Annotated in this window: 44 protein-coding genes (1 of these 44 running past the window's edge); 26 read left to right on the top strand and 18 right to left on the bottom strand. The window is 47.5% G+C overall.

Translation table 11 applies throughout. The features are described 5' to 3' along the window. Positions 1-1,284, bottom strand: partial view of a tryptophanase gene (locus ACUALS_RS15130; protein WP_005469170.1) — the 5' portion only. Its footprint begins 114 nt before the window's first position; the window shows 1,284 of its 1,398 coding nt (coding positions 1-1,284); its start codon is at positions 1,282-1,284; its stop codon lies off the left edge, out of view. A 401-nt stretch (positions 1,285-1,685) separates the two neighbouring features. On the opposite strand from ACUALS_RS15130, the gene ACUALS_RS15125 reads away from it, so the two are divergent. After that, the gene (locus ACUALS_RS15125; RefSeq protein ID WP_005469371.1) at positions 1,686-2,315 is read left to right on the top strand and encodes a DUF2057 family protein; all 630 of its coding nucleotides are present in this window, start codon (positions 1,686-1,688) and stop codon (positions 2,313-2,315) included. Positions 2,316-2,338: 23 nt separating this feature from the next. On the opposite strand, the gene ACUALS_RS15120 is transcribed toward ACUALS_RS15125, so the two are convergent. Further along, on the bottom strand, positions 2,339-3,616 hold the full coding sequence (locus ACUALS_RS15120; RefSeq protein ID WP_454449743.1) for an HD domain-containing phosphohydrolase: 1,278 nt from the start codon (positions 3,614-3,616) through the stop codon (positions 2,339-2,341). Positions 3,617-3,842: 226 nt separating this feature from the next. On the opposite strand from ACUALS_RS15120, the gene ACUALS_RS15115 reads away from it, so the two are divergent. From ACUALS_RS15115 to sstT, 5 genes are all read left to right on the top strand, one after another. Beyond that, entirely contained in the window at positions 3,843-4,379 is a 537-nt protein-coding gene (locus tag ACUALS_RS15115) for a GNAT family N-acetyltransferase (protein WP_454449742.1), read from the top strand. Positions 4,380-4,479: 100 nt separating this feature from the next. Next, the gene (locus tag ACUALS_RS15110) at positions 4,480-4,908 is read left to right on the top strand and encodes a hypothetical protein (protein WP_038188175.1); all 429 of its coding nucleotides are present in this window, start codon (positions 4,480-4,482) and stop codon (positions 4,906-4,908) included. Continuing rightward, the gene (locus tag ACUALS_RS15105; RefSeq protein ID WP_454449741.1) at positions 4,905-5,495 is read left to right on the top strand and encodes an SCO family protein; all 591 of its coding nucleotides are present in this window, start codon (positions 4,905-4,907) and stop codon (positions 5,493-5,495) included. The genes ACUALS_RS15110 and ACUALS_RS15105 overlap by 4 nt, the downstream gene beginning before the upstream one ends. 2 nt (positions 5,496-5,497) lie before the next feature. Next, entirely contained in the window at positions 5,498-5,944 is a 447-nt protein-coding gene (locus tag ACUALS_RS15100) for a copper chaperone PCu(A)C (protein ID WP_454449740.1), read from the top strand. A gap of 226 nt (positions 5,945-6,170) precedes the next feature. Then, the gene (gene sstT / locus ACUALS_RS15095) at positions 6,171-7,391 is read left to right on the top strand and encodes a serine/threonine transporter SstT (RefSeq protein WP_005469142.1); all 1,221 of its coding nucleotides are present in this window, start codon (positions 6,171-6,173) and stop codon (positions 7,389-7,391) included. A gap of 51 nt (positions 7,392-7,442) precedes the next feature. Here the strand turns inward: sstT and ACUALS_RS15090 are convergent, their stop codons facing one another. Further along, positions 7,443-8,582, bottom strand: a complete 1,140-nt coding sequence (locus tag ACUALS_RS15090; protein ID WP_454449739.1) for a tetratricopeptide repeat protein — start codon at positions 8,580-8,582, stop codon at positions 7,443-7,445. A 364-nt stretch (positions 8,583-8,946) separates the two neighbouring features. Between ACUALS_RS15090 and nagB the strand changes: the two genes are divergently transcribed. Then, positions 8,947-9,747 (top strand): glucosamine-6-phosphate deaminase, encoded by an 801-nt coding sequence (gene nagB / locus ACUALS_RS15085; protein ID WP_005469082.1) that lies wholly within the window; start codon positions 8,947-8,949, stop codon positions 9,745-9,747. Between the two features lie 79 nt (positions 9,748-9,826). Here the strand turns inward: nagB and ACUALS_RS15080 are convergent, their stop codons facing one another. Beyond that, positions 9,827-10,000: a hypothetical protein gene (locus ACUALS_RS15080; RefSeq protein ID WP_005469303.1), complete on the bottom strand. Its 174-nt coding sequence runs from the start codon at positions 9,998-10,000 to the stop codon at positions 9,827-9,829. Between the two features lie 67 nt (positions 10,001-10,067). Continuing rightward, positions 10,068-10,787, bottom strand: a complete 720-nt coding sequence (locus tag ACUALS_RS15075) for an SDR family oxidoreductase (RefSeq protein WP_454449738.1) — start codon at positions 10,785-10,787, stop codon at positions 10,068-10,070. Between the two features lie 147 nt (positions 10,788-10,934). Between ACUALS_RS15075 and ACUALS_RS15070 the strand changes: the two genes are divergently transcribed. Next, positions 10,935-11,858: a LysR substrate-binding domain-containing protein gene (locus tag ACUALS_RS15070; RefSeq protein ID WP_454449737.1), complete on the top strand. Its 924-nt coding sequence runs from the start codon at positions 10,935-10,937 to the stop codon at positions 11,856-11,858. 23 nt (positions 11,859-11,881) lie between these two features. On the opposite strand, the gene ACUALS_RS15065 is transcribed toward ACUALS_RS15070, so the two are convergent. Continuing rightward, the gene (locus ACUALS_RS15065) at positions 11,882-13,318 is read right to left on the bottom strand and encodes a coniferyl aldehyde dehydrogenase (RefSeq protein ID WP_454449736.1); all 1,437 of its coding nucleotides are present in this window, start codon (positions 13,316-13,318) and stop codon (positions 11,882-11,884) included. 368 nt (positions 13,319-13,686) lie between these two features. On the opposite strand from ACUALS_RS15065, the gene ACUALS_RS15060 reads away from it, so the two are divergent. From ACUALS_RS15060 to ACUALS_RS15040, 5 genes are all read left to right on the top strand, one after another. Beyond that, entirely contained in the window at positions 13,687-15,435 is a 1,749-nt protein-coding gene (locus ACUALS_RS15060) for an SgrR family transcriptional regulator (protein ID WP_454450028.1), read from the top strand. Positions 15,436-15,636: 201 nt separating this feature from the next. Beyond that, positions 15,637-16,626: an ABC transporter substrate-binding protein gene (locus ACUALS_RS15055; protein WP_454450027.1), complete on the top strand. Its 990-nt coding sequence runs from the start codon at positions 15,637-15,639 to the stop codon at positions 16,624-16,626. 85 nt (positions 16,627-16,711) lie between these two features. Continuing rightward, complete coding sequence (locus ACUALS_RS15050) at positions 16,712-17,611, top strand: ABC transporter permease (RefSeq protein WP_005469046.1); 900 nt, start codon at positions 16,712-16,714, stop codon at positions 17,609-17,611. Next, positions 17,604-18,830, top strand: a complete 1,227-nt coding sequence (locus ACUALS_RS15045) for a quaternary amine ABC transporter ATP-binding protein (RefSeq protein WP_005469405.1) — start codon at positions 17,604-17,606, stop codon at positions 18,828-18,830. Before ACUALS_RS15050 ends, ACUALS_RS15045 begins: the two co-directional genes overlap by 8 nt. A 183-nt stretch (positions 18,831-19,013) precedes the next feature. Then, on the top strand, positions 19,014-20,606 hold the full coding sequence (locus ACUALS_RS15040) for a BCCT family transporter (protein ID WP_454449735.1): 1,593 nt from the start codon (positions 19,014-19,016) through the stop codon (positions 20,604-20,606). Positions 20,607-20,645: 39 nt separating this feature from the next. Here ACUALS_RS15040 and ACUALS_RS15035 read toward each other — a convergent pair whose 3' ends face one another. Next, on the bottom strand, positions 20,646-20,909 hold the full coding sequence (locus ACUALS_RS15035; protein ID WP_334474493.1) for a hypothetical protein: 264 nt from the start codon (positions 20,907-20,909) through the stop codon (positions 20,646-20,648). 156 nt (positions 20,910-21,065) lie between these two features. Further along, positions 21,066-23,840: a glycoside hydrolase family 3 protein gene (locus ACUALS_RS15030; protein ID WP_454449734.1), complete on the bottom strand. Its 2,775-nt coding sequence runs from the start codon at positions 23,838-23,840 to the stop codon at positions 21,066-21,068. A 141-nt stretch (positions 23,841-23,981) separates the two neighbouring features. Here ACUALS_RS15030 and ACUALS_RS15025 point away from each other — a divergent pair, with 141 nt between their 5' ends. Further along, positions 23,982-24,863: a helix-turn-helix domain-containing protein gene (locus tag ACUALS_RS15025; protein WP_454449733.1), complete on the top strand. Its 882-nt coding sequence runs from the start codon at positions 23,982-23,984 to the stop codon at positions 24,861-24,863. A 138-nt stretch (positions 24,864-25,001) separates the two neighbouring features. On the opposite strand, the gene ACUALS_RS15020 is transcribed toward ACUALS_RS15025, so the two are convergent. The 3 genes from ACUALS_RS15020 to ACUALS_RS15010 all read right to left on the bottom strand — a co-directional run bounded on the left by ACUALS_RS15020 (position 25,002) and on the right by ACUALS_RS15010 (position 30,245). Next, the gene (locus tag ACUALS_RS15020; protein ID WP_038135342.1) at positions 25,002-26,330 is read right to left on the bottom strand and encodes a carbohydrate porin; all 1,329 of its coding nucleotides are present in this window, start codon (positions 26,328-26,330) and stop codon (positions 25,002-25,004) included. 319 nt (positions 26,331-26,649) lie between these two features. Next, on the bottom strand, positions 26,650-28,236 hold the full coding sequence (locus ACUALS_RS15015) for a family 16 glycosylhydrolase (protein ID WP_454449732.1): 1,587 nt from the start codon (positions 28,234-28,236) through the stop codon (positions 26,650-26,652). 59 nt (positions 28,237-28,295) lie between these two features. Beyond that, a complete protein-coding gene (locus tag ACUALS_RS15010; protein ID WP_454449731.1) occupies positions 28,296-30,245 on the bottom strand; it encodes a hypothetical protein in 1,950 nt (649 codons plus the stop codon). Between the two features lie 361 nt (positions 30,246-30,606). Between ACUALS_RS15010 and ACUALS_RS15005 the strand changes: the two genes are divergently transcribed. After that, positions 30,607-31,602 (top strand): LacI family DNA-binding transcriptional regulator, encoded by a 996-nt coding sequence (locus tag ACUALS_RS15005; protein ID WP_005469176.1) that lies wholly within the window; start codon positions 30,607-30,609, stop codon positions 31,600-31,602. Positions 31,603-31,724: 122 nt separating this feature from the next. Here the strand turns inward: ACUALS_RS15005 and ACUALS_RS15000 are convergent, their stop codons facing one another. Further along, entirely contained in the window at positions 31,725-32,513 is a 789-nt protein-coding gene (locus ACUALS_RS15000; protein ID WP_454449730.1) for a hypothetical protein, read from the bottom strand. 437 nt (positions 32,514-32,950) lie between these two features. On the opposite strand from ACUALS_RS15000, the gene ACUALS_RS14995 reads away from it, so the two are divergent. The 11 genes from ACUALS_RS14995 to ACUALS_RS14945 all read left to right on the top strand — a co-directional run bounded on the left by ACUALS_RS14995 (position 32,951) and on the right by ACUALS_RS14945 (position 48,120). Then, positions 32,951-34,585 carry an ABC transporter substrate-binding protein gene (locus ACUALS_RS14995; protein WP_005469375.1) on the top strand — a complete coding sequence of 545 codons (1,635 nt, stop codon included), beginning with the start codon at positions 32,951-32,953 and terminating at the stop codon, positions 34,583-34,585. Positions 34,586-34,647: 62 nt separating this feature from the next. Further along, the gene (locus ACUALS_RS14990; protein WP_005469054.1) at positions 34,648-35,622 is read left to right on the top strand and encodes an ABC transporter permease; all 975 of its coding nucleotides are present in this window, start codon (positions 34,648-34,650) and stop codon (positions 35,620-35,622) included. Positions 35,623-35,630: 8 nt separating this feature from the next. Further along, a complete protein-coding gene (locus ACUALS_RS14985; protein WP_038135358.1) occupies positions 35,631-36,620 on the top strand; it encodes an ABC transporter permease in 990 nt (329 codons plus the stop codon). Beyond that, positions 36,617-37,570, top strand: a complete 954-nt coding sequence (locus ACUALS_RS14980) for an ABC transporter ATP-binding protein (protein WP_005469434.1) — start codon at positions 36,617-36,619, stop codon at positions 37,568-37,570. Before ACUALS_RS14985 ends, ACUALS_RS14980 begins: the two co-directional genes overlap by 4 nt. A gap of 13 nt (positions 37,571-37,583) precedes the next feature. Continuing rightward, entirely contained in the window at positions 37,584-38,564 is a 981-nt protein-coding gene (locus tag ACUALS_RS14975; RefSeq protein ID WP_038135361.1) for an ABC transporter ATP-binding protein, read from the top strand. 114 nt (positions 38,565-38,678) lie between these two features. Beyond that, positions 38,679-42,125, top strand: coding sequence for a hypothetical protein (locus ACUALS_RS14970; protein ID WP_454449729.1), 3,447 nt, complete (start codon positions 38,679-38,681; stop codon positions 42,123-42,125). Positions 42,126-42,633: 508 nt separating this feature from the next. Beyond that, the gene (locus ACUALS_RS14965) at positions 42,634-44,604 is read left to right on the top strand and encodes a HAMP domain-containing methyl-accepting chemotaxis protein (protein WP_454449728.1); all 1,971 of its coding nucleotides are present in this window, start codon (positions 42,634-42,636) and stop codon (positions 44,602-44,604) included. A gap of 26 nt (positions 44,605-44,630) precedes the next feature. Then, the gene (locus ACUALS_RS14960) at positions 44,631-45,860 is read left to right on the top strand and encodes an ABC transporter substrate-binding protein (protein ID WP_454449727.1); all 1,230 of its coding nucleotides are present in this window, start codon (positions 44,631-44,633) and stop codon (positions 45,858-45,860) included. A gap of 192 nt (positions 45,861-46,052) precedes the next feature. Further along, positions 46,053-46,463 carry a hypothetical protein gene (locus ACUALS_RS14955; RefSeq protein WP_038188122.1) on the top strand — a complete coding sequence of 137 codons (411 nt, stop codon included), beginning with the start codon at positions 46,053-46,055 and terminating at the stop codon, positions 46,461-46,463. A 2-nt stretch (positions 46,464-46,465) separates the two neighbouring features. Beyond that, positions 46,466-47,170: a zinc metalloprotease gene (locus ACUALS_RS14950; RefSeq protein WP_334474485.1), complete on the top strand. Its 705-nt coding sequence runs from the start codon at positions 46,466-46,468 to the stop codon at positions 47,168-47,170. Between the two features lie 149 nt (positions 47,171-47,319). Then, positions 47,320-48,120 (top strand): Cof-type HAD-IIB family hydrolase, encoded by an 801-nt coding sequence (locus tag ACUALS_RS14945; protein WP_038135373.1) that lies wholly within the window; start codon positions 47,320-47,322, stop codon positions 48,118-48,120. Here the strand turns inward: ACUALS_RS14945 and gloA2 are convergent. From gloA2 to ACUALS_RS14915, 6 genes are all read right to left on the bottom strand, one after another. After that, positions 48,117-48,503 (bottom strand): SMU1112c/YaeR family gloxylase I-like metalloprotein, encoded by a 387-nt coding sequence (gene gloA2 / locus ACUALS_RS14940; RefSeq protein ID WP_005469196.1) that lies wholly within the window; start codon positions 48,501-48,503, stop codon positions 48,117-48,119. The genes ACUALS_RS14945 and gloA2 overlap by 4 nt on opposite strands. Positions 48,504-48,512: 9 nt before the next feature. Continuing rightward, complete coding sequence (locus tag ACUALS_RS14935) at positions 48,513-48,941, bottom strand: VOC family protein (protein ID WP_454449726.1); 429 nt, start codon at positions 48,939-48,941, stop codon at positions 48,513-48,515. Between the two features lie 134 nt (positions 48,942-49,075). Next, positions 49,076-49,717 (bottom strand): hypothetical protein, encoded by a 642-nt coding sequence (locus ACUALS_RS14930; RefSeq protein ID WP_331400099.1) that lies wholly within the window; start codon positions 49,715-49,717, stop codon positions 49,076-49,078. A gap of 365 nt (positions 49,718-50,082) precedes the next feature. Then, on the bottom strand, positions 50,083-52,263 hold the full coding sequence (gene glgB / locus ACUALS_RS14925) for a 1,4-alpha-glucan branching protein GlgB (protein WP_454449725.1): 2,181 nt from the start codon (positions 52,261-52,263) through the stop codon (positions 50,083-50,085). A gap of 266 nt (positions 52,264-52,529) precedes the next feature. After that, complete coding sequence (gene malQ / locus ACUALS_RS14920) at positions 52,530-54,710, bottom strand: 4-alpha-glucanotransferase (RefSeq protein WP_005469296.1); 2,181 nt, start codon at positions 54,708-54,710, stop codon at positions 52,530-52,532. A gap of 98 nt (positions 54,711-54,808) precedes the next feature. Continuing rightward, positions 54,809-57,262 (bottom strand): glycogen/starch/alpha-glucan phosphorylase, encoded by a 2,454-nt coding sequence (locus ACUALS_RS14915; protein WP_454449724.1) that lies wholly within the window; start codon positions 57,260-57,262, stop codon positions 54,809-54,811. Positions 57,263-57,671 lie beyond the last annotated feature (409 nt).

Here is a 57,671-nt window from a genome sequence, read left to right as displayed (position 1 = left end):
GTAGTCCATATGGTCGTTAGTGTAAACACGTCTTGGGATTGTCAGGCGCATCAATTCTAATTCTGATGCTTTCTGCTCTCCGGTTGCCGGATCGCGACCTAACAACAAGGAGCCAATCTCGACAGCACGGACCCCAGCTTCCAGATAGAGTGCATTACATAACACTTGTGCGGGAAACTCGTGCGCAGGAATGTGGGGCAATATTTTCGCTGCATCAACAAACACAGCATGACCACCCGTAGGATATTGAATAGGGATCCCAGCTTCACGTAGCCGCTCACCAAGGTATTGCACTTGGCTGATACGGTAATGAAGGTAGTCTTCATCCGCCCCTTCGTACAAGCCTCTTGCTAATGCTTCCATGTCACGGCCAGCCATACCACCGTATGTCACGAACCCTTCCATCGGTACGCAACGTGTCTGCACTGCTTGGAACAGCTCTTTATGATCACGAATACAGCACATTCCGCCAATATTAACCATCGGATCTTTCTTCGCTGACATCGTCAGCATGTCACCATATTGGTACATTTCTCGAATGATCTCTAGAATCGACTTGTCTTGGTACCCTTCTTCGCGCTGCTTAATGAAGTAAGCATTTTCACAGTAACGCGCGGAATCAATAACTACGGGGATGTCGTTCTTCACAGCAATCTCGTAGACCGCACGCATGTTTGCCATAGAGACTGGCTGTCCACCCGAGCTGTTGCACGTCACGGTGGTGATAATTGCACAAATGTTTCGCGCCCCATGCTCTTCGATCGTCGCTTCCAGTTTTTGCAGATCAAAGTTGCCCTTCCAGTCGTACGGCGTGGTGGTATCAAAGGCATGCTCATCAACCACATTGATTGCCTTACCCCCATTTAACTCAATATGTCCGGCAGTGGTGTCAAAGTGATAATTCGAGATAAATACAGGATCGGTGCCACCGCGAACCGTACGCATACGTTCAATGAGTGCTGGAAATAGAATTTGCTCAGCGCCGCGCCCTTGGTGGGCTGGAACCGTTAACTTGTAGCCAAAGAAATGCTCGACAGCTGCGCACAAGTTGTAATAGTTTCGGCTACCCGCATAAGACTCATCCCCCATCATGATGCCAGCCCACTGATTGTCACTCATGGCACCTGTGCCCGAATCGGTGAGCAGATCGATATACACATCATCACTTCGAAGTAAGAAAGGATTGAGACCGGCTTGGTTGAGCGCCTCGACCCGATCTTGATAAGTGGTCATTTTGATCGGCTCTACCATTTTGATGCGAAAAGGTTCTGGAATACGTTTCATTATAATTTCCTATAGATATAACTGGCCCTACAGAGGAATCTGTATCTGGCTAAATAAATAACTTTTTGAATGTGCGCGAAATGCGCGAGAGGAAATTACAGTGAGTCTGTTTCTTTGCTTTGTAGCGAGAGGCAGTAGTCTAAGTTATACCATGACGACAACACGTATCGGCTGTCGTGCATCCAAATGCAATTCATAGCGTTGTCCTTATCGTTGATGGCAAACTGACCAACAATATAGTCGCTTAATTTGCTCCTTTCCGTGAAATGCGACTCATTTTATAAAAATAGGGCACTCTCCGTCATGTTGCGGTCAAAATTCCCTTCATTGTTAGGGTTCTGATTGCATTCGCCTACTCAGGTTGGCAGAGTTAAGTCCACTCTGTTTTAACGGCGAAAATTATGAAAGTCCAAACCTCATTATTGGCGTTTGCCGCGCTGGGTTTAAGTACAAATGCACTGGCAGATGTTACGATTTCCATTCCAGATACAGTTGAAGTCCTTTTGGTCAATGAACAAAAGCCGCAACTGGATGGCGGTCTTTTCTCATCTCAAAAGACAGTGACCCTACCTGATGGCGAAAACCAAATTCTGTTCTTATACAAGCCTTACTTTACTCAAGGAAAGGATCGAATCATTGTTGAAAGTGATCCTATCGTTGCCAAGTTTGCGGCAAAAGAGAGTGAGCTTGTGTTCGACTTTCCAAGCTACCGAAACGTGCGCGAAGCAAAAGCAGAGATTAAATCTGCCGAATGGCAATTTAAGAACCAAAACGGTCAGGTAGTTGCCGTTCAGCAAGAGCAGCTGGCAAAGGAAGGTATGCAAATTGGGCGCAATTTCAAGCTTGAAATCGCCGAATACAATCGACATGACGGCATCGCCTCATTGAACAAGTCGATCCCGATACCAACCAATGTCTCAATGGATGATTTGAAAGGTGAAAACACCGCAGAGCAGATGCTCCATTTTTGGTATCAAGAAGCCGATAAAGAAACGCAACAGCGCTTTAAACAGTTTCTTTTAGCTCAATAGATTACAGATCATGCACGGCGTGCTCACTGGTGCGCCGTTGCTAGCTCATCGAGACCAGTAGAGATGTTGTAACAGCACCTCGCATGGTGTTGTAAGCAACCATAGACCTTTTCATCCAATTGCCCCTTCTCCACCAGCTCCTTGAGAATACACATCGCTTTAGAGAGCGTTAACCCTTTTCGATAAGGTCTCGATTGCGTCAGCGCCTGAAACACATCCGCGATTGCCACAATCCGGCTTGGTTGATCGAGTTGTTCGGCTGTCTTACCCATTGGGTATCCAGAACCGTCGAGTCGTTCATGGTGGTTGGATGCCCAATCGATCACTTCTTGGCAATGAAACATTTTTATCAAAGCATGACGCGTGTCGGTCGCATGTCGACGGATACAAACATACTCCTCTTCGGTCAAGGCTTGCGGTTTATGCAAAATCGCGACTGGCGTTTTCAGCTTACCAATGTCATGGACGAGGCCGGCTAAGTACAACATTCGTTGAACGCGATGTGAGTAGCCAAGTTGCAGCCCAAGAAACTCCGTCAGTTTTGCTACGTTCCGAGAGTGCTCAAACGTAAATGAGCTTTTTGCATCTACAATCTGGGCAAACAGTTCGGCAACCGAAATGGTTTCTTCTAACGTCAGGTGGGTGGAAAAGAACGGAACGGCGTCAAAACGATAAGCTAAATTCTCGATGTAGCGCGAATCCATGGAGAACCAAAAGTCATCACTGTCGATCAGCTCAACCATGTGTTGAACATGATTGGCATCAAACATAGTCCATGCGTTGGCTAACAACTCTTGCGTAATCACCTCACGGCTAGATTGAGTCACATTGCCGTAGCTATCAGGACAATAGTTGGCATGCAGATAGTCAACTCTATCGGATATAAACAGCAGCGCGGCGAACTGCTTATCCTCCTCGGAAATGCCTTCTGTCTGCGCTAGCTCAGACCACCATGTATGGTGATAAAGAATCGGGACAGCTAAGGACTCCAAAGGTTTGCAAGCACGAAGGAGTTCGTACCCTTTCACGCAATGAGAAATCGTGTCTTTGGGCACCAAGCTTTCTAGCAGTGCGCTTCTTTCCGTTGCTTCCGTAACGCCACAGTCATGAATCAAACCCAGTGAAAAGGCAATTTGAGCCTTTTCTTCACTCCAACCCATTCTTTGGGCACAGCGATACGCGATATAAGCCACTCGATGGCCGTGATGGATATCATCCACGCCAACCGCATCCAGCGCACAAGCCATTTCAAACAACACCTGACGTAAATCGACGCTTACGTGATCAAGTGACACTTCCATATTATTCCGCACCAACAAATTTCGTTGTTATTATTTTAGTGCCGAGAGAGTAAACTAAAGTGCCAGGCAAAAACCACATCAATATAACGGCTATTTACAATTATGTGATTTATATAACGTAACCCAATAATTTCGTGCCACACAAAAAGTCAATTATTTGAAGTAGTTATGGTCTTACCAGTGCGTTCCTGTTAGCTTGTTGTAACCACACTCTCTAGGAGATCTTATGTTTACCGTCCAGATCGACAATGAGTTGCAACTTGCACTCATACAGGAATCCTTCGCTCCTCGCTATGTAGAATTAGTATCCGAGCAAAAAGAATACCTATCCCAATGGCTTGCATGGCCAGCATTTTGCCATGCAGAACAAGACTTTAAGCTGTTTGCCCAGCGTATGCTGCATGACTATGCCGATGGAAAGTCCATGACCTGTGCCATCATTTACCAAGGTGAAATTGTAGGTAACTGCAGCTTCAACACCATTAACCATGATACTAAACGAGCAGAAGTCGGGTATTGGTTGTCTCAGCCTCATCAAGGAAAAGGCATTATTACCCGGGTGGTCACCAAGCTTATTGATATTGCATTCAATGAACTCAAGCTAGAGAAAGTCGAGCTATCCGCCGCAAAAGACAACCTCGCCAGCCGAGCAGTCGCAGAACGAGTCGGAATGACGCTTGAAGGTATTATCACTAATGCTGAAAAAGTGGGCGATCGCATTCTCGACCACGCCGTTTATGGGATTAAGAAGCAGCATAACTAAGTAGATTGGCTTGACCACCCGCACATAATTCTTCGCTATCTCATGTATTTACATGACTGAAGTGCTAGGATTGCGATTTTATAAACGAAGGAAGCGTAACGTGCCTTCAATCATTAAATTCGCACTGATCGCCTTGGCCCTCTGCGCGGGGTTCTTCGCTGGTGATCTCTATCATTGGTATAAAAGCGAGGCCGCTCGTCCATCTTTAGATGACTACTGCCTGCTTTCAACCAAACCGTGTAGCGAAAACGATATCACGGTGACGCTGGATCGAGATGTCAGCCAGCCTTTGATTCCAACCCAAATTCAAGTCGAATGGTCGTCTTCTGACAGTGACTCCCTACTGTTAACGCTCGAAGGTTATGAGATGGAGATGGGCATCACGCTATTCAAACTGAACAAAAAGCAGGACAACATCTATACCGGAGAGATCCTTCTCCCCGTCTGTACCTTGGAAGCCATGACCTGGGTTGGCCAGTTGTCAGATGGAAAGAGGCAAATTAACACGGCCATTAGGATGGAACGATGAGTAAAAATTGGACATTAATATTGATCACCGCGTTTGTGTTGGGGTTTGGACTAAAAAGCTACCTAGACAATCAACCAAAACAAGCGGACGCTCAACCAAGCCAAGTCATGCTTTTTGGCGAAAATAACCAAGAAGTCAACATCTTCGATACCAGCGACTCACGTATCCGTGTGGTCTATTTTGGTTTCACTCGCTGCCCTGATGTGTGCCCAACCTCTTTGGCGATGCTAGCTGGCGCACTCAATCAAGCCGATGAAGCAACCAAACAGAAGTTTCGTCCGATGTTCATTTCGCTGGATCCAGAGCGCGATGCCGCTGCAGACTCGTACAAATATGCGCAGTATTTCCACCCTATGATAGAAGGGCTATCCGCGCCGCTTGACGTCACCACACCATTGGCTCACCGGTACGGAGTGATTTTTAGAAAAACTGAGCTAGAAAACTCAGAATTGAAATACACCCTTGATCATAGTTCCTATTTTTATTTCCTAAAACCAGATGGCACACTCATAACAAAAGTGCCACATACGCTAACACCGGCACCATTGGTAGAAGCGTTTCAATCCATCACATTAGAAGGACAATAGCCATGAAGTTGAAATCACTGCTTCTTGCAACCTTGGCACTGAGCCCCCTTGCCCAAGCGGACATGGATATCATGACTCATCATGCTTACGCGAGAGCGACACCACCGAATGCCGCCACCAGCGCAGTGTTCGCTGAAATAATGAACCACAGTGAAAACGACAGAGTCATTGTTTCAGCGTCCACCGAAGCAGCGGGTAAAGTGGAACTGCATGATGTGATTAAAGAGGGCGATGTGATGAAAATGCGCCAAATTGAGTCAATCACCGTTCCTGCCAATGGAAAAGTTGAGTTGAAACCCGGCAGCTTACACATCATGTTGTTTGACCTAACCCAACCGTTAGTGGAAGGGGAAGCGATTGATGTTCAAATCACTTTCGCCAATGGTCAAAAACAGACCTTCAATGCCCCTATCAAAAAAGTGATGAGCGGTATGAAGCATCATCATTAAACTGATTTCTTTGTGACCAAGCCAAAAGGAGCATTGCGCTCCTTTTTTGTTACTCATAAAAACAATAACACAACACAAAATTCACACTTACTGGTTAATCTTAATTTTTCCTGCTAATTTTCAATTAAATCTAGACACAATATTTCAACACGCTAGTATGTCCTGCTCAGTTTGAGATAACTGAAATTACTATAAATCTATAAATTTATTCATTGCAGGGATAACTATGCAACACAACTCACTTATTGCCCGTTTCGCTCGTGGCAATCTGGTTTTGCAAATCCTAGCCGGTATCATTCTTGGTGTTGGTCTAGCGACAATTGCTCCAGAGTCAGCGAAAGATGCGGGATTACTTGGAAGCCTCTTTGTCGGTGCACTAAAAGCAGTCGCACCTATTCTTGTGTTTATTCTGGTCGCCGCTTCGATTGCCAACCAGAAGAAAAACCAACACACCTACATGCGCCCAATCGTGGTTCTTTACCTTTTCGGTACACTAACAGCGGCATTGACTGCTGTCGTACTTAGCTTCTTGTTCCCGACTACGTTAACGCTTGTTTCTGGTGCCGAAGGTACAACACCACCACAAGGTATTGCGGAAGTGATGCATACTTTGCTGTTCAAGTTGGTGGATAACCCAGTTAACGCCCTAATGAGCGCTAACTACATCGGTATCCTTGCTTGGGCAGTTGGCCTCGGTTTGGCACTGCATCATGCCTCAGCAACCACCAAAGCGGTGTTTGAAGATCTTAGCCACGGCGTTTCACAAATCGTTCGTTTCATCATTCGCCTAGCGCCATTCGGTATCTTTGGCCTTGTTGCATCAACACTGGCAACAACGGGCTTTGAAGCGCTTGCTGGCTACGCGCACCTTCTGGCAGTTCTATTAGGTTCAATGGCGATCATTGCGCTTGTGGTTAACCCAATCATCGTGTTCGTAAAAACCGGCGAAAATCCATACCCATTGGTGCTGCAATGTCTACGTGAAAGTGGCGTCACTGCCTTCTTTACTCGTTCAAGTGCAGCAAACATTCCGGTCAACATGGCGCTGTGTGAAAAGCTAAAGCTGGATGAAGACACGTACTCAGTTTCTATTCCGCTAGGTGCAACCATCAACATGGCGGGCGCGGCAATTACGATTACAACACTAACGCTAGCTGCAGTACACACTATGGGTATTGAGATTGACCTGCTTACCGCTCTATTGCTGAGCTTGGTGGCGGCAGTGTCCGCTTGTGGTGCTTCAGGTGTGGCAGGTGGCTCGTTGCTGTTAATCCCACTGGCATGTGGCCTGTTTGGCATTCCAAATGAGATTGCGATGCAAGTGGTTGCGGTAGGCTTTATTATCGGTGTTGTTCAAGACTCAGCAGAAACCGCGCTCAACAGTTCGACAGATGTGGTGTTCACCGCTGCGGTATGCAAGTCGAAACAGAAACAAGCAAAATCATAAATCAAAAAAATGGCCTCTAGTTAAGAGGCCATTTTTATTTCTTACCATGGCCTAATTCTTATCCATTGGAGACTGGCTGAAATCCACTCTCGCCGGTTTATCTTCAATCACCGCTTCCACACTCTCTCCCGTTGGCGCTTCAACCTTTAATAACTCTGGCGCTTGCTCTGCTTCTGTAGGCGTTTGCTCTAACAACGGAATGTTGCGCTTGTACAGTTTGTTTAGTGCTTTGATGATTGAGTGCTTGCCGACTTTATTCTCGCGAATTTTTTTCATCATCGGCTTACTTAGCCCTTGGAGCCCAACCACGGTATCGACCCCGATATTGAGCGCGACTCTGTCCCGCAGTGATTTGGCTCGCTCGTAGCCAAGTTGACTCGCTAAGAAGAGCCATATGTATGCGATGGCGTTACCATTGGGTTTGTAATCCATCCACACTTCCCCTGCCGCATACATCGCTTCTAAGTAGCCTTTCTCTGCGGCTCGCTCTAGCCAATAACAGCCTTTGGCGTGATCTGGCTCGACGCCAATCCCCTTGATATAGCTGAGTCCGAGCTTCATGCGCCCTTCATTGCTACGCAGCTTCGCCGCGCGGCGGTAATACTCTATCGACATTGCAGGATCTGGGTTGCCATTGTTGTCCGACACATGCCAGTCGCCGAGAAAGATCAACGCATCAATATGATTATGAGAGGCAGCCGCTTCCATGACTTGAATCGCCTTGTATTGGTCCGGCTCTGTGCCTCGACCATGGAACAGCGCCACGCCCATTTCGAACTTATGTTGTAAGCTCCCTTCAGATGCCGCTATGCAAACTTTCCAGAACTTAGATTGCTCTCTAAGAATGACGTCTTGCTGCATTTTGGCACTTAAGCGAATAATCCCATACATGCCTGTCACATTGTCCAACTTTGCCGCTTTGGTATACCAATATAAGGCTTCTTTCGGTTTGGTTCGCTCTGCTTCTTTCGCCAAAAATAAGATCGTCGGAATGTGACCACCTTCCGCCTTATAAATGCGATCTTCGCGCTCCTGTTTGCGATTTTTCTCCATAGCTTTGCGATAAGCGATCTCTCGCTCTTTTCGTTCTTGTTCTAAACGCTTTTTGCGCACCGACAATGCCAGCATCCACAAGAACATGCAGAGTAATAGCAACCCCGTGATACCTATCGCAATACCTATAATATTCATTCAGATTTCTTTGTTTTTCTTCAACATTTGGTTATCGGCTGTCTGCCCAATAAATTGAGCGCTAACATCATACCCTATTTTGTATGCATATCACTTAAAGCTAGTCTATTGGCGAACATTTAGCGGTCGTATTGCCTTTATCATTGTTGAAGCATCAAAAATTAACGATGTGAATTAATGCCCTCCTGCCTCGAAGTCAAGCTGCTAAACTCAATAACGACAACGTTTAACCGTGCAAAACTTAATCACAAATCAAATTAATCAAGAAAATTTGACCGAAAACAATAGAAGATCGCAAAAACTTATTTTATAATGCGAATTAATGTTTCAGAGCATCATAAATTCTAATACTTAGGGGCAAAAAATGAGACTTATCCCGTTAAACCAAGCAGCACAAGTAGGTAAGTGGGCAGCTGCGCACATCGTTAAACGCATTAACGACTTCAAACCAACTGCAGAACGTCCTTTCGTTCTTGGCCTACCAACTGGTGGTACTCCTCTTGCAACTTACAAAGCACTTATCGAGCTGCACAAGGCTGGTGAAGTAAGCTTCAAGCACGTTGTGACATTTAACATGGATGAGTACATCGGCATCCCTGCGGATCACCCAGAGTCTTACCGCTCTTTCATGTACAACAACTTCTTCAATCACATTGATATCCAAGAAGAGAACATCAACCTTCTTGATGGCAACGCTGACGACAACGAAGCTGAGTGCAAACGCTACGAAGACAAAATCAAATCTTACGGCCGCATCAACCTATTTATGGGCGGTGTAGGCAACGATGGTCACATTGCGTTCAATGAGCCAGCGTCTTCTCTATCTTCACGTACTCGTATCAAAACGTTGACTGAAGATACTCGCATCGCTAACTCACGCTTCTTCGATGGCGACATCAACCAAGTTCCTAAATACGCACTGACTATCGGTGTAGGTACTCTGCTTGATTCTGAAGAGATCATGATCCTAGTAACAGGTCACAACAAAGCGCTTGCTCTTGAAGCAGCGGTTGAAGGCAGCGTAAACCACCTATGGACGGTTTCTGCACTGCAACTGCACCCGAAATCAGTCATCGTATGTGACGAACCTGCAACGCAAGAGCTAAAAGTGAAAACAGTTAAGTACTTCACTGAGCTAGAAGCAAAAAACATCGAAGGTTTCTAAATTCTTAGAACGCCAGAATTAAAAATCCGAGCCCTTATGGCTCGGATTTTTTCTTTTTACTCGAAGAATGCATTCAGCATCAGCTTTCTGGCATTTCAGAACTGCCCTGATGAGGAGACGACGCGCTCCAGTGCTCATTCGGATCAAACGCCTCATCGCACAAATCGATAGAGTAGCCCATTTCCAAGACTTCTTTTATGGTTAGGTTATCGGCAACTTGGGTCACCTCACCTTTTTCATTACGTAGTTCCATAGTTCACCTTCCCAGTGTGTTGACCACATAGTCCATCACTACTTCGAGTATAGATGACATCGCACAATTATGGCTGCTGCTTAGTCGGTGCGAGCGCAATTTCACGCACACACACGTTTTGAGGTTGGTTGTAGGCAAACTCAACGGCTCTCGCAATATCATCCGCCGCGAGCACACCTCCCATCTCCTGTTTCCAATCGTCATAGCCCGCTTTGATTTCTTGCGACGTGGTATGAGAGAGCAACTCCGTTTCTACCGCGCCTGGTGCAATAGTTGTAACACGGACATTGGAAGCGGCCACTTCCTCACGAACATTTTCCGAAATCGCATGAACGGCAAACTTAGTACCGCAATAAGCGGCATGGTTTGGGAAGGTTTTTTTACCCGCAATCGAGCTGATGTTAATGATGGTACCGCTATTGCGCGCCATCATAGGAGCCAACACTACCTGCATACCATTGAGCAATCCGATCACGTTAACGTCGAACATCTGTTTCCATTCGTTGGCCTCTTGGCTATCGATTTGGCCAAGAAGCATCACGCCCGCATTATTAACCAGTCCATCGACCGGACCAAATTGCTGCTCTGCTTTGGCAATCGCTGCTTCAAACGTGGTTTTGTCTGTCACATCGACTTTTTCACACAGTGTATTTGGAAGATTGAGTTCAACCAAACGCTCAACACGACGAGCAAGTAGAAGAAGAGGATGTCCAGCCTCACTGAGTCGACGCGCAATTGCTTCACCAATACCCGAGCTCGCGCCTGTAATTACGATAAGTTTTTTCATTGTCTATCTCTCACCTGTTCAACATTGCAGCTCAGTTTGGCTGCGATGGCGATATAGTAAAAAAATCCGGTTTGTTGATATATACGCCTACAGTTGAAACACTGTTGCTAGAGTGCAACAATAAAACGCCTGTACAGGAGGGCCGTGATGCTCAACCAAATCAATCTTGCCGATATTCGATCTTTCGTCCTTATTGCCCAATTAGGAAACTTTACCAAAGCGGCCGAGGCGCTGAATGTCTCTCGCTCTCATGTCTCACGCCAGATCAGTCAACTGGAAAAACAGATGGGGGTTACCCTGCTGATCAGAACCACGCGGACGCTGAAACTAACCGACGCAGGAAGGCTCTTCTACCAACAGTGCGCTCACGCGTTGGGCACGATCGATCAAGCCTTGAGCGCCGCGACTGAAGACACAGAAACTCTTCAAGGCATGATAAAAGTGAATGCGGTTGGTGGTTACTTGGGTGAAGAGCTTGTAGCGGATTTGATTTCAGAGTTCATGACCAGCCATCCGAACGTGACGGTCAGTCTCGAATTTAGCAGCCATCGCGTTGACCTCATTGAAGATGAATTTGATATCGCGTTTCGAATGGGGCAACTTGAAGATGCAGGATTTGTGGCACGCAAACTCATGAACGTTGAGATGGGCACATTAGCAAGCCCGAGCTACTTAGCAAGTTCGCCACCGCTTGAACACCCGAACCAACTTCGCCACCACCAATGTTTAACAGGGTCAGTCACGCGTTGGAGCTTTGAACACCCGAGTACAAAGCAAGTCATGGATGTGAATATTAATGGCCACCTAAAATGCAAAAATGGCAGAGTGCTGGTTAAAGGGGCACTAAAGGATCACGGCATTATTCGTGTTCCTCTTATCTATTGCCAAGAGGAGTTGAGGCAGGGAGCACTCAAAGAAGTATTCCAAGATTGGCGCGTGCCCAGCGTTGAATTCTCTATGATTTATCCCAAAGACCGCTACCAACCCAAGCGGCTCAAATTGTTTATTAGCTTTGCAAGAGAGTACTTCCAAAGACAAAACGAAAGGATGAAGGACAATGCTGCTCTCTAAGGGCGAGAGCAGCAAAAGGAAGATTAACGAATAAACAACTTAGCCAACGCGCTCTGAGCGAGCTTTCGATATTTTAGTATCAGGCGGCTTCTTGGTAACCAGCTTGGCGTCATCAATACAGTTTTGGCTTTTGAAAACGTCATAAAACCTTCGATACCGTGATAATGGCCAAGACCCGACTCTCCAATTCCACCAAATGGAGCATCTTCGGCGGCAACATGCAGCAAGGTATCATTGATAGCGACGCCGCCACTGTGTGTATGCTCGATAACTTGACGTTGGAGCACTTTATCATCGGACATCAAATACAGAGCAAGAGGTCTTGGCTTCGAGTTGATGTAGGCAAACACCTCATTAAGATGTTGATAGCCAATCACTGGCAAAATCGGACCAAAAATCTCTTGATTCATCACCAGCATCTCTTCCGTTGTTCCGGTGATTAAGTGCGGCAACATTCTCCGCCCAGATACCTCTACCCCTTCGATGGTATGAATGCCCGCCCCTTTGGTTCTCGCATCCTCTAGCAACTGAGTTAACCGTTGGTACTGTGCATCATTGATGATCTGAGTGACCGAATCCGCGCCTTTTTTGTCTATATAAAGCGACTTATACCGTTCTAAATAGAGGCGAATGAACGCAAGTTCTTTCCCCTTTGGCACCAGCACATAGTCGGGTGCGACGCATATCTGGCCAGCATTGACCGATTTACCCAGCATGACAGCGTCGACGGCGCGGCGAAGCTCGATCTTATCATCGACAATCGTCGGGGACTTCCCACCAAGCTCTAGCGTGACAGGGGTGAGATTTTTTGCCGCGGCCTGAGCAACAAGGCGGCCAACAGGAGTCGAACCCGTAAAGAGAAGATGATCAAAAGGCAACTGAGAGAAGTGACTGGCAATATCGGCTTCGCCTTCCACTGAGTAAATCTGCTTATCTAGCTCTCCAAAAATTTCGCTTAGCACTTGGTTTGTATGAGGAGTATGCTCGCTGAGCTTCACCATCACTCGGTTTCCTGCCGCTATAGCGGTGACAATCGGCGCAATGCTCAAAACAATCGGAAAGTTCCACGGTACAATCACGCCCACAACGCCCAGAGGTTGGTACTCAACGCTGACTGAAGATGGCGTTAGCAATAAACCCGCAGAGCGACGACTGGGCTTCATCCATTTTTTAAGGTGCTTAATGGTATAGTTGATGTGCGAAACCGCTGGCAAAATGTCGCAGATAACGCTGTCAAACTGGCTGCGAAAACCGTAATCCTCACTGAGCGCATCCGCCAAAATTTGCTGCTTCGCCAACAGCGCACTTTTTAGCAACTTGAGCTGTTCAACTCGTGATTGATAATCAGGATAAGGTTGAGCGTTATAGCATGCACTCACTTCGTGAAAGAGCAGCTTAAGATCATGCTCCGATTTGATGTGCTCTTTTTGCCAACGACTCAGGTCAACCACTCTTTCCATAACTTAGCCAATACTTGTAGATAATCTCGGCATAATCTTAGTCACAAATCCCCTGAAAGTCTCGCCTGCTTGGCTCTAGAGTGAGTGCTCTATCTCATTGTTTAACATTTATGCACATCGTAAGTTGGAAAGAGCACTGGCTGATATGGTCGTGGGGGTGTCAGGAGCATATTGCCAACCAGTGCCCGAGGTGTGGCAAACCACAGAGCCAGTTTGCCGAAAAAATAGGACAACTAAAACTCATCAATAAAAACAAATTCCTTCCTATTTTTGCCGCATATATCCACCGACTAGCGCAATCTCGGCTGAAAAGCGCTAATATGAGGAACAAACAAATGCTTTCGCCTTCACCCTATCTGGAGATTATTGTGTCTGACCTCACGCTACTTCGCTACTACACGCGTCTGGTGCCATTGGGCACAAACGAAGAGATCAAAACGTCCTTGCCGGAAGTGGCAGATGCCATGTTTACCAGCACGCGTCATGCACGTAACTTGTTGCAAGATATGCAAAAAATCGGATGGTTAACTTGGTCTCCAAAGGTCGGTCGAAACCAACGTTCCACGCTTTGTTTGACTTACTCTCTTAGCGATCTCAAAGTCCAACTTGCGACCTTGCGTATCCAAGAAGGGAAGTATGAAAAAGCACTCAGTCTATTAGACGGCGACCAACAAGCCTTTGGTCGACTACTGCAAAGCACCTCGGGGGCGACAGTACGCGAAGGACAGCTGCATATTCAGCTTACTTACAAACGACCTTTCGAACGCCTCGTTCCTCACCATCTGCAACGTTCGAGCGAACGCTACTTGCTAAGGCAAATCTATTGCTGTTTGGTATCCAGTGGAGCCGACGGGGAACTTCAGCCTGAGCTTGCACACCATTGGCATTATGACCAAGCAAGGTGCGAATGGACCTTCTATCTGCGACCTGGTCTCACTTTCCACAATGGTGCTCCGATTGACGCGAGCAGTATTGCAACCTTGTTCAACCAACTTAAGCCATTGGAACATTACCAAAGCGAAATGTCGCATCTTATCGAGGCAACCGCGCCACTTAGCAACAAGGTGGTATTTAAGTTGGCCATACAAGACAAGGGGTTTGGCGGGCTAATCTCTGGAGTGAAGTATGGCATCCAGCCACCAGCGCAGTTGGAAAAAACGGATTCAAAGCTCGTCACTGGCAGTGGCGCATTTGCGGTGGTTGAGCACTCTGGCGAACGTCTGCGCTTGGAAGCCTTTGATCACTACTATGCGTGCCGAGCGTTGACCGACCAAGTCACTATTTGGCAGTTGGATGAGAAAGAAATGGTCAACAAGCAGATTGAAACCAATCAGCCAGAAGCGCGCGACCAAGGCTGTAACTATTACCTCTCTCACGCTGTGGAGCCAAAAGCGCAAGTAGCTAGCCAACAATCGCGAGTGGAAGATGGCTGTCTGTTTGTTCTGTTTAACCAACAATCTCCATCGACGCTGAGTGATAAACAACGTCGGTATCTATCCAGTTTTATCCGTCCCGAAATAATCTTAAAGCAGCTCGAGCAAACCAATACGCTGTTTGGCTGTGAAATTGCCTCGAACCTCTTGCCCATGTGGCACAAAATCGTCAGACCAGACGCGCCCAAAGTGACGCTTCCAGAGCATATTTCCATTGCAGTATACGATTACACAGCCCTTAAAAACTGTGCATTGGCACTTCAATCCATACTGGAGAAACAAGGAACGCACGTTAGCGTCAACACCTACTCATTTCGTGAAATCAATCAGTTGGCTATGGAAGGAAAGCTCAACGAATCGCTTATTCTAACCAACATTAACTTGGACGATAATCGGCACGCGTCCGCCTTCAACAGCTTGTATCACAATCCAGTATTACAAAGCTGTATTGGTCATGAATCTAAGGTTTGGCTAACTCAGGCTTTAAGCGATTTGCGAGCACAAACACCTCTGCCAGACTACTTAGACGCTCTTGAGCCCATCGCCTCAGCCTTGATCAATCAATACTGGCTAACGCCGCTGTTTCATCATAGACAAACGTTGCGCTTTCATGGTGTGCTCAAGGACGTAGAACTCACTAACTGGGGCTGGCCTGACATTAAGAATGTCTGGTCCGCAGATTAATCATTTGAGCTCGAACCAACAAAGTTGACATACCGATCTAACCCCAACTTTCATTAAGTAATAAAAGTAAATTCAACCGTAAATCTGTGAGATAAATCACTTAATTATTGAATTCAAAGCCCAAAATCGACAATTTTTAATTTGAACTCTAATCATTAGATCTCTATTTTTATAAGGCATTCATTAAAAAGGGAAATTATGATGAGAGTAACAACGGCTGCATTGTTAGTAATGAGCGCAACCGCTCTAAATGCGCAGGCTAGCGAATGTGGCAAAGTGACCATCGCGGACATGAACTGGAACTCAGCGACGGTTATTGCCAACATTGACCGCTTTATTCTTGAGCATGGGTACGGCTGTGACGCTGAACTTATTCCTGGCGATACTATGCCGACAGGCACCTCGATGATTGAAAAAGGCCAACCTGATGTGGCCCCAGAATTGTGGAGTAATAGCCTAAAAGATGCGCTCGACAAGGGGGTAGCAGATAAGCGCTTACGCTATGCTGGTAAATCTCTGGTCGATGGTGGTGAAGAAGGTTTTTGGGTTCCAGCAGCACTGGTTAAAAAGTACCCTGAGATTGCCACCATTGAAGGGGTGAAAAAACACGCAAAATTGTTTGAGCACCCAGAAGACCCCGATAAATCCGCTTTTTACAGCTGCCCAGCCGGTTGGAACTGTCAAATCAGTGCGGGTAACCTGTTCAACGCAATGGAGTTAGACAAAGCCGGATTTGCGATTGTCGATCCAGGTTCGAGCGCGGGTCTTTCAGGCGCTATCGCGAAAGCGAATGAGCGCGGAGAAGCATGGTTTGGTTATTACTGGGCACCTACTGCTGTATTGGGAAAATACGACATGGTGAAAGTTGACTTTGGTAGCGGTGTCGATGAAGACGAATTCGTTAACTGTACCACTCAAAGCGAGTGTGCAAATCCAAAACCAACCATGTACCCACCTTCACCGGTTCATACCATTACCACTGAAGAGTTCGCAACGCGCGCGCCACAAGCCTATGACTACTTCAGTAAACGTGGCTTTACCAACGCAGACATGAACCGCCTGCTCGCATGGATGGAAGACAACCAAGCCGACGGCGAAGAAGCGATGTTCCATTTCCTAGAGGACTATCCGCAAATTTGGCAAGCTTGGGTCTCACCTGAAGTCGCAAACAAAATCAAACAAGCTCTTTAATCCTGCTAGCCATTCAACGCTAAACTAAAGATGTACTCCTCACCCTACTCATCAACAGGGTGAGGAGAAGAAAAGGAATTTATAGATGTCTAACGAAAACTGGTTCAGTAGCTTTCCAGAAATGGATCGCTCCGATCTGAGGGCTATCCGCAAAACACTCGATGGTGCGTATCGCGACTTTTCTCGCGAATATGGCGATATGATCGAATCCTTCTTTGATCCTCTGCTCTCGTTCCTAGTTTGGTTCGAAAAGCTGCTTATTTCGACACCTTGGGTCATTACACTCGCGGTGTTTACGGCGCTCGTTTACTTTGCGAGTCGCTCATGGAAACTGGGTGTCGGTTGCCTAGTTTCACTCTTGCTCATTGGTTATTTCGGCATGTGGGATGACACAATGCGCACGCTAAGCATCATTACCGTCTGTACTATGCTCTCCATTGTGCTTGGAATCCCCATTGGCATTGCCATGGCACGATCCAACCGTGTCCAATCGACGGTGACACCGATGCTCGACATTATGCAAACCATGCCAGCGTTTGTTTACCTGATCCCCGTGGTCATGCTACTAGGTATCGGTAAAATTCCCGGTCTCATTGCGGTCGTCATTTACGCCATCCCACCCGTCATTCGACTCACCAACCTGGGTATCCGTCTAGTCGACAAAGAAGTATTAGAGGCATCGACGGCGTTTGGTGCCAACGCCAAGCAGAGACTGTTTGGTGTCCAGCTGCCGCTTGCCATGCCAACGATTATGGCAGGCATCAACCAAACCATCATGATGGCACTTTCCATGGTCGTAATTGCGTCGATGATAGGCGTAAAAGGACTGGGGCAACCCGTTCTAAAGTCCATTACTAACCAATACTTTACTCTTGGCCTTCTTAATGGTTTTGCCATTGTTGCATTGGCCATCCTATTTGACCGCGCGTCGCAAGCGTACGCCAAACGAACTCAGGCTCACTTAGGAGATCTAAAACATGACTAAGCCTCTTATCGAAATCAGTGGCCTGTACAAGGTGTTTGGTCCAAAACCCGCTTCGGTCATGGAGCGGGTGAAACGCGGCGACAGTAAAGACCAAGTTTTGGCTGATACAGGCCACACCGTAGGTCTCAAAGAGATCGACTTAAAAATCAACAAAGGCGAAATTTTCGTCATCATGGGGCTTTCGGGCTCAGGTAAGTCGACGCTCATTCGCCACTTCAATCGCCTTATCGACCCAACCGAAGGTAAAATTCTGGTGGAAGGCACTGACGTGATGCAGCTCAACCAAAAAGATCTTGAGCAATTTCGTCGCAAAAAGATGTCGATGGTGTTTCAGCGCTTTGGTCTTCTCCCGCACAGAACCGTTGTTGACAACGTCGCCTATGGGCTAGAGATTCAAGGACTCTCGAAACAAGAAAGAACAGACAAAGCGTTTCAGTGGCTCGATACTGTGGGTCTAAAAGGGTATGAAAACCAGTACCCTTCGCAGCTATCTGGCGGACAGCAGCAACGGGTTGGCCTAGCGCGTGCCCTGTGTACCGATGCAGAAATCCTACTGATGGATGAAGCCTTCTCTGCGCTGGATCCCCTTATTCGCAGTGAAATGCAGGATCAATTGATCGAGCTGCAAGAAAAGTTGCACAAAACCATCGTGTTCATTACTCACGATCTCGATGAGGCGCTGCGCCTTGGAGACCGAATTGCGATTTTGAAAGATGGCTTACTCGTACAGCAAGGCACACCAGATGAAATCTTGCTTAACCCAGCGGATGATTACGTTGAAGCTTTCGTCAAAGACGTGAATCGCGCGCGTGCATTGACGGTTGAAACGGTGATGAATCCTCCAGCGTCACGAATCACAGCAAACACGATTCAAGAAGCCATCGCGCAGATGAAAGGCATCAAACAAGATTACGCCTATCATGTGACCGACGAAGGCTATCAAGGCGTTTTGACCAAAGAGGGATTACTCGATGCTGCCAAGCAAACCTCTACGGAAGAGATCGGTGACGAAATATACGAAGAAGTACCTGCTATCTCGCCAGACTCAGCGATTGAAGAAGTCTTGATGGAAAGTATTTCAAGCGATTATTCGCTCCCCGTCGTGGACGATGAAGGAAATCTTCAAGGCGAGTTGGAACGCAGTGCTGTTGCGGAAATATTTGCCGATAACGTGGAAGGAGAAAATCGCCCCGACCCAAAGCTCCATAAGGCTTCGTAGGCCGATTTTTAAAACATAACACCCGATAAAAAACGCTGGTCTCGCCAGCGTTTTTTATTAGTACTCAATACAAAGACAGACATGAATTAGAGTCAATTTCGTGATCAAGCTTTAGTTTAATTACTATTTCTGTTAACCTTGTCGCGATTTTTTGTTTCGAACTCTAACTATTTGCGAGGATAAATGAGTAGTACTAAGGATAGGTATAGCATCGAAAACACTGATTACACTGTGGGTCAGGACAACGTCCAGAAATGGGGATTTGACGTTCACAACCCTGTGTTTGGTGCCAGTGCCGGATTAATCATCCTCTTTTTAATTGCCTTGCTTGTTGTGGATCCTGCAACAGCGAAAGCCTCTCTTGATGGTATCAAATGGCAAATCATCGGAAGTTTTGACAACCTCTTCATGTGGTCTGGGAACTTGTTCCTCATTTTTTGTATTGGCTTAGCGTTATCTCCATACGGTAAAATTCGTATCGGTGGTGTAGAAGCCAAACCGGAGCATTCCAATTTGTCGTGGATTGCGATGCTGTTCGCCGCTGGCATGGGTATCGGTCTTATGTTTTGGGGCGTGGCAGAGCCCGTTGCGTACTTTACTGGTTGGTATGAAACGCCGTTAAATGTCGAGCCATATTCTGAAGAAGCAGTACGTGTGGCATTGGGCGCGACCATGTTCCACTGGGGCTTACACCCTTGGGCAATCTACGCAGTGGTTGCCTTAGCCATGGCATTCTTTGCCTTCAACAAGGGCTTACCACTCTCCATCCGCTCCGTGTTTTACCCACTACTGGGTGACCGTACTTGGGGTTGGTTTGGCCATATCATCGATATTCTAGCCGTACTCGCGACTCTATTTGGTCTTGCGACCTCTCTAGGCCTTGGCGCTCAACAAGCAGCGAGCGGTATTGGTCATGTATTTGGCTTTGAAACTGGCCTTAGCCTGCAATTGGGTGTGATTGCGTTTGTCACGTCACTGGCAGTTGTCTCTGTGGTACGCGGTATCGATGGCGGAGTAAAAGTACTCAGCAACACCAACTTGATTGTCGCTTTTGCCCTACTGATGTTTGTAATTTTGGCGGGTTTAGCCGCTGCACTGGGCTCAATTCCAGATACCTTGATGGGCTATGCGGAGAATGTCATTGCCCTGAGTAACCCTCATGGCCGTGAAGATGAAGCCTGGATGCATGGTTGGACCGTCTTTTACTGGGCTTGGTGGATCTCTTGGTCACCATGTGTCGGTATGTTCATCGCTCGCGTGTCAAAAGGTCGTACCGTACGTGAGTTCATTACCGCAGTAATTTTAATCCCAACCAGTATTACGCTAATTTGGATGTCGGCGTTTGGCGGTATTGCCATTGAACAGGTGATCAACAAAGTGGGCGAACTCGGTGAAAACGGGCTCAGTGACATCACCCTTTCACTCTTCTACGCGTATGAAGCGATGCCAATGAGTGAGATCTTATCGGTGATTTCGATTGTGTTGATCATGGTGTTCTTTATCACGTCTTCGGACTCTGCATCACTGGTTGTTGATAGCATTACCTCTGGTGGTAAAGTTGATGCCCCTGTACCACAGCGTATTTTCTGGGCCTCCATCGAAGGTGCTATTGCCGCAGTATTACTGTGGGTTGGCGGTACCGAAGCGATTCAAGCACTTCAAGCTGGTACCATCTCGACGGGCTTACCGTTCACCGTGATCTTATTGGTCATGTGTGTCAGCTTAGTGATGGGGATGCGAACTGAAATGCAGCATCACAAATTAAGCTACGCCTAATAGAATCAACAAGGCCTGCGATTGCAGGCCTTTTTATTGTTAATCTCGCGATTTCTGACACTCTTTTTTGTCTTTGGTTAAGTTAGCCAGCGCTCTTGCTTCTATGTTCTCCGAGTCCTGATAAACCTCAAACGCATCACCATTTTTATACCCCGTCAGATGCATGATTGACTGCAGCGCGCAGGTGAAAAATGCCATCACTGCAATAATGAACATCACGACACCGCCCACCTCTAACTGCATCATCAACAGCGCGAACCCAAACACAGCCGCCGCAACAATCGCTTTGTTTTTACTATTCATACCACTCCCTAACAACAACGAGCCTTTTGATTGATGGTACAAATAGTGAATCACGCATAGTTTGAGTAAACACTCAGATGCTCATTGAGTTAGTAACAGTTGGCTCAGGAAGCCCCCACAGACTTGTAGAGGCTTCACCCAGAGCCAAAAACGGTGCTAAGACAGGTTGAAAGTTAGGGTTTCAATTTCTGCCCCCGGTTTGACGAAGTCTATCGACAGATGGTACTGGCCTTTTTCCAGTTGAACCTGAAGACCATCAACGCGCACGGACTCCCCACCTGTGCCGTTAATTGCCAAACTCATACTGAACTCATCATCAATGTAAAGGCTGCATGAGGACTGAGCCAACGCATCTCGCGAGTATTTCATCACCGCTTGGCATTGGTAAATACCCGCCTGTTCGACCACAATATCCAACTCGATATTCTGTGAGGCGCCGAGCTCCATCGGTACATCGACTGGATGCGCAGTAGTTATCTCCGTCTGTGTTTTGGCTTTAAAGCGTTTGATTGGCTCATAAGCGGTAAGCGGTCTTTCCATCACCGGCGCGTTCAGGATAAAGCGACAAATGTTCATCGCACTGCGTTGCAACTCTGCAAGGGTTAAGGCTCCCGACTCCAGTGCTGCAAGGGTGTCATCTTCCATGGTATTGCGCTGCGCCCCATCATTCTCAACCACCATATAGAGATCGTTTTGCGCCCGCAGCATGTAGGAGGTGTAGGTTTTTGACTCCTCTCCAGCCGAGATGGGGTTGTTCATCTTCGCCCACCAGTCGGTCATCACTATGCCGCTAAATCCCCACTCTTCACGTAACAAGGTGGTATTGAGGTCGTAGTTTGAGGCAGCCCAATGGCCGTTAACCGGGTTATAGGAGGTCATGATTGTCGACGCTTTACCCAGTTTCACCGCCATCTCAAACGGTTTGACGTGAACTTCACGCAAGGCTCGCTCAGACATCACGCTGTCCACGTCTACCCTTGCCGTTTCTTGATCGTTCGCCGCATAGTGCTTAATCGTTCCTGACACGCCCGCTTGGTGTAAACCTAGCGTTTGAGCCGATGCCATCATGCCAGTCAAAAATGGGTCCTCAGAGAAATACTCAAAGTTGCGACCATTTAATGGGTGGCGATGGATATTGATCCCGGGGCCAAGCAAAGTATCAATCTGATTGGCACGCAACTCTTGACCAATGAGATTGAACAGTTGTTGGTTAAGCTCTCGGTTCCATGTACAGCCTAGCAATGTCCCTATTGGGACTTGCGTTGCTTTGTGTCCACTGTCCATGCGGATACCGGAAGGCCCATCGGCAGCCGCGGCAATAGGAATGCCAAATTCGAACAGACTGTCACACACGCCACCAAATGCGGCCGCTGTACCTGGGGTCACCTTAGGACTGCACATCCCTTCTCCACGCACCAAAATCGCCATTTGTTCCGCCGATAATTGACCAACAAACGCCTCTAAAGAAGCCTTACCTGATTTAACGTCACCCAGTTTTAAGCCCACGTCTCCCGTTTGCGCGATCTCGCGCGGCTGATTGGCTTCTATGCGCTCTCGCATACAAACAGTTCGCTTTGGCGTCACTTCGTAGCGAGTCTCATAGACCGCGTGCTCATTCATTTGACTAGGTTTTAATCGCTCAATAGGTTCTATAGGCGCACAAACTTCCTGTAATTGCTCAATCACCAATAAAGTGGCCAAACACCAAGTCTCAGCAATTGGCTGTGCTTTACGCACGCTGCCACCAAGATAGAAACGATACTCGCCTTCTTCGAGCAAATAACAACTCTTGTGACCCGTTACCCCACTATCGTCATACGATGCGAGTCGATCAATAGGTACCACCAGATGGAGCACTTGCGACGTATGAGGAGCCAGCTTGAGTGTTTTATCAAAGGCGACCAAAGCGCGCGCAGGTTTACCCAACTTGCCTTGAGGCGCCTCTACATAGAGCTGAACAACCTCTTTCGCCGAGAAACGATCACCTGTATTGGTGACTTCAATGTCGACATGTAACGCTGCTTTTGCTCCCTCCCCCTCAACACGGAAATCAAGTACCCGCTTAGAAAAATCGCAGTATGACAGACCAAAGCCAAATTCGAATTGGACGTGTTGCGGCGCAAAAGTTTCAAAGTAGCGATACCCGACATAGATATCTTCTTGATAGACATTGCGCCGCTTGTCGCCGAAATTGGCGGAAGATGGATAGTGCTCAAGCTGGTAGGCTATGGTATCAGTCAATCGACCACTGGGTGATTCGGTACCGGATAAGACATCAGCCAGCGCATCTCCAGCTTCCATACCCGCAGCCCAACTGAACATCACCGCTTTGATTGACTCATGCCCCTCTAGCGTCTCCAGCCACGACATATCCATAATGTTGGTCACGTTCATCACGACAATCACGCAATCAAAATGTCGACACACTTCGACGAGCATCTGAGTTTCTTGGGAGGTCAATCGATAGCTGCCCGGCTGGTCGTCGTTGTCTTGATCTTCGCCCGCCGTTCGACCAATAAACACAATCGCCTTAGTCGAGTTTTGTGCCGCCTCAGTCACTAAAGTTGAAGTGACGGGCATCTCTTCTTGAAACCAAGGCTCTGCCGCCCAACCGCCACCGCCGTCGTCAAAAGGATGCGCGTCAACCCAACGTCGATACGTTGCCGCTAACTCTGCATTAAGGGTGATAGCAGGGTGTGCAGCTAACCCGTCGAGCGCACTGATTGCGTACGGCACATTCACCGCACCGCCAGAGCCAGTGCCGCTTCGATAGGTGTCGATTTGGCAGCGACCAAACAACGACACCACATCATTGTCAGAAAGCGGTAACGCATGCTGTTCATTTTTAAGCAAGACAATTCCCTCTGTCGCCGCCTGACGACTGACAGGAACTAAGTTCTGTTGCGCGGATTGAATCTGTTTGTTTCGCATAATGGACCACATGATTGAATGATGAATACCTTGTGCGTCGCCCAATGTGAGTGACTCACTGTGCTTCTTATACAAAGCATAGTATGCTGACCGCGTTCGCTTATCTCCTAACAAAGCGACACAAATAAGGAAATTAACGACATGGCAATCCGATATAGACTTAGCTCACACCAACGGCACCAACATCTAAGTTTTGCCTTTGTCGATGGCGACCATCAGTCCGATTTCGCGCTGCATCAACATGACTTTTCTGAACTTTTTCTTGTGGTTGAGGGAAGTGGCAAGCACTTGGTGGCAAACTACCAATATCCGCTCACCGCAGGGGATGTATTTGTTATAAAGGGCGAAACAGAACACGGCTTTAAAGACGTCAAGGATCTCAAGCTGATTAACTTGATGTTTGATGCCAACGCCCCTTTCTTCGAGCTTCCTTCTATGCGTGCTCTTTCGGGATACCAAGCGCTGTTCAATATTGAGCCTTTGGCGCGGCAAACGACTGACTATCAAGCCAAGTTGACCCTCTCCCAAGCTCAGTTGACGGATATCAAACACCTTCTTGAATCAATCCGAGTCGAGTACGAAACGGGGCAAGCTGGCTTTGAAGTGATGATCAACAGCTTAATGCAGCAATTGATTATCACCTTGGCAAGGATCTACGCCGATCAGCAAGAGGCAGCGCCGAAACCGACACACGCGTTGAGCCGCGCAATGGTTTTTATCGAGCAGCACTATACGTCTGGGGAGGTCTCTCCTGAGCATATTGCTCATGCCGCATTCATCAGCCAGCGTCAGTTGGAGAGGCTTTTCAAACAGTATTTAAACAGTTCCCCCAACCAGTACGTCCGCCAACTACAAATGTCCTACGCCAATAAGCTGATTACGGAAGAGAAACTCACCTCGGTGCAACAGATTGCTGAACAATCTGGGTTTCATGACAGCAACTACTTCTCAAAATGCTACAAGCAGCGCTTTCATCTCACCCCGCGTGAAGAAATAAAAAAAGCCGCTACTATGAGCGGCTAAGTGAGCGTTAGGAGCAGTCCCTAAGTCTTCAGAACGTGTTTGCCTGAACAGTTGCAACACGAAAAAGGATAGTATGAAAAAGGAAGGCATCCTGTTCTTGGCCACAAGACGCCTTCAACATTTGCGCTCGTCAGTGTGTTACCACCACATATCCGCTTGGATACCCACAATAAAGTCGCCATCTTTGCCATTGCCGTCACGGTCTTGTCCGTCAAGGTATGACGCTAGGAAGCGGATTTCTGGATTAGGACCAAAGCCTGAGCTGACGACCATGGTCGGTGCGATAGTTAACTTGTAATCGTAAGAATCGGCTTTTTCGCCATTACGATCTTCGTAGTTGAACATGTAGCCTGCTTCTGTTGCGATAAAGAAGTTGTCAGACACAGGGAAGGTAGGACGTACCATCGCTGACACCCAACCATCACTCGCGCCATTGTCAAAGTCATTGTATTGAGTTTGTAGCGAGTGGAAGATGTTCACACCGTTATCGAAGAAATAGCCACCCCAAGCGAGCGCGCGGAAAGAAGTATCGTTGTCATCAACCGCTTTAACACATGAAGTGCCACAGCCCGAACCTGTGGTTAGCCAGCTTTGATAATCACTGCCTGGTTTGTAAGTATTGTATGTTGTAATCGTGCCACCTAACAGGTTACCCGAGCCCAACCCTTTACCCGCTTGGGCGATGTACTTGGTAAAGCCTTTATCAGACAACCCAAATACCGAGTCGGTATGAACGATGGCTGTCATCTCGTAACCTTTTTCCGCGAAGGCCTCTTCACCCGCGCCAAAACCTAAATCAATCATGTTGTCTGGCATAAACTTCGCCATGGCATGCAGCTCGACGCTACCCAAGTTCACGCCAGCGTGGAACGCGTGCATGATGTTGTTGCCGTCACCCCAAAAGCCGGTATCACCAGAGTCATCACTCGCGATGTAAGCGAAATCCCATTTGTTGCCACCTAGCTCCACACCTTCGATACCCACACCCGTACCCGACATATCGGTGTAGAAAAAGTCGGTCATAAAGATGTAGTTATCTTTGCCGTAGAATCGTTTACCGCCCCATACAACGCCGGTATCGGAGACACCTTCAAACTCAACAAAAGTTTCTGCCATACCAATTTCGCTGTTGGTGGCATCGGCGTTTGCACCTAACTGGTTAGTCGCGTATTGCGCGTTATCCGCAGCAGCGCGGGTTTTGATTCGGATCTGCTGACCCGCGTCGTTGACAAAGTTCTTTTGCAGTGCCAATTCAAAGTGGCTATCAGATTCTACGCCTAATCGACCTAAACGCTCTTTCGATGCAGGGAACTTAGCACGCTTGAAGTCATCATTTTTGCTGTAAAGGACACCCGCACGGAAATAACCGTGAAATTCGAATCCTTCGGATTTTTCCGCTAACGCAGGTAGTGAGGTGACTCCAGTCGTCGCGATAAGGCAAGCAAGAGTAATCTTAGACAGTTTCATAGTAACTCCATGTTATTTCGCGCCAAAGAAAGCGTTTTCTTTTGTTTTGATATAAAAATCCAAAAATAAGCAGCATTCAAAAGCGTAGGGCATTCAATAGAGCGATACAGACTCAAATGAAGACAGAGTTGCCATTCATGTTTGGATTGAGGACAGAATACCCACCCACACCCCCTACAAAAAGTTATTTAAATCACAAAGAAAACGCTTTCTTTTAAGATCGATCACAAATTCCAATCTGATGATAAGAAGCTCAGGAACAAAAATACCGCGCATCAGGCGCGGTATTTTACGGGTTGGTTGAAGAGCCAAGCAGCGATTACTTGGTCATTCGGATGTTATCCAGCAATATGCTCATTTCTCCGGTCGGCTCAAATACCAGTAAGTTATTGATGTTGGAAGGATCGGCGCTACCGGAAACATAGCGGTTTCCCCCTGCAATGATATCGGCAACAGGGATTGAGATGGTTTGCCAATCGCTCGTCCCATCGAGAGGAACCGTAATATCACTGGTCGCAGGCCAACCACTGTCCATCTTCACGACCAACTCCACACCGGCACCGATGCTCTCCACTTTAACGTCAAAGCTCAGTACCCCAGATTCCAACCAAGACGACAAATCGGTCTTTGGTGAGCGGAAATAGAGGTTGCCTCCACCATTGAGTTTCGAGATAGACAACACCTTGCCTCGGCTCGGTTCATCAACCTCCGCGTGTTCCACAATATCAGTCGGGTCATAACTGCCATAAGCTAAGCTGGTGTTGAGTGAGTCCTCAAATATTATCAACTCGGGTCCATTCGCATAGCTGTCATCTTGAACCAAAATAGCAGGTGGTTGATTTCCTTTTACCAAGGTGGCGTTTTCTGAAGTGGCCGCGCAGCCCTTCCCTTTCCAGCGGTCAACTGAGCAGCGGTACACTTTGACATAATCAACCAACATGGTTTGCGGGAAAATGTCACTATTAACGCCTTTTTCATTCGCATTGGCCGCCCAAGAACCACCAACAGCGACATTGAGCAATAAGTGAAACTTCTCATTGAATGGCGCAAGCGTGTCGGCATTCACCAACTGCCCGTCTTGTTCATACTGAGCGTACCAACCTTCATGAGTTTGCGTTGCATAGTGAATGTTGTCTACATACCAACGAATTTCGCCCTCTTCCCATTCAATAGCGTAAGTATGGAAATCGTCGGCAGGGTTGATCCCATTCGGTAAGGTAACGCCCAGCCCACTGTGCACGTTATCTGGCCACGCTTTACCGTAATGCAGTGTCGCATGAATTCGGTTTTCTGCGTCACCCGGTTTCGCGCCTGGCGCATCGGATTGAGTGTTCAGGTTGACCGCTTCAAGAATGTCGATCTCCCCCGAGGCGGCCCAAGTGCCATATTTGCTTTGTGTCGGCAGCATCCAAATCGCAGGCCACGTTCCTTGCCCAGATGGCAGTTTGGCGCGAATCTCGAAACGACCATATTTTTGGTCACGCTTGCCTTTGGTTCTCAGCCTTGCCGATGTGTAGGGCAAGGTTTTGGTCGCGCCTCCCTTTACTCCGTCTGGGTTATCAGGACCGGTAAATGACTCTTTGCGCGCCACAATATGAAGAAAACCGTCTTTAACAAAGGCGTTTTGCTCTCGGTCTGTGTAACACTGTTGTTCATTGTTACCGCCGCCCCAGCAATTTTGCTCCAATGACCAGTAGCGAGGGTTAATACGCTCGCCATCAAAGTTATCTTGCCACGCAAGCTGCCATTTTTCGCTCGGCGTTATCGTCTCTTGCTTCAATGCCACTGGCTTTTTACCCGTGATAAATGACGCATCTGGGGTGTCTGCAGTACTGGTGCATCCCGCAATGATCGAGCCCGCAATCGCAGTCAGCATAAGCTGAGTAATCGGTGTTTTATCCAACATAATTATCCTTTCTAACGTGCGATAGGACCCGAGCCCTATCGCCTAAAACATCATGGGGGTTATTTCGAGTAGTAGACGTTGCTGACTTCGACTGTTACGCCATCTGGAATGTAGTTTTCTCCCGCTCCGTCCACTTCGCCAAGGAAGAACATCAATGCCACTACGGCGCTAAGGTCCATTTGCTCATAATTGGCAAGTTGTGACAGAGGAATGGAATAGCTTTGTGTCTCGGTAGAGATTGGGTACGCCGTGTTCCCACCCACTTGAACGAAGTGATTAACGGTGCCAGATCCTGCTGTTTGCATGCCCAGTTTGAACGTCACATCGGTTAGAGATTGCGTCGCTTTAATATCAAAATGTAAGCTGCCCTGTTCAAATCCCGTTAGGTTGGCTTCAACGCTAGGCTGAACCCCCGCACCCCACCAGCCAGGGAAGTTATCTGCACCCCCTGTCACCATAATTGATGAGCCTGATTCGCTAAGATAGATTCCCGAGTTCCCGCCCCACCAATAGAGATTAATTCCGTCAGCTAATGCGCCATCAATCACTGAATAACTGTCGCTGTTCACTGGTGCTTCTTCGTAAGGTGGTAGCTGAGCATCGAGCATTAGAGCATCAAGGCTGCCTGCGTAAGTTTTGCTAATCGCAATCGGGTTTCCATCACCATCTTGACCACGAGTCAAGCCATCAAACGCTCCCTGATCAACCAAATCCCAAAGCAGGTACTTGGCTTGGCCATTCATATCGATCATGCCAAAGTGCTTTTCAGAATGGTTGGCATCGGCGTGTTCCCAACCCGCTTTCCACTGTTCATCAAAAGCTTCAAAGAAAAACAGCGAGGCGCCAAACTCATTTGACCACTCTCTCAACCCGTCGTAATACAGTTTCTGTTTGTATTCGTCCGATGCCTTAGTTCCTGTCGCCCCAAACCCGTCACTCGACACGGTTGACCAACCGGTTTCACCGATATGAATCTGTTTCGTTGCATCAATGGCATTCACATTGTCTTGAACCATTTTGACCTGACTTAAGAAATGCGCTTGCGCTCTTTCCATGGCGGCCTCAAGCTGCTGCTGTTTTGGCAAGTCTTGTTCATCCAACGGTACCGCCCAAAAATCGCCATTCCAGTGGGTATCATGAAATGGATACGAATGAACCGAAACATAGTCGACCGCTTCAATAAGTGCTTTATAGTCATCGCCAGCATAATCGCCTTGCCCCGCCCAAACGGCAAAGTTGTCCGAACTGGTAATCCAAACGTCCGCAGGAAGTTCATCAACCAAGTCGTCATAACCCTTGGTAAAGTCGGCCGTTTTGAGAGCCTGAAGTTGATTCACATAGCCTGTTACCACAGTTGGGGAAACATGATAGTTTGCCCAATGGACCATAGATTCATTCCCTACAGCGAGCACTTTGATGATTTCGGGGTAGAGGTTGACCAGTTCAATCGCCTTGTCCATTTCCGCTTCGCTGGTTGCACTGCCTTGGGTTCTATCGATGTCACCACCACCCCAAGCATTAACTGCGTCAACCCAGATCCCCAACATGACAAACATTTTGAACCCTTCGCGATAGTCCGGAGACGCGGGATTCATGAAAGCATCAATCGCAGCAAGGACTCGCTCGGTATCAATGAAATCTTGCGTGTGATAGGTACGAATCATCTTGATTCCCATCGCTTCCATTAACAGCAGATCTTCTTTTATCTCCTCAACAGACGGCGCATTGTCGCCACTGTCACGGACAGCTTTGCGAAATGCTCCGTAAGAGATAGCCTGAAAATCCGGATTGCCAAGCAGAAAATCAGAGCCCGAAGCACGACTCGCGGCAGCGTCATAACCATAGATATTGGGATAAGGGGCAACAGGGGCAGGTTGAGCAGCAAGCGTCACTCGCTCAGTGTTATCAGGTGTCGAGCTCGATTCCTCCAACAGTTCTGAGTTACAGCCAGCAAGTAATAAAGGCAAACAGACCAGTAGAGCACTATTTTTAAGTTTGAATTTTTGCATAGGGTGCATTTCCATATCGTTCCACTATTTCATCATCTGACACAGGAAAGCGCTTTCTTGTAAATTTTGTTAAACACTCACCTGATGATATCCAGTTGTCATTCGACTGTCTTTGCTCAATACTACTGCGCTTAATTTGATCAATGACTTAGAAATAACATTGGAATATGGCGATTTTGCCAACATAACACCCCTACATTACGAGATCCAAATCATATTGAAAGCGCTTTCTTTGGTTTGTGCTCACATTTATGGGGTAAAATGGAGATAAATGTAGAGTCCTCCAAGAAAAGCGAGTAAATAGTAAAACACCATGCACTCGTAAACGAATAACGACACCCTTTTTAAAAGAGTTAATGCCTTGATTACAATAAAAGAAGTCGCAGAGTTGGCCAAAGTTTCCCAAGCAACTGTCTCTCGTGCAATTAACAATCACCCGACTGTGAAAGAAGCGAACCGTAAGAAAGTGTTTGCTGCGATTGAGCAACTCGGATACAAGCCCAATGCATTTGCTCAGGCATTAGCATCCAGCCGTTCGAACAGCATCGGCATGCTTGTTGGCTCGTTAGATGGCCCCTTCTATGGTCCTTTAATGCACCACACGGAAGACACCATTCGCCGTAACAACAATCACTTGATTGTCACTAGCGGTCAGGAGTCTCACACCAAAGAGCGCGAATCGATTGAATTTTTGCGCTCCAAACGCGTAGATGGCTTCATTTTGCACTCAGACAAACTCTCTGACGACGAACTCATTGAGGTGGTCAAAGAGACCCCTGCGACCATCATTTTGAATCGCTTTATCCCAGATATTGCTGACAACTGCATTTTTATCGACAACGAGTTGGGCGGCTATCTTGCAACCAAGCATTTACTCGACAAAGGCCATCAGAAAATCGCTTGTATTACGGGTCAACTCAGTAAAGGGGATAGCCGAGACCGACTGCAAGGCTATCGTCTAGCCCTTGCTGAAGCGGGGATCACCTATAATCCGTCCTATGTGATTGAAGGGCGATTTGACCATGATGGCAACCATGAGCGCACTCGACGCCTTTTGGATCGCGCCCCAGACATCACCGCGGTCTTCTGTCAAAACGATAATATTGCCCTTGCGGTGTATGACGTTGCTGCTGAACGCAACATCACCATTGGCAAAGACTTATCGGTGGTAGGCTTCGACAATGATTACCACAGCGCCCACATTCGCCCTAGATTGACAACCGTTAACTTCCCAGTCGAAGAGATGGGCAGGGAAGCGGCAAGAGGTGTGCTAGCGATTGTGCAAGACAACCCAGCGAATATGAAAAAGCAGCTTCAACCAGAGCTCATTGTGAGAGATTCCGTCGGCACGCTATAACCGCCGGAAATGATCGGCTCGTCATAGCGATAGATAACCGGTTCACTTAGAGCCGTCGTCCACTTAGAACTATCGTCGAGAAAAAGCGGATACACTCCGCTTTCTCACATGCACATGTGGGCTCAAAAAGGCTCAGTTAACCGATACAAGTCCGCTTCAATAAGCGCCTCATACCCTTCTGGCAGCATAGGATTGGTTAACGTCATCACCTGGCGATGAGCCAAGTCTGCTTTTGCGATTGCTTCCCCATAGTGAGCGAAGAAATGCTCCGCCACCATTTGCTGTTTTTCCTGCCACTGTTGCCCTAAGCGCTCAGCTAACTGTGCCCCGTTTTTGTTCACATAAAACACAACTGGAAATGGATAATAGAGTGCCAGTGTTGGCTCGATGGCTAAATTACGCGTTTGCTGGTTAGGGTCAGCCAAAATGTCATGGATTTCATTAACTCCGAGCGTCATAAAGTCGACCTCACCCTGCTCGATCCAACCCAGCATATCGTCCAACGAACCGCGCTCAACAACATCAAACCCGTTGGCTCGAAAAAGCTCAGCATCGACCCATGTGGCAGGCACACCGACTCGTTTAGATTTCAATTGCGCCAATGTTAAATCTCGAAACTCGTCGATACGCTCACGAGCAACCACCATTAAACGCCAACCAAGCAGCCCTCGACAAAGTGGAATCTTCACTTCAATCAAGGGTTTTCCAGCAAACTTCTTGTTTCCGGCAATCGTCACCAGCGCATCCGCGCCACTGTCAAACACAGCGCCTTCATCTTCCGCAGCGGGATAGTCGGTAAGGTCGTTATGTATTGGTTCTAATTCCTTGCTATCTGTGGCCAACAGCTCGAATAATTGATACTCATATTCTTGCCTAGCAACAGACTTATTTCCGTTCCAAAAAGTGATCACGAGATTCCCCTAAGTGCACGACAGAAGTGCTAAGAATTTCCTTTTTGCTCCACCAAAGAAAGCGGTTTCTTTAATTTTGGTGAAATTTGTGAAGATCCGCAAATTTAACACATAGAAAAGAGTGATCGACATCTAAAAATGTCGTTTATTTCACCCTGCCTGTTGTAACAAGCTAGCACGAAAACGCTCAAAAACATTAACAGTAAAAACGCGGGGTATCATTTTAAATTACTGATTATATTGAATAATAAATCAAATCTCATTCTAATTTCATTATCTTGGCACAAAGCAATGATCTGTGATCCAAGGTCTATTTTGAACACAAAAGTTTGTATTCATGACTTCATGAAGCTAAAACAACCCCAAGAAAGCGCTTTCTTTTAAGAAAAACGCTTCCGGGGGATGAATCAAACCAATAATGAAATAAGGACAATGTGATGCATAAGAAAACTCTGCTCGCGACCATTGCTGCCAGCATGCTGCTTTCAACGGCGGCTCAAGCGGAAGACATCAAGCAAGGTGGAACACTGACGGTTCCAATCATCAACACAGGCTTTGTGGAAAACTTCAACCCATACACTACCAAAGACCTGTACCACGGCATCATGTTTGAGCCACTTATGGTCTTCAACAATATGACAGGTGAAACAGACTTCCGCCTAGCCGAGTCTTTTGCCTACTCTGATGATCTTAAAACGATCACCCTAAAACTTAAAAAGGGCTTGAAATGGTCTGATGGTACGCCGTTAACTGCGCAAGACGTGGTCTACAGCTTCATGCTTACGAAAGAGGCGCCTGCCTTTGACCAAAAAGGGATTTGGTCGGGTAAGAACTTGCAAACCATCACAGCGACAGACGCAACCACGGTGGTTTTCGAGTTAGCGAAAGCCGATTCAACATTCGCTTGGAATCTAGAGCGTTACCACATTGTTCCAAAACACATCTGGTCAAAAGTTGATGACCTCACCACATTTACCAACCCTAACCCTGTTGGTAGCGGGCCAATGACGGTGGTGAAATACCTCAAGCCTCAGCAAATGGAACTGTGTCGCAATCCAAATTACTACCTTGAAGGCCGTCCTTACTTAGATTGTGTCAACTTCCGCTCGTACAACGACAACTCACAAATTCAACCTGCTTTGATCAAAGGCGAAATTGACTGGGGCTCCAACTTTATTGCCGACGTTGAGTCGACCTTCGTGGCTCAAGATAAAGCGAACAACCACTTCTGGTACCCAGCAAACGACGCGATCCACCTTTACGTAAATACCAAGCAAAAGCCATTTGATGATCTTCGTGTTCGTCAGGCGCTTTCAATGGCGCTAGACCGTGAAGCAATCGTTGATATCGCCGCTTACGGTTACCCAACAGCCAACTACAACCCAGGTGGCATCGCAGAGTTGTATAAAACGCACATTGATAAAAACGTGAACGACAAGTACGGCTACCTTACGCGCTACGACGCAGACAAAGCAAAAGCACTGCTTGATGAAGCAGGACTGGTCGATAAAAACGGCGACGGCTACCGCGACAATGCCGACGGCTCAGATATTTCTTTCGATATTGAAGTGGTGAACGGCTGGACCGACTGGATTCAAGTTGTGCAAATGGTCACCGAATACTTCGACGAGGTGGGTATTAAAGCCAATGTGAAAACGGTTGACTGGGCGGTGTATGACAAGAATCTTAAAGAGAGCAACTACACCATGTCGATCAACTGGTCGATGGTGGCAACCAACCCAATCTTAGCTTACCAAGAGTACTTCTCGACGTCGCGCATTGGTAAAACATGGCACGCGGGTCACGGCATTAACTCACCAGAGATCGACAAGCTGATCGACAGTTTCGGCAAGATTGGTGATGCCCAAGAACAAGAAGCGGTGATCTCTGAGTTGCAAGAATACACAGCTCAAAACATGCCATTTATCCCACTGTTCTCAAACCCGACATGGTTCCAATACAGCACCAAGAAAGTGGTGGGTTGGCCGAACGAAAAAGACCCATACGTTCAACCGGTTTGGTACGACGGCGGTAAGCGCGTGATTATTTTGAACAACTTACACCTTAAATAATCTCTCTCACTAGCAATTATAAGGAGCCTAAGTTGTTAGGCTCCTAGGTTAAAAGGTTCGTTATGTCGTTTTTAGTTCGCCGATTTGGCTTTTATTTCACCGCTTTTCTTATTGCCATATCCTTCAACTTTATGTTGCCAAGGTTAATGCCCGGAGATCCCGTGGATGCCTTGTTTGCTGCAGCCCAAGGTCGAATGGATCCTGCGCAAATGGATGCGGTGCGCGAAATGTATGGCTTTGTGGATGGCAACATCTTCGAGCAATACATCGCTTACATAAAAAGTGTTTTTACCCTCGATCTTGGCCCTTCTGTTCTGATGTTCCCTGTGAGTGTCTCTGAAGTGATCGCCAACGCCCTACCTTGGACTATGTTCTTAGCCTTGGGCTCTTTGATTGTCGCGCTTATCATCGGTGTCAGTATTGGTACTTATGCCTCTTACCGACGCGAAGGCTTTTTTGGTCAGGTAGTACCACCGGTTCTCGCGTTCATCAGTAACTTCCCTTACATCGTTACTGCGCTGCTGCTGTTTTACTTCTTTGGCTTAAAACTCGAGATGCTTCCCCTCGCCTACACCTATGACCCAGCACTCGACCCCGGCTTTACGTGGGAGTTTATCTCCAGCGTCGCGAAACACGCCGTATTACCGGTTGGTTCGATGGTGATCGTCGGAATCTCAACATGGGTGTTTAACATGCGTAACGCGATGATCAACGTCTTGGGCGAAGATTACGTCACCATGGCGGAAGCGAAAGGATTAAGCAGCTACCGCGTCATGTCTCGCTATGCTGGACGCAATGCCATCCTTCCTGTCGCAACAGCCATTGCGATGGCGATTGGTTTCTCGTTTGCAGGCTCGATCATGACCGAAGTGGTATTTAACTACCAAGGACTTGGCAACATCTTGCTAAAAGGCATTGTGGCGCGCGATTACCCACTTATTCAAGCCATTCTACTCATTCTGGTGTCAGCGGTTCTGACTGCGAATTTCATCGCTGACTTACTCTACGTTTGGCTCGATCCACGTATTTCGAATTAAGGTGCATCATGGACAAACTCATTAACACGACTTCATCGTCCGCCCACGCTTTGACAAAACGTGAATCAAAGTTTTCGTGGCAACGAATCAAGAAATCGCTCGGCAAAGTGTACGCTTTCTTTTATGGCAACCCACCAGCCATCATTGGCGGCCTGTTACTCTCTATTGTGTTGGCTGGCGCTATTTTTGCTCCAGTGTTGGCAACGCATAACCCAGAAAAACGGGTCGCAAGACCACATGTCGCCCCCAACGCAGAGCATGTGCTTGGCACCACTCGTAGCGGACGCGACGTTTACAGCCAAGTGCTCTATGGCGCACGTAAATCGTTAACCGTGGCAATCTCTGCGGGCATCATTGCCATGAGCCTTGCGGTGATCATTGGCGTCTCATCAGGCTACTTTGGTGGAAAAATTGATGACCGTTTGAACTTTTTAACCAACGTTTTCTTGGTCTTCCCTCAATTGCCATTGTTGATTGTTCTGGCCGCGTTCTTAGGTCAAGTCGGGTCTCTGGTGATAACCATCCTCCTCGGGATCACCTCCTGGCCGTGGGGCGCGCGGGTCATACGCTCGCAAACCATGGCGATTCGCAATAAGGAGTTCATCATCTCTGCGGAAGTGATGGGCGAATCCAAAATCCGCATCATCCTCGTTGAGATCCTGCCGAACCTTGTCTCAATTGTGTTTGGCGGCTTCCTAGGTACGGTGATCTACGCAATGGGCTCAGAAGCGGGGCTAGGCATTCTCGGTTTGGGCGATGCAACCGAAGTGAGCTGGGGATCCATGCTCTACTGGGCACAAACCTCGTCAGCGCTGTACACCGGAGCGTGGTGGGAAATGCTGGTACCAGCGATGGCATTGGCAATTACCGGCGGTGCGCTTGCGCTCGTCAATATGTCGATTGACCAAGTGAGCAACCCGAAACTTCGTACCGGCCCGCACATCAAGCTGTGGCACAAACTGAAAAAAGAAGCCGATAAACGCCGAGGTCTAAGATGAGCAAGTTACTAGAAATCAATAATCTATGCGTTGACTATGTCTCTCCAAATGGCGTAGCTCGCGCGGTAAACAACGTCAGTCTGTCGATTGCACCAGGTGAAACCTTAGGTATTGCAGGCGAATCAGGCTGCGGCAAGAGCACACTCGCGTTTGCGATCTCTCGCTTGCACAAAGCGCCCGCACTGATTTCCGAGGGTGAAATCATCTACAACGGCCAAGATGTGTTGAAGATGAATGATCGCCAGCTACGTAAATTCCGTTGGAACGACGTCTCGGTGGTGTTTCAAAGTGCGATGAACTCGCTCAACCCAGTGATTACCATTGGTGAACAGTTGACCGACGTCATTCTTGCTCACCGCAAGATTCCATACAAACAAGCGTATGACCGTGCCGTAGAGCTACTGAACGTGGTGGGTATACATGGCGACCGTATGGCGAGCTTTCCACACCAATTAAGTGGCGGCATGCGTCAACGCGTGGTGATCGCAGTCGCGTTAGCCCTTGAGCCAAAACTGATCATTATGGACGAGCCAACCACCGCGCTTGATGTGGTGGTCGAGCGCGAAATCCTCAATGAGCTGTATGAGCTTAAGAGCAAATTTGGTTTCTCGATTCTGTTCATCAGCCATGACTTGAGCTTGATGGGTGAGATTGCAGACCGAATTGGCGTGATGTACGCAGGCAATCTGATTGAACTTGGCGATGCCCAGAATGTTTTTGGTGACCCTCAGCATCCTTATACCAAAGGACTGATTTCGTCATTCCCAACCATTCACGGACCAAAAGAGCGCTTGTACGGCATCCCGGGTAACCCAGTGAACTTACTGCAAATTCCGCAAGGCTGTAACTTCCAAGAACGATGCAACGACTGCTTTGCCCAATGTAAACAGGCAGAACCTGTATTGGCGCGTGTCAACAACGGCAACTTAGTCTCTTGCCACCTTGTTTAACAGGAGAGAAAACATGGAAAACGCAACCAATCCTGAGGTCATTCTCTCGGTGAAAAACTTGGTCAAAGACTTTCCACTCGGTCAGTCAGTGAAAAGCAATCTTATGCGCGCCGTAAACGACGTATCGTTTGAGCTGCGTAAAGGCGAAGCACTGGCCATTGTTGGTGAATCGGGCTCAGGCAAAAGTACTGGCGCACGGGTCTTAACTCGTATCTATGATAAAACTGGCGGTAATGTTGAGTTTAAAGGCCAAGAGCTCAGCGAGTACATCAAAGAGCATGGTGAGCTTGAATACGCACGCCAAGTGCAGATGATCTTCCAAGACCCATTTGGCTCATTAAACCCTGTTCATACCATCTATCATCACATCGCTCGCCCTTTGATGATTCACAATCGTGCGAGCAAAGAAGCGATCCCACAACTGGTGTATGAGTTACTCGACTTGGTCGGTCTGTCACCAGTAAAAGAGACGGCAGAAAAGTACCCACATGAGCTAAGTGGTGGTCAACGCCAACGTGTCGCGATTGCCCGCGCGATTGCCGTCGATCCAGAGGTCATCCTTGCCGATGAACCAATTTCAATGCTCGATGTGTCGGTTCGACTCGGCATCTTGAACTTGATGTCAGATCTTAAAGACAAACACGGCATTTCGTTTATGTACATCACCCACGATATCGCTACCGCGCGTTACTTCGCGGAAAAGACCGCAGTGATGTACGTCGGGCACATGGTGGAATGGGGAAACAGCGACAGCGTGACGCAAAATCCGCAGCATCCGTACTCGCAGTTACTTCTTTCTGCGGTACCGGAAGTGGGCAACTCAGGAAAACGTGAGCTAATGGCGAAAAAAGGCGACATCCCACTGTGGAAACCCAGCAGTGTCGGCTGTCCGTTTGCCAGTCGCTGCCTAAAAGCGACTGAGCAATGTACGCAGTCCGTGCCCGAGCCAACCCAAGTCGGGCCAGACCATTACGCGCGCTGCCATCACCTATAACGATAAACAGATTTAAACAGACATTTCGCTCTAAGCTTAAAGAACCGGGTTCACAGCTTGGCTACGGTTCTTATTGCTCAAAATCAGCGAAATGTAGGTATCAAGGAAAAAATTATGACTTTTGCTACTCCATCTCACTTAGCCATTGGCGGTCAATTCGTTGACTTAGACGGTGAGCGATTTTACAAAATCAGCAACGTTGACCAGATGAAACCCTTCTTTATCAGTGTGGTTTCTGCCAGCGATCACTGGCTGTTTATCTCATCAACGGGGGCGCTTTCGGCAGGTCGCATTCGCCCAGAAAATGCCTTGTTCCCTTACCGTTCGGTCGATCACATTCATGAGAGTGCCGATAACACTGGCTCAAAAACCATCGTTCGAGTCAAACAAGACAACGGCGTTATGCTCTGGGAACCGTTTAACCCACACCACAATGGCCTGTACCAAACGGAGCGTAATCTCTACAAAAATACCATCGGGGACAAGATCGTATTTGAAGAGATAAACCACTCTCTGCAATTGAAATTCAGCTACCGCTGGAGTTCGAGTGAGCGTTTCGGATTTGTCCGTCAGTGTGAGTTCACTAACCTGAGTAACCAAACTCGTGATATGGACGTACTCGACGGGGTACAAAACCTGCTGCCGTCTGGTGCGCCTTTGCAGGCATTGCAAACTCGTAGCGCCTTGGTCGATGCCTACAAATGGAACGAACAAGTTGAAGCGTCCTCGCTTGCGCTTTACACCATGTACGCCAAGCTGAGTGATCGCGCAGAGCCTGCCGAATCTCTCCTTGCGACCACCGTCTTTGCGCTTGATCAGGGAGACCACCAGCTGTTACTGAGCAGCGAACAAGTGAACGCGTTTCGCCAAGGCCAATCAATCAACAGTGAGCCACTAACAAAAGGCGTACGCGGCAGCTATCTGATCCACAAAACACTTTCTCTTGCTCCAAGTGAAAAACAAGGCTGGTTGATCGTTGCTGACATCGACAAGAATCATCAAGCGGTCAGCGAACTTATTAGCCTGTTAGACAAACCTGCGGATCTGCGATTAAACGTCGAGCAAAGCATCGCCGACAACCAAAATGACTTAGTTAAGTTGATGTCGGGCGCGGACGCTTGGCAATTGACCAACGAAGAGAACACCAGCGTTCACCACTATGCGAACGTATTGTTTAACAACATGCGCGGCGGTGTGATTGAAAACAACTACGACTTAGATAAGCAAGATGTACTCAAGACGCTGCGCAACGCCAACCAAAAAGTAGCCGCAAAACACAGCGCCTTTTTCGCCGACCTACCCGACTCTTTTACTCACACCGAGCTCATCTCCGCTGCGAAAAACAGCCAAGATCCACAGCTTATCCGCCTCAGTTACGAGTACTTGCCGCTGACGTTTGGTCGTCGCCACGGTGACCCGAGTCGTCCTTGGAACCACTACGAAATCAAACTCAAAGATGAAAATGGTGAGCGCTTACTTTCATATCAAGGTAACTGGCGTGATATTTTCCAGAACTGGGAAGCCATCGCTTTGAGCTACCCTGGTTTCATTCAATCCTTTATCGCTAAATTTGTGAATGCCTCAACCATTGATGGCTACAACCCTTACCGCATTACGAAAGATGGCATCGACTGGGAACTGCTTGAGCCTGACGATCCTTGGAGCAACATCGGCTACTGGGGTGATCACCAGATCATCTACCTACTCAAGTTCCTTGAGCTGGCGAAAAAGTATCAGGGTGCGCAGCTGACTGAACAACTGTCGAGCGACATCTACAGCTACGCGAACGTCCCTTACAAGCTCTGTTCTGTTGAGCAGCTCTTCGCGAACCCGAAGGATACGGTCTCATTTGACCAAGAGCTGCAACACGAGATTGAACAACGTGTCGAAGCGCTCGGCAGCGATGGTCGCTTGCTCGTGGAAGGTGGCGATGAGGTTTACATGGTCAACTTGACGGAAAAGATTTTGGTTCCGCTGCTGTCAAAACTCAGCAACCTCGTGCTCGATGGCGGTATTTGGCTGAACACTCAACGTCCGGAATGGAACGATGCCAACAATGCCATCGTGGGTAACGGCTTATCCATGGTCACGCTCTACTACATGCGTCGCTACGTCGCCTTTACCCAAGCGCTGCTGGAATCGGCACCGGATTCGATCTCCATGTCGAAAGAAGTGTTCGACTGGATGCTTTCGATTCACAAAGTGCTGCAAGACGCGAGCAAAGAGATTCGCCAAGAAACCGTAACTCGCCAAACGCGCAAAGCCATTCTGACCCAGCTAGAGAAAGCGTTCGAACTCTACCGCAGCCGCGTCTACCGCATGAAAGGTTTCTCGGGCAAGACTCAAGTCGAGGTGAGCGCGATTTCCGACATGCTGGCCACCAGCCTAGATGTGCTCGACTCCAGCATTCAAAGCAACTTACGCCAAGACGGTTTGTACAACGCCTACAACATTGTCACCTACAGCGGCGAAACTCTTAATATTGAAGAGCTGTACCCGATGCTTGAAGGTCAAGTCGCGGTGCTCAGCTCAGGCGTACTTTCACCGAAGGAGGCGGTCAATTTGCTGGATAACCTCTTTGCCAGCGAGATGTATCGCGACGATCAACGCAGCTTTATGCTCTACCCAGATCGCGATCTACCAAGCTTCATGGAGAAAAACCAAATCACTGCGGACCAGATTGCCCAATCACCACTGTTGTCTGCCATGCTCAAAGCGGGAGACCAACGCATTGTGAATCAAGATGCAACAGGCGCGGTCCACTTCAACCCCGCTTTTGAAAATGCCGAGTTCCTTGCTGCGGCGCTCAACAGCATCGATAGCAATCAGTACAAAGCACTGACGGAAGAAGCGAAAGAGGCGGTTCATAACCTCTATGAACAAGTCTTCAATCATAAAGCCTTTACTGGGCGCTCTGGCACCATGTTTGGCTATGAAGGTCTGGGCTGTATCTACTGGCACATGGTGTCAAAACTGCTTCTGGCGGTGCAGGAAAACTATCTCGCCGCGCGCAATCTCGATCCAAGCAGTAAAGAAACCGCTCAATTGGCGCACTACTATTATCAAGTTCGCGCCGGTATTGGGTTCAATAAAACGCCAGATAACTACGGCGCCTTCCCAACCGATCCATACTCCCATACGCCAAAACAAGCGGGCGCTCAGCAGCCGGGAATGACTGGTCAGGTAAAAGAAGAGGTCATCACTCGATTCACAGAACTGGGGATTGAAGTGGAAAATGGGGCAATTGGCATCAACCCAACACTGCTATCTCCACAAGAGTTTCTCTCTCAAGCGACTCAGTTTGATTGTTTGAATGTGTTGGGTGAACGATGCAGCTACAAAGTTGATGAGAATCAGTTGGCATTTACCTACTGCCAAGTGCCTTTTGTTTATGAGTTATCAGACCGTGCAACCATCACCTGCTTCTTCACAGATGGGAAGGTTGAAAACATCGAGGGTTTACTGCTGAGCGAATCGATAAGCAAGCACCTGTTTGAACGTGATAATCAAATTAAAAAAATAAAGGTGTGTATTCCAAAACACCAACTTCTAACTCAATAATCGTCGCGAGTTAGCTTCGCGAGCCATCCAGTTATTCGGGGGAGAACTGGGTGGCTCGCTTTTTTATCAATGCAAACTTTAGGGTCTGTTGATCTTTCGAGCTGATTTTTGCAGCAGTTTGTGGGAAATTTATACAAGGCAGAGGCTTTGAAGTGTAGCTAGCGTACATGAAAAGCCGATAACGCAGTAGAAATGAACCACAAACGCTGCCCGAAGGGTTCAGCTAAAATCGTTTTATGCTTTGTTAAGGGGTATTTACTCAGAATGACTAGGCTACACACCCCTTGCCGCGCCTAAAACGATTTTATCTCGAACAAAATTTAACCGCGAAAGGTCAACAGACCCTAGTGAAAACTAATATTTTAAACCCAATATAAAACAAGTAATTACCCTAAAAGCTACCCTTTAGCCTCTCTATCAATTAAACGAAAAGACGATAACCAACAGCAGATCTACTGCTTTTGGTCTAGGTTTATTATTAGTTTCCTTACTAGGCGTAAATGAACCGATGAAAATATCGCTCAACATTGTTCAAAGAACGATTCTTGGTTATTTGGGTATGTTTATCCTCTTAGCCGCGCTAGGCGTTTTCAGTTACGTTAACCTCACCAAAGTCGATGCCAATATCGGCTCGATCACGCAAATCGCAACCCCCCAGTTGGTGAAAAGTTCACAGCTTCGTACCTCTATTTTGAACAGTCAACGATTGCTACTCGAGTACCTCACCTTTGAAGATATTGACGCGCTCCCAGCCATCAAAGCGTCGTTTGACAACGAGCGAAAGGAGTTTGAGTCAATTTTCAAACAACTCAACGATGAGCAGTCGACATCCAGTGGCAACATTGCCTCACTCACCTCCTCCTTTTATCAAGATGCCCAACGCATCATGAACCTGCATAACGAATCACTTTATGCTCAGCAGAATCTCTATCTCGCTCAGGCAGAGTTTGTGAAATTTGAAGATGCTTTCCAAAGAGTCACTCAACAGCTGCTCACAAAGCTCAGTAAAAGCCGCTCGCAGAGCAACAAAGTCGACCGCCTGACCAGCGGCATAAAGCGAGACCTTAGAACACTGCGAGCCGCCAACCCCGATATGGATCTGGTCAAGCTGATCGATAACTTCAATCGCAACACCACTCTAGCGAAGGAAGGGATACAAAACGTCAAACTCAGCGCTGGATTAATCAAACGGTTCGACACTGTGGTTGAAAAACTAAAAATCGCCGGAGTGTCAGAAAAAGGCATGTTGCCCTTAATGCTCACGGTCAAGAATCAACAAGAAGAGATTCGAGCGCTTATTCGACAAGTTCAACAAAAGTCACGCACCTTAGAGAAAGCGTTTGATCGCCTCGCTGACAATGCTTTGACGGCGGTAGACAACGCCAAAACCGCCACTGAGCAGTCAGTCTATTCTGCTGAGCGTTTAATTGTGATCCTCACTGTAATCTCTGCGCTTGTGGCTATGCTTATTGGCTATCTCACCGCCAAAGCCATTCACACACCACTCACTCTTATCAACCGCGTGTTGCGTTTGATGCGCGAAGGGGACATGACCCACAAAGTCCGTTATGAGTCTAACTGTGAGTTCGGCGAACTCTCTCACTCTATCGACAAACTGGTCGGCGAAATGAAGCACTTACTTAGCCAAATCAACACAGGTTCAAAAGACTTGGCAACGCAAGCAACCAAAGCCTCGCAAATCAGTGATTCCACCATGAGCCGAGTTTCGTCCCAAGTTCAACAAATCGACATGGTCGCCGCAGCAATTTCACAAATGGAAACCAGTGTGACTGAAGTGCATCGGTCAACGGAGCAATCGCAAAACGAAGTCGAACAGGCAAACGAGAGTACCCTGATGAGTCGCCAACAAGTGGCAAGCGGATTAACGCTGGTCGAGGAGCTGTTGGATTCCATCAACACCGCCACCGACATTACCAAGAAGTTGGATCAATACTCCGGCAACATTGGCAGCATACTGGATGTGATTCGTGACATCGCTGACCAAACCAACTTACTCGCGCTCAATGCCGCCATAGAAGCGGCTCGAGCGGGCGAACACGGCAGAGGCTTTGCGGTTGTCGCTGATGAAGTCAGAACACTGGCTAATCGCACCCAACAATCGACCGTCGAGATTCAAGCCATGATTGAGCGTCTGCAATCAAGTTCAGACGAAGTGGTGAACGTTATGAACACCAGCCAAGAAAAAACCGAGCAATGTGTTGAGCAGAATAGAGTGACAGACAAAACGCTCCAAACCGTTGTCGAACGAATGGGAACCATCAAAGAGATGAGCATTCAAGTCGCTCACGCGTCTGAAGAACAAATAAAAGTGAGCCAAGAAATTGCTCAAAGTATCAACGAAATTTCAGAGATTGCGTCGAAAACTGAGGTCGAAGCACAGGGTGCTGCATCGGTCAGTGACGCTCTGGCGCAATTAGCGCAGAACCAACGAACCCTAGTGAAGCGATTCAAAGTCTAACTCGCGGTAAAATAAAGGAACTTCATATGAGAGCAAAACCGATAGCCTTACTGGTAGCTACGTGCTGCTTCCCTAGCTTAGTCAGCGCTGGAAATCTCGTGATCGAGAGCTGGCGGGAAGACGGAAAAATCTGGAATGAAACCATTATCCCAGCGTTCAACGCCAAACATCCCGGCATTACCGTGACCTACAAACACACACCTGCCACCGACTACAATACCGCGCTAAATGAAAGACTTGCAGCGGGCAATGCTGGCGATATTATCACTTGTCGCCCCTTTGATGATTCTTTAAAGCTCTATCAAGAGAACAACCTTGTCGACCTCACCGATATTGATGGCATGGAAAACTTCCCATCATTCGCTCAGTCAGCTTGGCAAACCGACGACGGCTCTGTCACCTTCTGTCTGCCGCTGGCCTCCGTTATCCACGGCTTCTTATACAACAAATCGATTTTTAAAGAGTTAGGAATCACACCGCCGACCACCAATGAGGAATTTTATGCCGCTCTGGGCAAAGTGAAAGCAAGTGGCAAATATACCCCGCTCGCAATGGGAACCAACGATAAGTGGGAAGCTGCAACCATGGGCTTTCAAAACATTGGTCCAAACTACTGGCAAGGGGAAGATGGGCGTTTCGCGCTGCTGTCAGGGGATGGCAAACTGACCAACTCTGAATATGTTGATGTTTTCAACCAACTCGCCATGTGGGGACAATACATGGGTGACGGTTATCAGACCCGAACCTATAACGATGCAATCGCCATGTTTGGTGGTGGTAACGCGGCGGTTTATCCTGCTGGGTCTTGGGATATTTTAGCCTTCAAAGACAAGATTGATTTAGGTGTTTTCCGCCCAACGGTTGCCAATAAAGACGATGATTGTTTCATCAGTGACCATACCGATATTGGTATTGGCATCAATGCCAAGAGTTCAAACCCAGAAGATGCGAAAACCTTGATTCAGTGGATGGCCAGTGAAGAGTTTGCGGAGCTATTTACAAACGCACTGCCAGGCTTCTTCTCGCTATCAAACCACTTCATTGAAGTGGAAGATCCAACAGCAAAAGAAATGCTTGCATGGCGTGATACTTGTGACTCGACAATTCGTAACTCTTATCAAATCCTTAATCGAGGAACGCCTAGTTTGGAGCTGGAAATTTGGGAAACCAGTGTCGGCGTAATTAACGGCACCATGTCTCCTCAAGATGCAACCAGTCGATTGCAAACGGGCTTAGACGGATGGTACAAACCATAACCCGCGCCTGCCGTTAATCCCCCCACTTCTGTCACTAAGCAAGAAAGCCCCAAAGAGGGCTTTTTTGCTTCCTCTCCAACGTCGAATAATACGTAAGATTTGCAAGCTAGAGGTAAGATTTGTAAGTAAAAGAAGCGGTTAGAGAATTCGACTCTTATTATTGATGAAATTTTAGAAACCGTTGATGTAACAATGAAAAAACTCGCTTTACTCCTATTTCTGTCAATGCCCGCGGCAGCACAAACTAACCTTTACTTGGGCGTTGATAGCCTGTTGAGCGGCTCAAAGGGCTCTGTTCAATATGGATTTCAGTTTGCAAACTCTAACGGTGATCGCTTCGGTTATGAGTTGGTGTATACCAAGTATGAGTCAGAATATTCTTACGGACTGAACGTGAAACCGTCCTTCCCACTAGTAAACAACTTCTTTGTCACTCCGATAGCGGGTTATCATAAATTTAGCAACGATAGATACAGCCCTGTCTATGGCATAGAACTGTCTCATCACTTTAACTTTTTCGAAATTCGTACGGGGGTTAAAAAGAATGATTCTGGTATCGATGACAACGTTAACTACTACGTTGGTGGAGCCATTAGATATTAATCATGAAAACAATTTTCTTTGCCACTCTTATTTCTTTTTCCGCTATCGCGGACACCATCTCGGTTCAAAATGAATCGATCACGATTAACCTTCGCTTCAATGAGTTCCAAGGTTTAGATAAACAACGATATGTTGATGCGTCCAAAGAGTGGCTTGAGGTCGTTAAGTCCGTTGAGGGGAGAGAGCATCACACATTAGACATTGATGTCGTGGTGACAGATACGATCGAATCCGATGGCCTAGCCCTAGTAGAAGAGTCAGTGCTGATCAAGGGTCTAGAAATTCCAACATACGGCGTTATTTGGATGCACGCCAATACCCATCAGCCCAATTTTGAGGTCGCGAGTTACAAAGGCACCATCTTGCATGAGATTGGCCACATTTTGGGGATTGGCTCCACCACAGACCCATTTATCGTGGATCACATCGATGAGATCAATGGCTCTGGCTTTTGTATAGACAACAGCGTAGCACTGGCCACCTACAACCGACTCTACAACACCCAGTTTACGTGTTTACCCTTCTCGACCAATGGGCACTTATACGATGACATTCAATCTGAGGATGAACCTAGAGGGAACCATGTTCCACCTATGACTCAGGAAGTGATGGCAAACGGTAATGATATACGACCAATCACCCTAGCCGTATTGGACGATATTGGTTACCAGGTGGATTACTCACAGATAGATATGACACGAAAATAGTGTCAACTGATTTAAAACCCCCTTCCATGCCTTGTCACTTTCGATAAGGCATTTTTACTTTGATTGAACTAAATCATTTGAGCATTCCATAAAGTCAGGTAACTTACTGTCTGAAGTCCAATCAACAGTGTCCTCTGACTCTCTATACTATGTCACAACTCGATATTAAATTTGTCGCCGCCGATATGGATGGCACCCTGCTCGATGAAAACAGCCAACTCAATCCTGATTTCTTCGATATTTACCAACAACTTGAGAACAAAGGGATCCTATTCGCAGCCGCTTCGGGTCGCCAATACTACAGCCTGATCGACACCTTTGCGCCAGTAAAAGATAACATGCTATTTGTCGCCGAAAATGGCACCTTAGTCATGCACCAAGGTCAAGAGCTCTACAGCTGCGAAATCGACAAACCTTCGATAAAAAGCATCATCCAGTTAGCTCGTAGTATTGAAGGCGCTCACATCGTGTTGTGCGGCAAAAAGTCTGCGTATATCGAAACAAAGGACTCAGCGGCAATAGAAGAGTTCGCCAAATACTACCACCGCTGTGAGTATGTTACCGATCTACTTAGCGTCGAAGACGACTTCATTAAGGTGGCCATCTGTCATTTTGGCGGCTCAGAAGAGCTGGTTTATCCAGCGTTTCATCAAGCCTTTGGTAAGACGCACCAAGTAGTGGTCAGCGCCAAGATTTGGCTTGATGTGATGAATGCCAAGGCGTCCAAAGGGGCTGCCATTGAGCATTTACAGCAATCACTTGGGTTTACTTACGAGCAAACCATGAGTTTTGGTGATTACCTCAATGATCTGGAGATGCTGAAAGTCAGTTATCACTCCTACGCTATGGAAAACGCCCACCCCGTGGTAAAAGAAACGGCTCGCTTTTCTGCACCGAGCAATGCAGAGGCAGGCGTATTCACGATCATCAAGGAGCAGCTGCTCGACTAGGCTTGGTAGAGTTCCAAGGGTAAGCCGTCTGGGTCTTTAAAAAAGGTAAACGGCTTACCCGTAAACTCATCGATTCTGATGGGTTCTACCTCCACACCAGCCTCACGCAAATACTCGGCGTACTCTTGGACCGATTCAACAGTAAAGGCTAAGTGCCTAAGCCCTTGTGCTTCGGGTCGTGAAGGGCGAACTGGTGGGTTGGGAAAAGAAAACAACTCAATTTGGCTGCCATCTGGAAGCGCGAGATCCAGCTTGTAGGAGTCTCGCTCAGCTCGATAATTTTCTGCCACCACTCTCAGTTTCAGAGTTTGTGTGTAAAACTGCTTGGATAGCGGATAGTCAGAGCAAATTATTGCCGCGTGGTGGATCGCGAGTAATGTCATGTATCGCTCCTACTCAATCACTAATGACCCATCGGCATTGAACTCCCAGCAATCACCGTACGCGACCTCCCACAGATAACCATCTGGATCAGAGAAATAACCACTGTACCCACCCCAAAACACATCTTTCGCCTCTTTTTCCAAGGTTGCGCCCGCTTGAACAGCAAGCGCGAGGACTTGATCGACTTCCTCCCTCGAACGCGTGTTATGCGCAAGAGTCACACCACTGAAACCGTTTCGCGTAACCGCCTTATCAGCAGACACATCTTCTGCGAGTGCCGCGAGTGGGTATAAGGCAAGGCAGACCCCACCAGTTTTGAAAAAAATGATGCCATCTTCTGGCGTTCTTGAGGAAGGGAAGCCAAGTTGGCGGTAAAACTGATACGAACGCTCTAAATCTTCCACGCCCAATGTGATGATGCTGATTCTCGGTTCCATCTGATTCTCCTTGTCTAAGTCTGGTTATCATAGCGGTGAGAAACATAGGTGTCTGTTAACCAGCAGCAAAGAGACAAAAAAAGCTTCCATCTTGGAAGCTTTTTGTCATTTCGAAAGTGAACCGCTAAACCGGACTATTCTTGCTCTTTAAACATATCGAAACTTAAGCCGAACGTCGCAAAGATCAAGTCTTCACCCGCTCTGACTTCAGCAAAATATTGATCGTAACGAACGCCGACGAAACCCGCTAACGTGTCTTGCATCAGCGCTGGATCGTTCAAGTCCGTTGCAGCCTCAAAACCCACGTATAGAGGTAAATCAAACTGCGATTGTAGGTTGTACTGATAACGCCCGATCGCCCACATTGCCCATTCACCATTAGTGATAGAGTTCTGGTGCTCTGGGTCAATCACACGATCCTCAATTTGGTACTCTTCTTTGGCAAAGGTCCCTTTCCAATAAGCACTAAACCAATGACTCTCATTTAGACGGTAACGTGCGCCGGTTTCCCATGTGTGCGAATGGCGCAGTTCCGAATCGCCCATAGAGAACTTAGCGAACACATCCCAATCTTCAAAATCGTGAATGTATTTTAAACCGATTCCCCATTCAACACTGTTCTTCTCATGATAGAACCCCGGTAAATCACTGTACTCTGTATCGTAATAATACTTAGATTCACCAACATAGGTTCCTTCAAGAAGATCGACGGAAACCTGTAACTCCGAAGCCAGAACCGGTGTCGCACACAGCCCTAGCAATAATAGCTTTTTCATTGTTTGTACCTTAAATAGACAAAACAATCCGTGTCCGCTTACCGATCGAAATGTCGGATATAACAAAGCTCCCTAAACAGGCGATCCAATGAACGCTGTTTTTTTGCCATTCTAAAGCTCAAAACTGTGATATCAACCCAACTCAAACTGGGCGAAGAGCATTCTCAAATATAAGACAAAAATAGAGTAAGACGCAGATTCAAAAAGGAATATAGACGAATAATTCGACAAAGACTGTGAACTGTTATGACGATAAAAGGCTAGTTGGTGATATTGATATCAATCCAGTAGAATATTGCCCGCTTTATACAGAAAGGCCTGACATTTTGTCAGGCCTTTAAACAATTGTGCATTACTAGAGAAGGTTAAGTTAACTTGTAAAACACAGTCGCTAACGGTGGTAGACGAAGCGTTAGTGATTGAGCCAAGCCCTCACTTTCAGTTTCATCGGATTCGACCGCTGCCAATACCTCAAAACCACTTCCGCAATACTCCGAAGAATCGGTATTAAGCAGAAGCTCGTAACGCCCCGCATTTGGTACACCAACTCTGAATGATTCGTGTGGTACCGGGGTAAAGTTCGTGATCACGAGAATGCGTTCGCCGCTCTCACTGATTCGCTCATGGGCTAGAATCGATGCATCAGCGGCATCTTGCAGGCGCCATTCAAAGCCTGATGGCTCGCAATCAAGCTCATGCATCGCTTTCTCATCACGATAGAGCTTATTGAGATCTCGAGTCAGTGCTTGAACACCTTGATGGCGTTCAAACTCAAGCAAGAACCATTGCAGTTGATCATCATGATTCCATTCTGCCGTTTGGCCAATCTCCGCGCCCATAAAGTTCAGCTTCTTGCCTGGTTGCGCGTACATGTACCCTAAGTAAGCTCGTAAGTTTGCTGTTTGCTGCCACTCATCACCCGGCATCTTATTGTGAATGGAACCTTTGCCGTACACCACTTCATCATGGGAGAGCGAAAGCACGTAGTTTTCGCTGTGTGCGTAAACCAATGGGAAGGTAATCGTGTTGTGATGGTACTTACGGTGAACTGGATCTTCTTGAATGTATGACAGCGAGTCATGCATCCAACCCATGTTCCACTTGAACCCAAAACCAAGTCCGCCCATAAAGGTTGGAGCCGAAACGCCAGGGAAAGCGGTCGATTCTTCTGCAATCGTCATCGCATTTGGGAAGTACTTATAAACTTCTTCGTTCATCCACTTCAAGGTCGCAATGGCATCGTAGTTCTCGTTGCCGCCGTCGACGTTGGGAATCCATTGGTCATGGCTGCGCGAGTAATCCAAGTACAGCATAGAGGCCACGGCATCCACGCGAATACCGTCAATATGGAACTGTTCGAACCAATAGAGCGCGTTGGAGACAAGGAAACGACGAACATGCTCACGACCTAAATCGTAAATGTATGAGTTCCAATCTTGATGCCAACCACGTCGTGGGTCTGGATCATGGAACAACGGCGTGCCGTCAAAATTCGCTAAGCCGTGGTCATCGGATGGGAAGTGCGCTGGCACCCAGTCAAGTACAACACCCAATCCCGCTTGGTGGCACTGATCGACAAAGTACTTAAAATCATCTGGTGCGCCATAACGGCTGGTCGGCGCGAACAAGCCTACAGGTTGGTAGCCCCAAGATCCGTAAAACGGGTGCTCGGAAACTGGCATAAGCTCAACATGGGTGTAGCCCATCTCCACCAAATAAGGAATCAACTCATCGGCCAGCTCGCGATAATTAAGAAAATCGCCGTTGTCGTCCCTTTTCCATGAACCGACATGCAACTCATAAAACGAGAGGGCTTCTTTGCGTTTCTCTGTGACAGGGCGGGTTTGCCACTTTTCATCTTGCCACGCGTAGCGAGAGTGGTCATAGGTTAACGATGCAAACGATGGGAATTGCTCAGAGTGTGCGCCCCACGGATCGGCTTTGTGTGGTAGCCCCTCACCATTAGGTCCTTTCAACTCGAACTTGTATTGGGTCCCTTCCGGCAAGTTAGGCACAAACAAACCCCAAATACCGTAATCTAAACGCTGCATTGGCGTGCGGCGTCCATCCCACTGGTTAAAATCCCCAACTAAGCTACATGCGCTTGCATGCGGAGCATAAACCAAGAAACGCGTACCGCTGATCTGCTTACCGTCACGTTCAAGGGTAATGAACTGCGCACCCATGTGCTTGTACATCTCTTTTGGCGTATGCAGGTCATCGTATTCCGCATAAATATTGTGATACTGATAAGGGTCGTCGACGATTTGCTCTGTCTCTCCCCACTGCACTGCAAGTTGGTAGTGGGTGAAATGTAAGTCACGTTTGTCCGCAAGAATAAAGCCTGACGCATCTTCGCGCGTCAATTCAATCGGGTCTTCGCCATCAATCAACAACGAGACCGAGTCTGCGCCGGGCATCCATACTCGGATAGCGCCGTCGTCAGCATCAAGGTATGGACCAAGGAATGAAAATGGGTCAACAAACGTTGCATGAGAAAGCTGGTTATACGCTTGCGTTTTTTTGTCCAGAATAGCCGTTTTCAAATGTATCTCTCCCTAACCGAACTTTCATGTATCGACTTGGCACTGTGAATGGGTGAATTCTGTCCCTATCCCTCACCATTGGGGCACGGTATTAGCAAGCAAAAAGAAACCATCACATAGGCTAAGTTGATATTATTGTTCTAATTTATAAAAAAGCCCGCCATATGATTGCGGGCTTAAAATAGCGTTCTGAAAGTGTACTGAATTACGCTTTTACATAGAGTGACTAAGTCGATATTTTTCTATGTAAAAGGTGAAAGCAGCGACTATTTGCTTACCTTAGCACGAACTTCTGTCAGCTTGTGAGCAATACGGTTCACGCCTTCCTGCGCAAACACTTCATCTAGGTTCATCGACAACTTACGACGCCAGTTTGGATACTCGTCGACCGTACCTGGAATGTTAACAGGTTGATCCATTTCCAACCAATCTTCTAACTGAACACTCAGCAAGGTTGAAGCGCCCGCAGCCACATGCAGCTGCAACGCTTCGGCTAAATATGAATCCATCGGAACGTACTGAGCGTCACGGCCCACGCCTTCTGGTAGGTAACCGTGCCATGCTACAGAATCTAGAATGCCTTGCTTACATTCTAAGCGGCCTTCAAACAAGCCTTTGAGCTGTTCTTCGTCTGGATACAAGCCAAGCTCTTGACCCATTTTAAGGTCATCGCAGTGCCAGAAGCCTCTCAATGTCGGCATATCGTGAGTACATAGCGCAGACATAGATTGCTCAGCGTAATGCGCCGGAGAGATAAAGCCACCGTCATCTTCCGACGTTTCGAAGAAGAACACCTTGTAGGAGTGAACGCCAGCATCACGAAGAATTTCAACAATTTCATCCGGCACGGTTCCTAAATCTTCACCAATCACACTACATTGGTGACGGTGCGATTCAAGCGCCAAGATTGCCAGCATGTCTTCAACTGGGTAGTAGATGTACGCGCCTTTGGTCGCGTTTTCACCTTTTGGAATCCACCATAGACGCAACAAACCAAGCACGTGGTCAATGCGAAGTGCACCACAGTGTTTCATGTTGGCACGCAGAAGCTGGATGTACGCATCGTAGCTTGTCGCTTTCAAGACTTGAGGATTAAGTGGTGGTAAGCCCCAGTTTTGACCCAATGGACCTAAGATATCTGGTGGCGCGCCGATGCTGGCATCAAGGATCAAGTTACCATTATCCGCCCACGTTTCCGCGCCAGAGTCCGCCACGCCAACCGCTAGGTCACGATACAGCCCCACAGACATGCCTTTCTCTTCAGCCAGTGCTTGCGCTTCTTTGATTTGAGAGTCTGCAACCCACTGCAAGTACATGTAAAGATGCACTTTATCTTGGTTCTGAGTAATAAACTTCTGCACTGCGGCATTATCAAATTGACGCAGTTCTTCAGGGAATACAGGCCAGCCCCAAACGTTGTTATCTTCAGCATGCAATGTCGCGTGCAGCGCATCAAATGCCGCTTGGTGGACTAGGCTGTCGCCACCTTGTTCAACAAAGGCCAAGAATGCTTGAGCGCGCTCGCTGTTTTTGTCGAGGTGACGTTTCTTAAACTCATTGAACAGCAGTGGCAGCACACTCATTTTCAGTTCTGACACTTCGGTGTAGTTGACCCAGTGAGAGTCACGCGCTTTTTGTAGGCGTTGCTGGAATTCCGCACTGCCTACCATTTGCTGCGCTTCAATGCTCAATGAAAACTCAGGCACTGAGCTCACGTCGATGTATAGGATGTTTAACCAACGACGAGAAGACGGGCTATATGGGCTCGCCCCTTCTGGGTTGGCAGGAAAGAGTGAGTGAATTGGGTTTAAGCCAACAAAATCACCACCGCGAGAGGCGATATCCGCAACCAGCTGTTTTAGGTCGCCAAAGTCACCCATCCCCCAGTTGTGCTGAGTGCGAAGTGTATAAAGTTGGACACTTGGGCCCCACATTTTTTTGCCGTTTTCGATGTCTGCTTGCTTGAAACACGCTTTTGGCGTCACGATCAGCGTCATCTCGTATGGCGACTTGCGACGCTTACGTGTCACGGTCAATTTGTGGTAACCCCAAGGCAAATCACTTGGTAGTGCAAACACTAAAGGGCCACCCTCTTTGCGCTCATCACGCACGATCTGAGACTGAAGATAGCCTTCAAGTACCTCTCCTTGCTCAGTCGCCAGCTGCCAGCTAAATTCGCTTTCTCGGGCACTTGCACCCAAGTTCAATGCCACCTCTACAGGCTCGCCATCACGAATTACTAATACTGGTTCAAGCACATCTTTCTTATGCTTTTTCTCTGCCGATTGTAGAAGAGTTTCATCATTGGTTACGTCGTAGCCTAAAGACGCAAGTAAGTGACGGATCGTTTCGTCCTCAACTTTTGCTTCATCTCCCCACGCGCTTACGTAGCTGTCGGCAATTCTTGCCATTTCAGCGACTTGTTTTAATGCGTTTTGTTCTTTCATCGCTCTCTCCGAAGGACTGCGTATACCTTCAAAATGTAGGGTATTTAATAGATTAAAAGAGTGAGCCAAGACCCGAAGGTCTTGGCTTTATAAGTAAATTAGCGTTTTACTGACTCTAATTTCCAAATGTTGTTCACATAGTCTCGAATTGAGCGGTCTGATGTGAACTTGCCAACCAAGGCGGTGTTGAGAATGGCTTTCTTCGCCCAACCTGCTTGGTCTTGGTATTGTTTGCCCATCTCTTCGTGCGCTTGAACGTACGATGCAAAGTCAGCCAAACATAGGTATGGGTCGCCACCATCAAGCAGGCTATCGAATGTTGCTCGTAGCAAGCCAGGTTGACCTGGAGTGAACTCATCACCCGTTAGCAAATCAAGCGACGCTTTCAGCAGTGGATCCGCGTGGTAGTAGTCGTAAGGGTTGTAACCTTGTGCTTTCAGCGCTTGTACACCCTCAACGTCTAGACCGAAGATGTAGATGTTTTCATCACCAACTTCTTCACGAATCTCTACGTTTGCACCATCCATCGTACCAATCGTTAGCGCACCGTTTAGCGCCATTTTCATGTTACCGGTACCTGATGCTTCTTTACCCGCTAGCGAGATTTGTTGAGAAACATCTGCCGCTGGGATGATGATCTCTGCCATGCTCACGCGGTAGTCAGGAATGAAGACCACTTTTAGCTTGTTGCCAATACGTGGGTCGTTATTGATCTTCTCAGCAACCTTGTTGACCGCAAAAATGATCTCTTTCGCTAGGTGGTAACCCGGCGCAGCTTTGGCAGCGAAGAAACACACGCGTGGCGTACATTCAAAGCTAGGATCATTGATGATGCGGTGGTAAAGCGACAAGATGTGTAGCAAGTCTAGGTGTTGACGCTTGTACTCGTGCAGACGCTTAATTTGAACGTCGAAGATCGCGTTAGTATCAAGCTCGATGCCCATGTTTTCTTGAACCCAATCCGCCAAGCGCTGTTTGTTTTGCTTCTTAACGGCCATAAATGCTTTTTGGAACTTCGCATCCGTCGCGTATTGAGCAATGCCTTCAAGTAGCTCTAGTTTTGCAGGCCATTCTGTGCCGATTTTCTCTGAGATGAGGTTAGACAAACCTGGGTTACAGAACTTCAACCAACGACGTGGTGTAATACCATTAGTTACGTTTGTCAGTTTACCTGGGAAGATCTCATTGAACTCAGGGAACAGGTCTTTTTTAACCAGTTGTGAGTGCAGCGCTGCAACGCCATTCACCTTGTACGAACCAATCACACATAGGTTTGCCATGCGAACCATACGGTTGAAACCTTCTTGGATGATAGAAAGCTTCGCTTGCTTCTCACCATCACCAGGCCACATTTTACGAACTTCTTGTAGGAAGCGGTGGTTGATTTCAAAGATGATTTCCATATGACGTGGAAGTAGACGTTGAATCAACGACTCTGGCCATGTCTCTAATGCTTCTGGTAATAGCGTGTGGTTGGTGTACGCAAAAGTATTCGCGCTGATTTCCCACGCTTTATCCCAAGACAGACCTTTCTCATCGACAAGGATGCGCATCAATTCAGGAATCGCAATCGTTGGGTGCGTATCGTTTAGCTGAATCGTTTCTTGCTTTGGAAGATCCGCGAGTGCAAAACCTGCCGCTTCATGACGACGTAGAATGTCGCGTACTGATGCTGCTGAGTGGAAGTACTGCTGCATTAGACGCAGAGTTTTGCCTTTCTCGTGGTTGTCGTTCGGGTACAGAACTTTGGTGATGTTGCCTGCATCGATAAGTGAGTGCTGCGCTTCAAAGTAATCACCGTTGTTAAAGCTCGCAAGTGAGAATGGAGCAATCGCCTGACATTCCCAAAGACGCAGTGGGTACACCGTGTCTGATTCGTAGCCCACGATTGGTAAGTCCCAAGGCATCGCTTTTACCGTCATGCCTGGTACCCATTTACGAACTTCTTTGCCATTCACATATTCAACGTCAACGTGACCGTAGAAGCCAATCTCTTGTGCCAATTCTGGACGAGCCACTTCCCAAGGGTAGCCTTCAACACCACGCCATGCGTCTGGCGCTTCTTTTTGACGGCCTTCTTCGAAAGATTGCTTAAACAAACCGTACTCGTAGTGCAGACCGTAGCCCACAGTTGGGAATTCTTGAGCCGCACATGAATCCATGAAACACGCCGCAAGACGACCTAAACCGCCATTACCTAGCGAAGGGTCACGCTCTTCTTCAAGTAGGTCCGTCAGGTTTTGGCCCAGCTCAGCCATCGCTTCAGTGATTTGCTCGTAAAGGCCCATGCTGATGAGGTTGTTACCCGTCAAGCGGCCAATGAGGAATTCAAGTGATAGGTAGTTAACGCTTTTTGCGTTTTGGATTTTAGGATCTTGTTCCGTTTTTAGCAGATCGAGTGTCGTTATCTCTGCTAACGCCTTACCCATTGCTAGGTACCATTCACGTGCCGTTGCTGTCTCTTCGGTCTTTGCATACGTTGCTGAAAGGTGCATTTTCACGTCATGTTGGAAAGTCGCTTTATCAAAGCTTGTCTGTTGCGTAGGTTTCATTAGAGAAATCTCACTTATTGGTTCTAATTCATCTGAGGCATATCGTGCATGGGCACGGCTAGCAAAACATCCTCCTCCAAAACGGCTTATTAGGAGGAGGGCTCAGGGCGTAGAGGGAGGACACCTCAAAGCAGAGTGATCTGACTCTCAGTTCACTATTCCTGAGCGCAGACCCTGGTGATTGAGATCACACCATCAACGAATTAACCCTACATCCTGTTTATGAAACTTGTTGGTTCAGAAAAACAACCAATTGATGGATATGTATACTTGATCACATTAAGTTTTCATCTGTTACTCAGTTTTCATCATTTTCGGTGCAACAAAGGATAGAAGTCGCACTCACAACTCGCAATAAAGGTGACAAGAGTCACAATTTAGGGGCGTAGATAACAACAAAGTGTGAATT

Source organism: Vibrio sp. NH-7 (assembly GCF_053643215.1).
This window is presented reverse-complemented; position numbering and strand designations above follow the sequence as displayed.

Bases quoted from the DNA above. Each gene is read 5' to 3' on its own strand.
- ACUALS_RS15115 (WP_454449742.1), top strand. From the start codon at position 3,843: ATGTTTACCGTCCAGATCGACAATGAGTTGCAACTTGCACTCATACAG.
- ACUALS_RS15075 (WP_454449738.1), bottom strand. From the start codon at position 10,787: ATGAAAAAACTTATCGTAATTACAGGCGCGAGCTCGGGTATTGGTGAA.
- ACUALS_RS15035 (WP_334474493.1), bottom strand. From the start codon at position 20,909: ATGAATAGTAAAAACAAAGCGATTGTTGCGGCGGCTGTGTTTGGGTTC.
- ACUALS_RS14960 (WP_454449727.1), top strand. From the start codon at position 44,631: ATGAGAGCAAAACCGATAGCCTTACTGGTAGCTACGTGCTGCTTCCCT.
- ACUALS_RS15025 (WP_454449733.1), top strand. From the start codon at position 23,982: ATGGCAATCCGATATAGACTTAGCTCACACCAACGGCACCAACATCTA.
- ACUALS_RS15100 (WP_454449740.1), top strand. From the start codon at position 5,498: ATGAAGTTGAAATCACTGCTTCTTGCAACCTTGGCACTGAGCCCCCTT.
- ACUALS_RS15055 (WP_454450027.1), top strand. From the start codon at position 15,637: ATGAGAGTAACAACGGCTGCATTGTTAGTAATGAGCGCAACCGCTCTA.
- ACUALS_RS15120 (WP_454449743.1), bottom strand. From the start codon at position 3,616: ATGGAAGTGTCACTTGATCACGTAAGCGTCGATTTACGTCAGGTGTTG.
- ACUALS_RS14995 (WP_005469375.1), top strand. From the start codon at position 32,951: ATGCATAAGAAAACTCTGCTCGCGACCATTGCTGCCAGCATGCTGCTT.
- sstT (WP_005469142.1), top strand. From the start codon at position 6,171: ATGCAACACAACTCACTTATTGCCCGTTTCGCTCGTGGCAATCTGGTT.
- ACUALS_RS15105 (WP_454449741.1), top strand. From the start codon at position 4,905: ATGAGTAAAAATTGGACATTAATATTGATCACCGCGTTTGTGTTGGGG.
- gloA2 (WP_005469196.1), bottom strand. From the start codon at position 48,503: ATGACATTACTCGCGATCCACCACGCGGCAATAATTTGCTCTGACTAT.
- malQ (WP_005469296.1), bottom strand. From the start codon at position 54,710: ATGAAAGAACAAAACGCATTAAAACAAGTCGCTGAAATGGCAAGAATT.
- ACUALS_RS14950 (WP_334474485.1), top strand. From the start codon at position 46,466: ATGAAAACAATTTTCTTTGCCACTCTTATTTCTTTTTCCGCTATCGCG.
- ACUALS_RS15125 (WP_005469371.1), top strand. From the start codon at position 1,686: ATGAAAGTCCAAACCTCATTATTGGCGTTTGCCGCGCTGGGTTTAAGT.
- ACUALS_RS15065 (WP_454449736.1), bottom strand. From the start codon at position 13,318: ATGGAAAGAGTGGTTGACCTGAGTCGTTGGCAAAAAGAGCACATCAAA.
- ACUALS_RS14965 (WP_454449728.1), top strand. From the start codon at position 42,634: ATGAAAATATCGCTCAACATTGTTCAAAGAACGATTCTTGGTTATTTG.
- ACUALS_RS15040 (WP_454449735.1), top strand. From the start codon at position 19,014: ATGAGTAGTACTAAGGATAGGTATAGCATCGAAAACACTGATTACACT.
- ACUALS_RS15050 (WP_005469046.1), top strand. From the start codon at position 16,712: ATGTCTAACGAAAACTGGTTCAGTAGCTTTCCAGAAATGGATCGCTCC.
- ACUALS_RS14980 (WP_005469434.1), top strand. From the start codon at position 36,617: ATGAGCAAGTTACTAGAAATCAATAATCTATGCGTTGACTATGTCTCT.
- ACUALS_RS15045 (WP_005469405.1), top strand. From the start codon at position 17,604: ATGACTAAGCCTCTTATCGAAATCAGTGGCCTGTACAAGGTGTTTGGT.
- ACUALS_RS15020 (WP_038135342.1), bottom strand. From the start codon at position 26,330: ATGAAACTGTCTAAGATTACTCTTGCTTGCCTTATCGCGACGACTGGA.
- ACUALS_RS14985 (WP_038135358.1), top strand. From the start codon at position 35,631: ATGGACAAACTCATTAACACGACTTCATCGTCCGCCCACGCTTTGACA.
- ACUALS_RS15010 (WP_454449731.1), bottom strand. From the start codon at position 30,245: ATGCAAAAATTCAAACTTAAAAATAGTGCTCTACTGGTCTGTTTGCCT.
- ACUALS_RS15080 (WP_005469303.1), bottom strand. From the start codon at position 10,000: ATGGAACTACGTAATGAAAAAGGTGAGGTGACCCAAGTTGCCGATAAC.
- ACUALS_RS15015 (WP_454449732.1), bottom strand. From the start codon at position 28,236: ATGTTGGATAAAACACCGATTACTCAGCTTATGCTGACTGCGATTGCG.
- nagB (WP_005469082.1), top strand. From the start codon at position 8,947: ATGAGACTTATCCCGTTAAACCAAGCAGCACAAGTAGGTAAGTGGGCA.
- ACUALS_RS14970 (WP_454449729.1), top strand. From the start codon at position 38,679: ATGACTTTTGCTACTCCATCTCACTTAGCCATTGGCGGTCAATTCGTT.
- ACUALS_RS15030 (WP_454449734.1), bottom strand. From the start codon at position 23,840: ATGCGAAACAAACAGATTCAATCCGCGCAACAGAACTTAGTTCCTGTC.
- ACUALS_RS14945 (WP_038135373.1), top strand. From the start codon at position 47,320: ATGTCACAACTCGATATTAAATTTGTCGCCGCCGATATGGATGGCACC.
- ACUALS_RS14930 (WP_331400099.1), bottom strand. From the start codon at position 49,717: ATGAAAAAGCTATTATTGCTAGGGCTGTGTGCGACACCGGTTCTGGCT.
- ACUALS_RS15090 (WP_454449739.1), bottom strand. From the start codon at position 8,582: ATGAATATTATAGGTATTGCGATAGGTATCACGGGGTTGCTATTACTC.
- ACUALS_RS14955 (WP_038188122.1), top strand. From the start codon at position 46,053: ATGAAAAAACTCGCTTTACTCCTATTTCTGTCAATGCCCGCGGCAGCA.
- ACUALS_RS14935 (WP_454449726.1), bottom strand. From the start codon at position 48,941: ATGGAACCGAGAATCAGCATCATCACATTGGGCGTGGAAGATTTAGAG.
- ACUALS_RS14990 (WP_005469054.1), top strand. From the start codon at position 34,648: ATGTCGTTTTTAGTTCGCCGATTTGGCTTTTATTTCACCGCTTTTCTT.
- ACUALS_RS14975 (WP_038135361.1), top strand. From the start codon at position 37,584: ATGGAAAACGCAACCAATCCTGAGGTCATTCTCTCGGTGAAAAACTTG.
- ACUALS_RS15070 (WP_454449737.1), top strand. From the start codon at position 10,935: ATGCTCAACCAAATCAATCTTGCCGATATTCGATCTTTCGTCCTTATT.
- ACUALS_RS14915 (WP_454449724.1), bottom strand. From the start codon at position 57,262: ATGAAACCTACGCAACAGACAAGCTTTGATAAAGCGACTTTCCAACAT.